This window comes from Streptomyces ruber, from assembly GCF_014648075.1.
Taxonomy (GTDB): domain Bacteria; phylum Actinomycetota; class Actinomycetes; order Streptomycetales; family Streptomycetaceae; genus Streptomyces; species Streptomyces ruber.
This window is the reverse complement of sequence record NZ_BMQK01000006.1, coordinates 1-56,029: the sequence shown is the minus strand read 5'-3', so window position 1 is coordinate 56,029 and position 56,029 is coordinate 1. Positions and strand designations below refer to the sequence as shown.

The following is a 56,029-nucleotide window of genomic DNA, read 5'->3' as shown; positions in this document are numbered from 1 at the left end:
CCCGCTCGCGGCGCACACCTCGGCCCTGCTCGCCCAGGAGCGCGCGGCCGTCCACATCACGGCCACCAAAGGGCTCGGCGCGAGCCGGCTGTACCTGCTCCGTCACGAACTCCTGCCCGCCGTCGTCCCCCCGGTCGCACGCCACGCCCTGCTCCGGCTGCCCTCCGTCGCCCTCGCCCTGACCGCCCTCGGCTTCCTCGGCCTCGGCACCCAGCCGCCGGACCCCGAGTGGGGCCTCCTCCTCGCGGAGAACCAGCCGTACGTCGAACGCGCCCCCTGGGCCGTGCTCGCGCCCGCGGCCGTCCTCGCCCTCCTCGGCCTGCTGGCGGTCACGGCGGCGGGCGGGGTGCGGCTGCCGCGCCGGCAGCCCACGGCGGCCGTACGGGAGCCGGAGTCCGCCGTCGTCCCCGTGGGGGAGCGCGTATGACCGCGCACCGGTCCGCCCTCGCCCCGCGGCGCCGTGCCCGGTCCACCTGGTCACGGCTGAACCCGCTGCTGCGGCTGCTGATCCTCACCCAGCTCGCCTTCAACGTCGGCTTCTTCGCCGTGCTGCCGTTCCTCTCCGAGCACCTCGGCACCGCCCTCGGCATGGCGGGCTGGACGGTCGGGTTCCTGCTGGGGCTGCGCACCTTCAGCCAGCAGGGGCTGTTCGTGGTGGGCGGCGCGCTGGCCGACCGGTACGGCGTACGGCCCGTGGTGCTCACCGGCTGCGTGCTGCGCATCGCCGGGTTCGTGTGGCTCGGCTACGCGCACGACACCTGGCAGGTCGTCGCCGCCGTCGTGCTGATCGGCTTCGCGGCCGCACTGTTCTCCCCGGCCGTCGAGTCGGAGGTCGCCCGGCAGGCCGTGGTGTGGGAGGAGGCGGGCGGCGGCTCCCGGACGGGCGTGCTGGCCCTGCTGACCGTGGCCGGGCAGGCCGGCGCGTTCGTCGGGCCGCTGCTCGGCGCGCTGCTGCTGTCGGTCGACTTCCGCACCGTGTGCCTGGCGGGCGCGGCCGTCTTCGTCCTCGTCCTCGCCGGACACGCGTGGCTGCTGCCGCAGCACATACCCGGACGGGCGCGGGTCACCGCCCGCGGCGGACTCGGCCCGCTGCTGCGCAACGGCCGCTTCCTCGCCCTGTGCGCCGCGTACGGCGCCTACCTGCTGGCGTACAACCAGCTCTACCTGATCCTGCCGCACGAGGTGGAGCGCGCGGCGGGCTCGCAGACGCCGCTGGCCTGGCTGTTCGCGCTGTCCTCGCTGCTCGTGGTGACCGCCCAGCTGCCGGTGACCCGATGGGTGGCGGACCGGCTCGACCTGCGCCGCTCGATGACGGGTGGACTGCTGCTGATCAGCGCCGGGTTCGCGGTGGTGGCGCTGGCCCGGCCCGCCGCGTGGACGGGCACCGCCGGACTGCTGCCCGCGGCCGGTTTCGTCGTGCTGCTCACCCTCGGCCAGATGCTCGTCGCGCCCGCCGCCCGCGCGTGGGTGCCCGACCTGGCGGCGGAGGGGCGGCTCGGTCTGTACACCGGGGCGATGTCCTCCGTGTCCGGACTGATCGTCCTGGTGGGCAGCGCGGCCACGGGCACCCTCCTCGACACGGGGCTGCCGCCCGCCGTGCCCTGGCTGGTCCTCGCGGCGATCCCGGTACTGGCCCTGGTGCTGCTGCCGCACCGGAAGGCCGCGCCCCGGGCGGGCTGACGCGCGGTGCGGCGAGCCCGGTTCCCGGGCGCGTCACGGCGGTTGGTGCCGGGGCGGGACGGGACTGATTCCGCCCGCCTTTGAACGTCCCACGCGGCACGTGCGTATGAACCGGCATCCAGGCGCCCCGGTCGACCGCCGGACGGCGGCCGCGCCCGTCGTCCCCAGGAGGTTCAGAGTTGAGTCACAAACGCACACCCAAGCGCAAGGCCGTCATAGCGGCCGGAGGCGTGGCGGCGCTCGGAGCGGCGGCCCTCCTGCTGCCGAACGCCATGGCCGGCCAGACGGACGACGGCGGGGCCGCCGCACCCCGGACCGTCAGGGCGGCCGACGTCCCCGGCCTCGCCTCGCAGCTGGCCGCACAGCTCGGTGACGCCTTCGCCGGGTCCTACTACGACGCCGGGAAGCAGCAGATCATCGTCAACGTGGTCGGCGACGACAGCGAGGTGGTCAACGAGATCAGGAAGGCCGGCGCCGTCCCCAACGAGGTGCGCAACGGCACCGCCGAGCTGGACGCCGCCGCCAGGACGCTGCGCACCGACGCGACCGTCCCGGGCACCGCCTGGTCCGTCGATCCGAGGACCAACGAGATCCGGGTCACCGCCGACAGCACCGTCACCGGCGACAGCTGGCACAGACTCGAGGAGACGGTGGCCTCGCTCGGCGAGGGCGTCGCGACCGTCAAGAGGTCCGCCGGCACCTTCCGGACGTTCGCCGAGGGCGGCGACGCCATATTCGGCGGCGGCGCCCGCTGCTCGCTCGGCTTCAACGTCACGAACGCCGACGGCAGCCCCGGCTTCCTGACCGCGGGGCACTGCGGTGTCGCGGCCGCCGAGTGGTCGGAGGGACAGAACGGCGCCCCCGTCGGCACCGTCGACCAGGCCGTCTTCCCGGGCGAGGGCGACTTCGCGCTCGTCGAGTACGACGATCCGGCGACGCAGGCGGCCAGTGCCGTGGACACCGGCGGCGGGCAGCTCGTGCAGATCGACCGGGCCGCGGAGGCCGTCGTCGGCCAGCCGGTGATCCGCATGGGCAGCACCACCGGACTCGACCAGGGCAACGTCCTGGGGCTGAACGCGACCGTCAACTACCCGGAGGGCACGGTCACCGGGCTCATCCAGACCGACGTCTGCGCGGAGCCGGGCGACAGCGGCGGCGCCCTGTTCACCGCGGACGGCGGCGCCGTCGGGCTGACCTCGGGCGGCAGCGGCGACTGCACCACCGGCGGAGAGACGTTCTTCCAGCCCGTGACCACCGCTCTGCGGGCGGTCGGCGCGACCATCGGCGCGGGCGACGCGGCAGGCGGCGACCAGGGCGCCGGCGGTGGAGAAGCGGGCGCCGGCGGTGAGGCCGGGGCGGGTGCCGGTGCCGGTGATCAGGCCGGTGAGGGCGCGGACGACGGCGTGAACGACGGCACGGAGACCGGCGGCCACTGATCCGGCCGCCGCGCCCCCGGACGCCGACCCGGTCGAGAGGCGGTTCCGGCCGGGCGGCGACAGTGGTCCGGCCCTCCGGCGGAAGGGCCGGACCACTGCCTGCGGATGAGGTGCCCCGGCACGGATGGCACCCTGGGGACGTGCGCCTCCTCCTCGTCTCCGACACCCATCTCCCCAAGCGGGCCAAGGTCCTGCCCCCGCAGCTCCTCGACGAGCTCCCGCGCGCCGACGTGGTCGTCCATGCCGGCGACTGGGTGGACACCGCCACGCTCGACCTGCTGGAGGACCGCGCCCGCCGGCTGATCGCGGTGTACGGCAACAACGACGGCCCCGGGCTGCGCGCCCGGCTCCCCGAGGTGGCGTACGCGGAACTCGGCGGCCTGCGCTTCGGCGTCGTCCACGAGACGGGCCCCGCCCAGGGCCGCGAGCGCCGGTGCGCGGCGCGCTTCCCCGAGCTGGACGTGCTGGTCTTCGGGCACAGCCACATCCCCTGGGACACCACCGCCGACACCGGGCTGCGCCTGCTCAACCCGGGCTCGCCCACCGACCGCCGCCGCCAGCCGCACTGCACGTACATGACGGCGCGGGTGGCGGACGGCCGGCTCGACGAGGTGACGCTGCACCGGCTGCCCCGCCGGACCTGAACCGGACCGCCGCGGGCGACCGCTACGCCCAGGCGGTCACCGGCACGAAGGAGCTGTCCTGCCGGAACAGCCCGGTGCCGTCCGACACCTCGACGCGCACCTGGTAGCCGTAGTGCCGCAGGTAGTGCCCCGGGTAGTTGTACGACTCGAAGCGCACGGACCCCGAAGCCGTCCCCGTACGGGCGACGAAGGTCGCGTCCCGCGCGAACACCGACGAGCCGTCGTTCCCGTCGAAACGGGCCCGGAAGTCCCAGTGCCGCAGATATCTCCCGGACGCGTCGCGGAACGAGAAGGCGTTCCCGTCCGCGAGCCCCGGCACCACGGTGAACGTGGCCGCCTGCTTCTGCGCGGCCGTGGCACCGGACGTCACCTCGACCAGGTCGAGCAGGGACGACTGCTGCTGCCAGTACCGGGTGGTGTAGTTGGCGGACCGGAAGGAGCGGGTCACCCCGGCCGGCAGGCCCGGGCCCCCGGAGACGGTCTCCTTGAGGACCGTGAAGTGCCGCGCCGTCCCCGAGATGCCGGGCAGCCGCCGCGGCGCGGTCCACGTGGCGAAGGTGTCGGAACTGTCGCTGTAGTAGTAGGCGCCCTCGCCGTAGCCGTCGAAGAACATCCGCCAGGCGCCGTTGTCGAGCCGCACCAGCGCCGGCCCCTCGCGGGTGCCGCCCCAGCCGGCCCAGTTCCCGGTGCGGCGGATCGTGTACGGCCCGGTCAGGCTGGAGGCGGTGGCGTACTCGATGTACTTCGTCGTCTCGTTCTTCGGGAACGCGTGGTACGTGGAGCCGATCCGCACGACGAACGTGTCGATGTGGTTCGCCCCGATACCCGACAGCGCGACCGGTGAACTCCACGCCGTGAGCGAGGAGTCGGTGGCCCGCAGCCGGTACGGAGTGAAGATCCACTCGTTGTCCGCCGTCGAGCACGACACGATGACGTTCACGCTGCCGTCGGCGTCCACGAACCACTCGGGCGCCCACGCGCGTGAGAGGCCGGCGATCGGCACGGTGTGGTCGTACAGGTGCGTCCAGGCGACCCGGTCGGCGCTGCGCGCGAAGCCGATCGTCGTGCTCGGGTCCTGCCAGGTGCGGGTGGTGTAGGTGAGGTAGTAGTAGCCGTCGGTGTGCTTGAGGATGCTCGCGTCCCGGATGCGGCCACTGGGCGGGCGGTACGCCGCGGACCGCACGAGCCGGAAGTCGGTGGCGTCGTCGGACTGGTAGACGTTGACGGTGCCGTCGTCGCTGTCGGGGAACGGCAGGATCGTGTAGCGGGTGGCGGAACCGTTCGGCGGGGCGGCCGCGACGGCGGTGCCCGTCGGCCAGCGCGTGCCGGGCGGGCCGCCGAGGACGACCGCCGACGCGGGCAGCGCGGCGACGGCGGCGCGCAGCAGGGTGCGGCGGGAGGGCGCGGGGAGACGGTTCGGGGTTCCCATCTGCGGCTCTCCTCCGGTCACTGGGTGTAGAAGGTCGCGTCGGCCCGGTCCGTGGCCGTGCTCACGGCCTGCACGTACAGCAGGTGGTCGTAGTGCCGGACGTAGCGGCCCGCGTGGTTGGACGACTCGTACGAGATACCGGCGGAGTCCGCGAGGCCCGCGCGGGCGAAGAAGGAGGCGTCGCCCGCGAACCGCGCCGTCCCGTCGTTCCGCTCCACCCACACCTCGGAGTTCCTGTGCCGCAGGAAGTGGCCGGGGAAGTTCGCCGACTCCAGCGACACGGTGCCGCCGCCCGCGAGCCCGGTGACCGTGCGGAACTGCGAGTCGGCGAGCGGGGCGACGTCCGCCTCGGTCCGGGCGCGGAACTCCCAGTGGCGGATGAAACGGTCGGGGAAGTTGTACGAGGACAGCCGCCGCGGGGTGGCGCCGTCGGCGACCGGGATGCCGAAGTCCGGCGTGCCGTCGGACCTCCAGTACAGCTTCTGGACGCGGGTGCGGCGGTTCGGGTCGTTCAGCGGGTCGCCGCTGATGTCGCGGTAGTCGCGGTCGTGGTAGACGAGGAGGTCGGACTTGCCGTCCTCGGAGACCGTGAACGAGTTGTGGCCGGGGCCGTACTGGCCGGTCGCGTCGTTGCTGCGGAAGACCGGGTCCGGGGTCTTGGCCCAGGAGGAGGCGTTCAGCAGGTTCGCGGAGGCCGACGCGGTCAGCAGCCCCATGCAGTAGTTGGCGTCGGTGGCGCTCGCCGAGAAGGTCAGGAACACCTTGCCGCCCCGCTGGATCACCGCCGGGCCCTCGTTGACCCGATGGCCCACGGTCTCCCACGCGGCGGTCGGCTTGCTGATCATGACGGGCGTGCCGGTGATGGTCCACGGGTTCGCCATGCGCGCCAGGTACAGGTTGGTGCCGGTGCCGACGGCGGGGTCGTTCTGCGCCCAGCAGAGGTAGCGCACCCCGCTCACCACGAACGTCGTCGCGTCCAGCGAGAACGTGTCGAGCGGCAGCGCGATCCGGCCCCGCTCCGTCCAGGTGCCGGTCAGCGGGTTCGCGGCGCTCGTCTCCAGCACGTACGGGCGGATCGCCCAGACGTCGTCGGTCCGGCCCGCCGCGAAGTACACGTACCACTTGCCGTCGATGAAGTGGATCTCCGGAGCCCATATGTGGGCGCCCATCTCCCCGCTGGTGTGCCGGGTCCAGATGGTCCGCTCGGCGGCCGTGGCGAGCCCCTGGACCGTCGTGGCCCGGCGCAGCACGATCCGGTCGTACGCGGGCACCGTGGCCGTGAAGTAGTAGTAGCCGTCGGTGTGCTTCCAGATGTGCGGGTCGGCGCGCTGTTCGGCGAGCGGGTTGGTGTACGACACGCCGGGCGACGCGGGGACGGCGGCGCGGGCGGTGCCGGCGGCGAGGCCGGTGACGGCGGCGGCCGCCGAACCGGCGGCGAGGCCGAGGACCGTCCGGCGGGTGAATGCGGGTCTCACGGGCTGCTCCCTTGGAGGAGGGGACCGGGGGCGGGAACGCCGTCGGCGGCACCCGGACCGTCGGACTGCCGAGATATCGAACGCAGTTCGCAGGTTCGGCCAGAAGATAGGAGCTGTGACCGGTCGCGTCAACGCTTCTGTCATCACTTCCGTCACACGACGCGTTCCACCGCGTGCAGGACGGGCGCCACTCCGTCCTCCGCGCGCAGGCGCTCTGCCAGCCGGTGGGCGTGCCGTGCGTGGCACGAGTCGCCGGTCGCCCGCCGCAGCGCCTCCGCCAGCGCCCGGGTGGTCAGCCCGCGCAGGGGCACGGCCCGTGGCGCGACGCCGAGCGCGGTCAGCCGGGCGGCCCAGAAGTTCTCGTCGAACTGGACCGGTACGGGCACGGCCGGCACCCCGGCCCGCAACCCGGCCGCGGTCGTGCCCGCGCCCGCGTGGTGCACCACCGCGGCCATGTGCGGGAACAGCAGGGAGTGCGGCACCTCGCCGATGGTCAGCATGTCGTCGCCGGCGGCGGACAGCCCGCCCCAGCCGCGCTGGATCACCCCGCGCAGCCCGGCCGCGCGCAGTGCGCGGACGACCTGTTCGCTCAGCCGCCCGGCGTCGGGCACGGTGGCGCTGCCCAGGCCCACGAAGACCGGGGGCGCCCCGGCTTCGAGGAAGTCCCGTACCTCGCCGGGGAGTCCGCCCTCCCGGTCGTACGGCCACCAGTAGCCGGTCACGTGCAGGCCGGTCCGCCAGTCGCCGGGGCGGGGCACCACCAGCGGGCTGAACCCGTGGTACACGGGCCAGCTCTGCCGGTCGCGCGCCCTGATCCCGGTGCCGGTTCCGGCGGGCGGCAGGCCGAGCTCCAGCCGCAGGCCGCGGACCGCCCGGTCGAAGAGCCGTTCGTTCAGCAGGTTCGCCCCGCGGGCCGACACCCGGTTCGCCACCGGACCCCAGGACCGGGAGCCGATCATGGGCGGGGCGAACTCCCGGGTGGGGGTGGTCGGTTGCAGGTAGACGCCCATGCTGGGCAGCGCCAGCCCCTCGGCGAGGGCGTGGCCGAGCGGGGCCAGCGGGGCCGACACCAGCAGGACGTCCGCGCGGCGGGCGGCGGTCACGAGATCGTCCGTCATCCGCTCGACCAGGGCGCGGGCCATCCGCGCCAGCCGGATCAGCTTCCCGGCGCCGCTGCTGCTGCGGTGCAGGGCGCGGCCGCGCTCCGAGTGCAGTTCCTCGCGCGGATCCACGGGCAGCGCGTGGAACCGCACCCCCGAGCCCGAGACCAGAGGGGTGAAACGCTCGTGGGTGACGAGGGTGACCTCGTGCCCGGCCCGAGCCAGTCCGTGTCCCAGACCGGTGTACGGGGCCACGTCACCGCGGGAGCCTGCCGTCATGATCGCTACGCGCACCCGGGTCAGTATGGTGCCGTTCGCGCGAGGGGACCCTGCCTGACGAGCGGTGTGCGCGAAGACGCCCGGAGATGAGCGCAAAGGCGTGCTCGGTGACCGTGAATGTCTGTCCGGTGTCCGGTCCGGAGCGGCTGGTGTGCGGTTGACTTCGGGGACGCGACGGGGTCGTCCCGGGCGCGCCCGGGACGTGCGCCTGACGGGTGACGGGGGCGTGACCGGCCGGAGGACGGCGCCGTTGCTCCGTGCATGACTTCAACACGACGTATGGTCGCCGCCGTCGGTCTGGCCGCCTCGATCGCGGGCCTGACCGTACCGGCGGCACACGCGATCGACGCGGGAGACGCGGCCGGGCTCGCCCCGGTCGCGCTGCTCGACACGCTGACGGTCGCCAAGCTGCCCGCCGAGTACCGGAACGTCATTCCGCTGCCCTCCTCCCAGGTGCAGGGCCTTGACCGGCTGAACGACCTCGGCCAGCTGCAACAGCTGGTGGCCCCGGCCGCCCCGCTCCTGGGACTGGTCCCGGCGTTCGGCTGATCCCGGCGGCCGCTCACGTCCGCCGCGCCCCGTCCCGTGCCCCCGGTCCGTCCGGGGGCACGGGCCTGTCCGGGGCCGGGTGCCGCCGGGCGGCCGATCGTGCTGTCCCGCGCCGGTGCCACTGATCCGTTCCCGATCAGTGGCGCGTAGGGTCTGTGCAGCGGATATCTCACGAACGGAAGGGTTCGCCATGGCGCAGCAGGTACGCGGCGTGATCGCCCCCGGCAAGAACGAACCGGTACGGATCGAGACCATCGTCATCCCCGATCCCGGGCCGGGCGAGGCCGTGGTGAAGGTGCAGACGTGCGGTGTGTGCCACACCGACCTGCACTACAAGCAGGGCGGCATCACCGACGACTACCCCTTCCTGCTCGGCCACGAGGCCGCGGGCGTCGTGGAGTCGGTCGGCGAGGGCGTCACCGAGGTCGCACCCGGCGACTTCGTCGTCCTCAACTGGCGTGCCGTGTGCGGCGAGTGCCGTGCGTGTCGGCGCGGCCGGCCCTGGTACTGCTTCGCCACGCACAACGCGGAGCAGAAGATGACCCTCACCGACGGCACCGAGCTCACCCCCGCCCTCGGTATCGGCGCCTTCGCGGAGAAGACCCTCGTCGCGGCCGGCCAGTGCACCAAGGTCGACCCGGAGGCGAGCCCGGCCGCGGCCGGACTGCTCGGCTGCGGTGTCATGGCCGGCATCGGCGCCGCCATCAACACGGGCGGCGTGACCCGCGGTGACAGCGTCGCCGTCATCGGCTGCGGCGGAGTCGGCGACGCGGCCGTCGCCGGGTCCCTGCTGGCCGGCGCCGGCAAGATCATCGCCGTGGACATCGACGACCGGAAGCTCGCCAAGGCCAAGGAGATGGGGGCCACGCACACGGTCAACTCCCGGGAGAAGGACCCGGTCGAGGCGATCCGCGAACTGACCGGCGGCTTCGGCGCCGACGTCGTCATCGAGGCGGTCGGCCGCCCGGAGACGTACGAACAGGCCTTCTACGCCCGCGACCTGGCGGGCACGGTCGTTCTGGTCGGCGTGCCCACCCCGGAGATGAAGATCGAACTGCCGCTCGCGGAGGTCTTCGGACGCGGTGGGGCCCTGAAGTCCTCCTGGTACGGCGACTGCCTGCCGAGCCGGGACTTCCCGATGCTGATCGACCTCTACCGCCAGGGCCGTCTCGACCTGGACGCGTTCGTCACCGAGACCATCCAGCTGGACCAGGTGGAGCAGGCGTTCGAGCGGATGCACCACGGGGACGTGCTGCGTTCGGTGGTGGTCCTGTGAGCACCGCGCGCGTGGACCACCTGGTCACCTCCGGGCAGTTCAGCCTGGACGGCGGCACCTGGGAGGTCGACAACAACGTGTGGATCGTCGGCGACGACGAGACGGCGGTCGTCATCGACGCCGCCCACGACGCCGACGCGATCGCCGCGGCCGTGGGCGACCGGCGACTGCTGGCCATCGTGTGCACGCACGCCCACAACGACCACATCGACGCCGCCCCCGCCCTCGCCGAGCGCACCGGCGCCCGGATCTGGCTGCACCCGGACGACGCGCCCCTGTGGCGGCAGACCCACCCCGACCGCGAGCCCGACCAGTGGCTGGCCGACGGCCAGGTCATCGAGACGGCCGGCACCGATCTGACCGTGCTGCACACCCCGGGCCACGCCCCGGGCGCGGTCTGCCTGTACGCGCCCGGACTGGGTACCGTCTTCACCGGCGACACCCTGTTCCAGGGCGGGCCGGGCGCCACCGGACGGTCGTTCTCGCACTTCCCGACGATCATCGACTCGATCCGGGACCGGCTGCTCACGCTGCCGCCCGAGACGGTCGTCCGCACGGGACACGGCGACTCGACCACGATCGGCGACGAGGCACCCCACCTCGACGAGTGGATCGCGCGCGGTCACTGAGACGCGTCGGAGCCTCCGTCCCCGTCCGGAAAACACGACAGAAGGTGTCCTGCTTCCACGGCACCCTCCTGGGAAGAGGCGCCGGCGCACGGCCGGTGTCTCCCTCAGGTTAAGGAGAGGTGCGTCGAACATGTCAGGACCGTTGGACGGAAAGGTCGCGCTGGTCGCCGGGGCCACGCGCGGGGCGGGTCGCGGGATCGCGGTGGAGCTCGGTGCGGCCGGTGCCACGGTGTACGTCACCGGCCGCAGCACGCGGGGGCGGCGCTCGGAGTACGGCCGGCCCGAGACGATCGAGGACACCGCCGACCTGGTCACGGCGGCGGGCGGCCACGGCATCGCCGTACCCGCCGACCACCTGGAACCGGAGCAGGTGCGCGCGCTCGTGGCCCGGATCGCGGACGAGCAGGGCCGGCTGGACGTCCTGGTCAACGACATCTGGGGCGGCGAACTCCTCTTCGAGTGGGACGCCCCCGTCTGGGAGCACGACCTCGACAAGGGGCTGCGGCTGCTGCGGCTCGCCGTCGACACCCACGCGATCACCAGCCACCACGCACTGCCCCTGCTGCTGCGGCGCCCCGGCGGCCTGGTCGTGGAGATGACCGACGGAACCGCCGAGTACAACCGGGACAACTACCGCCTCTCCTTCTTCTACGACCTCGCCAAGTCGTCCGTGCTGCGCATGGCCTTCGCGCTCGGACACGAACTCGGTCCGCGCGGCGCGACCGCCGTGGCGCTGACCCCGGGCTGGATGCGCTCGGAGATCATGCTCGACGAGTACGGCGTCACGGAGGACACCTGGCGGGACGCGCTCACGAAGGTCCCGCACTTCTGCATCTCCGAGACCCCGCGGTTCACCGGCCGCGCCGTGGCCGCCCTGGCCGCCGACCCCGGCGTCGCCCGCTTCAACGGCGCCTCCCTCTCCAGCGGCGGTCTCGCCCGGGAGTACGGCTTCACCGACCTGGACGGCAGCCGCCCGGACGCCTGGCGGTACATCGTCGAGGTGCAGGACGCCGGGAAGCCGGCGGACGCGACGGGGTACCGCTGAGCCCGTACCGGTGGTACTGATCGTCCGGCGGGTACGTCCTGCCGTACGGCAGGCGAACGGGTGACGGACGAGGGGGTTCGGTGCGACGCTTCGACGGTTACGGCGTGTTCGTCACGGGGGCGGCCCGCGGCATCGGCGCCGCCACCGCGCGGCGGCTGGCCCAGGAGGGGGCCCGGGTGCTCGTCACCGACGTGGACGCGGAGGCGGCGGAGAAGACGGCGGCCGGACTGCGCGAGGAGGGCCTCGCGGCACGGGCGTACGGGTGCGACGTCGGCGACCGGCGGTCGGTGGAGGCCGCCGTCGCACACGCCGTGGACGCCTTCGGCTCGCTCGACGTCCTGGTCAACAACGCCTACGGCTGCTCGCCCGACGCGCCGCTCTTCGAGGACGAGCCGGACGAGACGTGGGCCCGCGACCTCGACCTCACCCTGACCGGCGCCTACCGCTGCTGCCGTGCGGCGCTGCCGCACCTGGTGGCCTCCGGACGCGGCGCGATCGTCGGCATCGGTTCCGTGAACGGCATCCAGGACTTCGGCAACCACGCCTACAGCGCGGCGAAGGCGGGGCTGATGTCGCTGACCCGCACCCTCGCCGGGCACGCGGGGCCGCGTGGCGTCCGGGTGAATCTGGTCGCCCCCGGCACCGTGCGCAGCGGCGCGTGGGCGGGCCGCGACGACGACCTCGAAGCGGCCGCCACGGTGTACCCGCTCGGGCGCGTGGGCGAGCCGGAGGACATCGCGGCGGCGGTCGCGTTCCTCGCCTCGCGGGACGCCGCCTGGATCACGGGCACGACGCTGACGGTGGACGGCGGGGTGCTGGCCGTGAACACCGGGTTCCGGCAGGCGGTGGGGGAGTGGTCGCAGCAGCGGGGCCGGTAGCGGCCGGCCGCTACCGCCCGGTGACGGCACGGGACAGCAGGGCCGCCGTCGCCGGGTGGGCCGGGGCCGTGAACACGTCCGCCGTACGGCCCGACTCGACCACGCGGCCCGCGTCGAGGACGGTGACGGTGTCCGTGCGGTCGGCGACGAGCGGGAGGTCGTGGCTGATCAGGACCAGGGCCGGACCGTGCCGGGCCCGCAGGCCGCCGAGCAGGTCCATGATCGCCTCCGCGGTGCCCCCGTCGAGCGCGGAGGTGATCTCGTCGCAGATCAGCACGTCGGGTTCGGCGGCGAGCGCCCGGGCGACGGCGACGCGCTGACGCTGGCCGCCGGACAGCTCGTGGGGGTAGCGGCCGGCGTACTCGGGGTCCAGCCCCACCTGTTCGAGCAGTTCCGTCACCCGGGCGGGCACCTGGCGGGCGGGCCGGCGACGGTGCAGCCGCAGCGGGCGGCCGACCGTGTCACCCACGGTGCGGCTGGGGTTGAGGGCGCCGAGCGGGTTCTGCGTGACGAGCTGGACACGGCGCCGCTGCTCGCGCGCCCGGCCGCGCGGCCCCGGGCGCAGCGGGACGCCGTCGAGGGCGATGCTGCCCGCGGTGACCGCCTGGAGCCCGACGACGACCCGGGCGAGGGTCGTCTTGCCGCAGCCGGACGCGCCGACGACACCCACCGCCGTACCGGGGGCGACGGCGAGACCGACATCGCGCAGCACGGGCGCCGCGCCGCGCCCGAACGTCACGGAGACGTCCCGTACGGCCAGCAGAGGCACACCGGTGGTATTGGCGGTATCGGAGGTACCGGTCGTACTGGCGGTGCTGGTCTTACTAGCGGTACCGGCTGTACCAGCGGCACCGGAAGCACCCGCCGTATCGAACGTATCGGTCGTATCGGCAGCAGCGGCAGTACCAGCCATACCGTCGGCACCGGTCGCACCGGTCGCCCCGGCCCCCGGAGGGGCGGGCGGGCGGCCGGCGGCCGTGACGGGCCGGTGCGGGACGGCGGCTCCCAGGCGCACCACGTCGTCCGCGATCCGGCCGACCAGCCCGGCGTCGTGGCAGGAGAACGCGATCGCCAGCCGGTGCTCGCGCGCCAGGTGCTGCAGCAGGTCGCCGATCTCGTCCCGCAGCCCGGGATGCAGTCCGGCGGTGGGCTCGTCGAGAAGGAGCACGTCGGGGCGCCGGGCGAGGGCGCGCGCCAGCGCCACCCGCCGTTGCTGTCCGCCGGAGAGCGCGCCGGGCCGCCGTCCGGAGAGCCGGGCGCCGTCCGGGAGCCGTACCTCGTCCAGGAGGGCCACCGGGTCGGTGCTCCGGTCGGCGGCGAGTTCGCGGACGAGGGAGTCCACGCGCATCCACGGGTTGAGACCCGAGGCGGGGTCCTGGCCGACGTGGGCGAGGCGGTCGCGGCGCAGGGCGCGCAACTCGCGCTGGGGCAGGGCGAGCACGTCGTGCCCGAGGACCTCGACGTGTCCCGCGGTGCGCGCGGTGCCGGGCGGCAGCAGCCCGGTGAGGGCGCGCAGCAGGGTCGTCTTGCCCGAGCCTGACGGTCCGGTGAGGGCGACGAGCCGGCCCGGACGCAGGGTCAGCCCCGCCTCCCGGACCAGGTGCCGTCCGGCGGCGGAGGTGACGGTGAGGCCGGTGACCCGGGCCGCGGGCGCGTCCGGCAGCCCGGTCGTCCAGTCCCGGTCCCGGCCGGGCCGGTGGCTCACCGCGCGGTCACCGCCTCCCGGCCGGTCCGCGGCGCGAGGGCGGCGGCCGCGAGGTTGACACTCATCGCGAGCAGCCCGATGGCGGCGCTCGGTGCGAGAACGGCCCACGGGTCGAGGAGGATGCCCGCGCCGTTCTCCCGGATCATCAGCGCCCAGTCCGCGGCGGGGGGCTGCGGACCGACCTGGAGGAAACCGGCGGTCGCGACGACGTACACGGCGGCGACGAACCGCAGTCCGAACAGGGCGAGCAGGGTGGCCCGCAGATTGGGCAGCACGTCCCGGACGACCAGGTGCCACAGCCGCTCCCCGCCGGCCGCCGCCGCCTCGACGTACCCCGATGCGGCGACCGGGGCGGCGGCCGAGACGGCGAGCCGCACCGCGTAGGGCACGCCGAGCCCGACGGCCGCGGCGATCACGGCGAGCCGGCCGCCGTCCGGCCAGGAGAGGGTGACCAGCAGGATGCCGAGCACGGCGGGCAGCAGCATCAGCAGGTCCGCCGTGCGTTCCACGAGCCGTCCGACCGCCGGACGCAGCGCGCCCACCGCGCCGAGCACCGCCGCGCCACCGGTCACCAGCAGGGCCACCACCAGCGAGGACACGACGAGTTCACGGCCTCCCGCGAGCAGTCTGCTGAGGACGTCCCGGCCGAGCTGGTCCCCGCCGAGCGGGGTGCCCGCGCCGGGCGGCGCGTAGGGCCCGGTCACCGGGGTGTCCACCGGGTGCGGCGTGAGCCAGGGGCCGGCGAGGGCGAGGCAGACGAGCAGCAGCGCGGGCAGGACGCGCACGGCGGTGGCCGTCCGCCGCCGACGCGCCGACGCGCCGGGGCGCGCCCGCGCCGTCATCGGCGGCCCCCGGTCATGAGGTCCCGTACGAGGTCGGCCAGGAGCAGCACCACGGTGATGACCGCGCCCGCCAGGGCGGTGACCCCGGCGACCACGGGCCCGTCGCGGTCGGTGACCGCCGAGGCCAGCACCGAACCGGCGCCGGGACAGTTGAAGACGGTCTCCACCACGACCGCACCGCCCAGCAGCATGCCGGTCGAGGTGGCGAGGCCCGTCGCGATCGCGGGCAGCGCGCCCGGCAGCACGTGCCGCAGCAGCACCCGGTGCGGGGAGAGACCGTCGAGGACCGCCGTCTCGACGTGCGGGGCGCGTGCCGCGTCGGCGAGCGCGGCGCGCACGATCCGGATGTTCCAGCCGGTCTGCGGGACCGTCAGCGCCAGTACGGGCAGCACCAGCATGCGCCAGGACGCGGGCGAGCCGTCGGCGCCGGTCGCCGTGGTGGCGGGCAGCCAGCCGGTCCACAGCGACAGCACCAGGACCAGCGCCACGGCCACCACGAACTCGGGCAGCGCCAGCACCGCGGTCGCCGTGCCGGACACCGTACGGTCCAGGGCGCGGCCCGGGCGCAGCGCGGCCCGGCAGCCGAGCGCCAGGGACAGCACGGCGGTCAGCAGCAGCGCCAGACCGCCCAGCAGCAGTGTGTTGGGGAAGGGACCGGAGAGCAGGGAGGTGACCGGCTCGCCCCCGGCGGAGGTGCCGAGGTTCCCGGCGGGCAGTCCGGTCATCCAGTGCCGAAAGCGCTCCGCGAGCGGCCGGTCGAGGCCCAGCAGGGCACGCCGCCGGGCCAGGTCGGCGGCGCCCTCGCCGCGCTCGGCCGTGGCGCTCGCCGCGTCCCCCGGCAGCAGCTCGACGGTGACGAAGACCAGCGCGAGCAGCGCCGCGAGGAGAGCGGCCCGCTTCAGCAGCAGGGCGCCGAGCCGGGCGAGCGCCGGCGCCACGGCCCCGCCGGGGATCAGCGGGCCAGCCATGCCCTCTCCAGCTGCACCCGTCCGTACCCGGGCAGCTCGGGCAGGCCGTGTACCGCGGGGGTGGCCAGGTCGATGCCGTCGGCCATGCCCCACAGCAGGTAGCCGGAGCGGTCGTGCTCGATTCGCTGCAGCTCGTGCAGCGCCTGCCGGCGCCGGGCCGCGTCCGCGGTGCCGACGGCCTTCTCGTACGCCGTGTCGAAGGCGGCGTCCCGCCAGCCGGCCTCGTTGGTGGTGCTGCCGGAGACCATGGTCCGGCCGGCGAGGAAGACGACGGAGTCGTTGGTGCCCCAGTAGGTGGTGTACAGGTCGCCCTTGAGCCAGGTGCGGTCCCAGAAGGCCGCCGACTCCTCCTTGACCACCTCGACCCTCACCCCCGCCTCGCGGACCTGGGTGGCGAACAGCGTCGCGGACTCGGCGAGCCCGGCGATGTCCTCGGTGGTGGAGAGCCGGTAGGTCCTGGAGGTGTCGAACTCCGCCTCTTCCAGCAGCTTCCCGGCCCTTTCGAGGTCACGCGGGCGCTGCGGGAGGTCCCGGGCGTACGCCGGGTCGCCGGTGCCCAGGATGTCGTTGGCGACCGTGCCGTAACCGGAGAGCACCTGCTTCACCATGGCCTCGCGGTCCACGGCCAGCCGCAGTGCCTCGCGGACCCTGCGGTCGGCGAACGGCCCGTCGGCGGCACGCATCACGATCGGCATCGCCATGTCGTCGGGGCGGCGCACGACGCGGACGTCCTCGCGGGTCCCGGCGGTACGGGCCGCCACCGCCCCGGCGTTGGAGGCGAGGTCGATCTGGCCGGACAGCAGGGCGCCCGCCATCGCCTGGGGGCTGGTGAAGATCCGCACCTCGATCGCGTCCAGGTGCACCGTGCCGCCGTACCAGTCGTCGTTGCGCACCAGCCGGGCGTTCCCGCCGCGGAACCAGTCGAGTCTGAACGGGCCGGTGCCGGGCGCCGTCGCGATCGCCTTGTCACCGGTCCCCTCGGGGACGACGAAGGTGGTGAGCCGGGTCAGCAGCGGGAGTTCGGCGTTGGGGCGGTCGGAGACGATCACGACGGTGCGGAGGCCGTCGGCGGTGATGTTCCGGGCCCGGATGCCGGGCAGCCGGGACGCGCCGGACGGGGTGCCGCGCAGCCGGCGCAGCGAGAAGACGACGTCGGCGGCGGTGACCGGCCTGCCGTCGTGGAACCTCGCGCCCTCGGCGAGTCCGAACCGCCAGGTCCGCAGGTCGTCGGAGGACTCCCAGGAGCGGGCGAGCCGCGGCTCGGTGTTCCGCTTCCGGCCGGGCACGGTCAGGGTGTCGTGGACGAGGCTGATGACGAGGTAGTCGCTCTCGTTGGTCTGCGTGCCGTGCGGGTCGCGGGTGACGGCGCCCGCCCGGCCGAGCGCGCCCACCCGCAGGGTGCCGCCGGCCCTCGGCCCGCCGTCGCCCGGCGCGGGGGAGGCGGACGGTTCACCGTCCCCGCCGCCGCACGAGGTGAGCAGCGTCGCGGCGCCCAGCCCGCCACCGGTCCACAGCAGTTGACGCCTCGACAGGTCCATTACGTCCTCGCTTCACGGGGCTTCACGGGGCTTCACGGCTTCACGGAGCTTCATGGGGCTTCACGGGCGGCGCACGGTCGCGGGTGTGTCTTAGGTTTGCCTACCCTCGTCTCCACATGCCCGCAAGGGGTTGATCTAGGGGGGATTGCGGCCTTACCGAAGCCTTACTTAGGTATGCCTTGCCTGCCCGTTGAGGGGTGTCTATGGTTCCGGTTGACCCCCCGAAACCTTCCCGCCCGTGTGGCCTGCGCCGATGTTCCGCCCGGCGGCCACGGGACCGAACCGCCCTGCCCCGACGGCGGCAGGACCATGCCTTCGCCCGCTACGGAATGGTTGCGCCCATGGAACTGGGAGCCGCCCCCGCGCGTGCGCTCGATCAGCGCACGACGAGGGAGCTCACGACCACCGCCCGCACGCTCCTCACCGACCACGACCACGAGCACGCTCACGAACACGACGACCCGGCCGCGCACCGGGAGCTGCTGTCCGCCGTGCGCCGCGCCGCCCCCGCGCTCAGCGACCGGACGCACCACGCCTGCCGCCCGGTCGACACCCGGGACGGTCTGTACGTCCTCAAGGGCCTGCCCGTCGACGACACCGCCCTCGGCCCCACCCCCGGCCACTGGTCGGCCGCCGGTGCCGCCGGCGCGCTCCACGACGTCGTCCTCCTGCTGCTGTCGGCCCTCATGGGAGCGCCCCTGGCCTGGGAGGGCCAGCAGGACGGGCGCTTCGTCCACAACATCGTCCCCTCGCCCGGGCACGAGCGGGCCCAGACCGGCGCCAGCAGCGCCACCCTCCTCAGCCCGCACACCGAGGACGCCTTCCACCCGGACCGCGCCCACCTGCTCGTCCTCGGCTGTCTGCGCAACCACGACCGGGTGGCCACCACCGCGGCCAGCGTCCGCCGTGCCCGGCTGGCCGACGCCGACGTCGAGCTGCTGTCGCGCCCGCTGCTGCCGATCCTCCCGGACGCCGCGTACACCGGGGCCCGCGCCCACGCGGGCGAGCCGCCCGCCGTAGCCACCCTGTGGCGCACCGCGGACGGCCCGCGACTGCGCTACGACCCGGCGTACACCCCGCTGCACCGGGCCGCCCCCGCGCACCGGGCGGCCTACCGGCGGCTGGCGGACGAACTGGCCCGGGTGTCCGTGGCGGTGCCCCTGGCCCCGGGTGACGTCCTCGTCCTCGACAACGACCTGGTCGTCCACGGGCGCGTGCCCTTCCGGGCCCGCTACGACGGCACCGACCGCTGGCTGAAGAGAACCTCCGTCCGCGTACCGGGCCGCCGGACGCGCCCCGCCGCCGAACGGCACGAACACGGCTACGGACAGCGGACGGTGGAGGCCCTCGCATGACGGCACACGGCACGCACGGCACACCCGCCCCGGACGGCCCCGACGACAGCAGCCTGTGCGTCCTCTCCACCGCCGACCTCGCGGACATCGTCATCACCCCGGCCGAGGTGATCGCCGTCGTGGAACAGGCATACCGGGCCCTCGCCGACGGCCGGTCCGACAACCCCCGCAAACTCAAGTCCGAACCCGGCGACGGCCACTCCGTCGCCTACGCCATGCTCGGCCGCGACGGCGCCCGGCAGATCGTCGCCGTGAAGACCTCGTACAAGCACGGACTGCGCGAGGAGCGCGAGAGGCAGCACTACTACACGACCCTGACCCTCTACGACGACGTCACGGGACTGCCCCTCGCGATGATGGACTGCGGCCGGATCGGCGCGCTGCGCACCCCGGCGGCCGCCGCCCTCCTCGCCCGTGAACTGGCCGCCCCCGGGGCCCGCACCGCCCTCGTCATCGGCACCGGCACCCAGGGACGGCTCGCGCTCCCCTTCCTGCTCACGGCGGTCCCGGGCCTGGAACGGCTGCTGCTCTACGGCACCCGCCCCGACGGCGTACGGGCCGTGCGCGAACAGCTGCGCACCCACTTCCCCGACCGCGACGCGGAGGTCCTCGACGGCCTCGGCGCCCTGGACGCGGCGGCCGGGGACGCCGACGTCGTCCTCGCCGCCGCGGGGCCGCACACACCGGCCGCCGTCACCGCCGACCGGCTGAGGCCCGGCGCCCTGTCGGTCCTCACCGGTCACGGCCTCGCCCCCTCCGCGCTGCACCGCGCCGACCGCGTCGTCGCCACCAGCGCTGCGCAGATGCGGGTCACGGGGACGGACATGGCCGACGGCAGCGGCACCCTGCGGGCCGCCGACGCCGAGTTCCCCGAGGTCCTCGCGGGGCGGGCCGCAGGCCGCACCGGCGCCGGGCAGCGGGTCTTCGCGTACAACAGCGGCCTGGTGGTCACCGACATCGCCCTCGGCCACCGGTTCGCGCAACTGGCCCTGGACCGGGGGCTGGGAACGCGGGTGCCGCTGTGGCGGTGAACGGCCCCGCGGGCGGGCCGGTGCTGCCGGCCCACCCCGATCCGTGGCTGGAGAGGGTGCTGCGCGGCGGACTGCCGCACGAGCTGGCGTACGCCTTCGGCGGGCCGTACCACCTGCTGCTGCCCGGCCGCTTCGACGGCAACGCCGCCGCGTTCCGGGCGGCCCTCACCGAGGCGGGCGTCGCCGGGCAGGTGTACTACGCGAAGAAGGCCAACAAGGCGGCCGTCTGGATCGAACGGTGCGCGGCGAACGGCATCGGCGTCGACGTGGCGAGCGCCGGCGAGCTGCGCGAGACGCTCGGGCACGGGGTGCGCGGCGAGCACATCGTCGTCACCGGCCCCGCCAAGGACGGCGACCTGCTGCGCGTGGCCGTGCTCCAGGGGTGCCTCGTCACCGTCGACGCCCTCGACGAACTGGAGCGGCTCCTCGCCCGCGCGGACGCGGGAGGGGCGTCACCACCCGCCCGCGTGCTGCTGCGCCGGCTGCCCCCGGGACAGCCGCACAGCAGGTTCGGCCTCGACGGCGCGGAGCTGGAGGCCGCGCTGCGGCGCTGCCGGGACGCGGGGGACGCCGTGCGGATGGAGGGGTTCTCCTTCCACCTGTCCGGCTACGACGTGGCGCCGCGTGCCGAACTGGCCCACGAGCTGGTCGGCATGTGCCTGGGCGCCCGGGCCGCGGGCCACCCGGCGGACCGGATCGACATCGGCGGCGGATTCCCCGTCGACTACGTGTCCGCGGCGGACTGGGACCGGTTCACCCGCACCCAGGGCCCGCACGACTACCACGCGGGGAGGTCCTTCACCACCGCCGACTTCTACCCGTACCACGCGCCGGCCGCCGGAGCCCGGGCGCTGCGCGCCGTCCTCGCCGCGCGCCCGGCGGCCGGCGGTCCGTCCCTCGCCGGCCGGCTGCGCGGGGCCGGCGTGCGGCTGCTGCTGGAGCCGGGCCGCGCGCTGCTGGACCGGGCCGGCTGCACGGTCTTCCGCGTCCAGGGCGTCAAGGAACGCGACGGGTACGGGATGCTCACGGTGAACGGGAGCAGTCTGAGCCTGTCGGAGCAGTGGTTCGGCAGCGAGTACCTGCCGGACCCGGTGCTGCTGCCCGAGCGGCCCGAACGCCCCGGCGGCGAAACTCCGTACCGGGCCTGCGTCGGCGGCGCCACCTGCCTGGAGCAGGACCTGCTCACCTGGCGCAGGATCGTGTTCCCGCACCGGCCCCGCCCCGGTGACCTGCTGGTCTACCCCAACACCGCCGGATACCAGATGGACTCCAACGAGTCGCCCTTCCACGACCTGCCGCTGCCGCCGAAGGCCGTGGTCGAGGAGGCGCGCGGACGCGTCCGCTGGCGCCTCGACCGCCGTACGCCCTGCTGACCGACCGCACCCACACGCCCCTGGAGCCCGTCATGCGCGAGGCGTTCACGCGTCCGGCCGTCGTCGGCCGCGTCTCGGACCTCATCGGCTGCACCCCGCTGTTCGAGCTGTGCCGCACCGGCGACGACAGCCGGCTGCTGCTGAAACTGGAGCAGTTCAACCCCACCGGCAGCGCGAAGATACGCATGGCGCGCCAGATGGTCCTCGCCGCCGAGGAGAGCGGACGGCTGCGTCCGGGCGGCCGGATCGTCGAGTCGACCTCCGGCAACACCGGCCTCGGCCTCGCCGTCGTCGCCGCCGAACGCGGCTACGCCTTCACCGCCGTCGTCGACCGCCACGCCTGCGCCGACAAGCTGCGCGGCATGAAGGCCCTCGGCGCCGAGCTGGTGTACGTCGCGGACGAGGGCGACGGGAACGACGGAGCGCTCGCCACCGCCGCCCGGGAGGAACTCGCCGAGCGGCTGGCCCGCGACCACGCCGGCGCCGTCTTCACCGAACAGCACAACAACCCCGCCAACGCCGTCGGTTACCACCCCGTCGCCCGGGAACTGGACGCCGCCCTCGACGGCCGGATCGACGTGCTCCTCGGCGCCGTCGGCACCGGCGGCGGCCTGTGCGGCACCGGGGGCGCGCTGCGCCGCACCGTGCCCGGCGTGCGCATCGTCGGCGTGGAACCCAAGGGCTCCATCGCCTTCGGCGGCCCCGCGCACGACTACCACCAGTCCGGCACCGGCACCCCCGAGGGCGCCCCGATCGGCGCGCTCGTCGACTTCGGGCTGATCGACGAGGGCGTGAAGGTCGGCGACGTCGAGGCGTTCGCCACCGCCCGCGCGCTCGCCCGCCGCACCGGACTGCTGATCGGCGGCTCCGCGGGCGGGGTGGTGCACGAGGCGCTGCACCGGATGGCGTCCCCCCGGACCGCGCCCGGAACCACTATGGTCGCGCTGCTCAACGACGGCGGGGAGAAATACCTGGACACCGTCTTCGACGACGACTGGATGCGTGCGCGCGACCTCGTCGACCCCGCGGCCGAACGCGAGGTGGCCGAGCTGCTGACCGCGCTCCGTGACACCGAGAGCCCCATATGACCCGTACCCCCGCCACACCCCCCACAGGTGCCTGGCGCACCCTCCGCCACGACAGCCGCGCCCTCGCCACGCTGGCCGTACCGCTCGCCCTGACCCAGCTCGCCCAGGTCGCCCTGACCACCACCGACACGGTGGTGATGGGCCTGATGGGCGCCGAGGCCCTCGCGGCGGGCGGCCTCGCCCTGGTGATCTTCAATCAGCTGCGCACCATGGGCGTCGGCATGGTCACCGCCGTCGGCAACCAGGTGGCCGCCGCGGCCGCCCGCGCCGAGTCCGCCGGTACGGACGCGGCGCGCGAGGAGGCGGGCGAAGAGGTGCGCGCGCTCGTGCGCGCCTCCCTCGCGCTCGCCACGCTGGCCGGTGGAGCGGGCGCCGTCGCCATGGTGCTGCTGGGGCACCTGGTGGGCCTGCTCGGCCAGGACGCCCACGTCGTCGCGGCGGCCCGGCCGCTCCTGCACGCCCTCGCGCCCGGCCTCGTGCCCTGCCTGTGGTTCCAGGCCGTACGCCAGTTCACCGTCGGCATGCGCCGCCCACGGGCGCTGCTGCGCATCACCCTCGCCTCCGTCGTCGCCAACGCCGCCCTCGACTGGGGCCTCGTCCACGGCACCTGGATCCTGCCCGAACTCGGCCTGCCCGGCATCGGCGTGGCCACCTCACTGGTGCACCTGCTGTCCTTCCTCGCCCTGTACGCCTCGGCCCGGCGCGACGAGCGGCTCGCCCCGCTGCTGGACCTCCGCGCGTGGCGTACCCGCGCCGCCACGCTGCGCCGCCTCACCGCCCTCGGCACGCCCATCGCCGCGACCTACGGCTCCGAGGCGGGTTTCTTCCTCGTGGTCGCGCTGGTCGCCGGCACCTTCGGCGAGGCCGCCCTCGCCGCGCACACCGCCGTCAACAGCTGCGTGTACGTCGTCCTCCAGGTCGCCGTCGGCCTCTCCCACGCCGCGTCCCTCCACGTCAGCCGCGCCCTCGCGCTCGGCGCGACGGACTCCGCCCGGCGTGTCCGCACCACCGCGCTGGCCTGCGCGGCGGCGGTGACGGCGGTCGTCGGCGCGGTGTACGTCCTGGCGCCCGGCCTCGTACTGCGCCCCTTCCTCGACCCGGCCGAGCACACGGCCACCGCGGTCGCCACGGACCTGCTCCTGGTGGCGGCCGTGCTCCAGTTCTTCGACTGCGCGCAGAACATCGGCGTCGGCCTGCTGCGCGGCCTCGACGACACCAGGGGCGGCTTCCACGTCACCCTCGTCGGATACTGGCTCGTGGGCCTGCCCGCCGCCTGGCTGTTCGCCCGCCGCGCGGACCTCGGCCCGACCGGCGTCTGGCTCGGCCTGCTGACCGGCCTCGCCGCCACCGCGCTGCTGCTCCTGCGCCGGTACGGACGAGGTCTCGCCCGCCGCGCGGCCGGTCCGTTCCCCGGGGCGCACGGATCCGTAGTGACGGAACACACAGAGTGACCAGCTTCACGGTCCGTAATGTCGGAAGCGGTGCATTTACTCACATCAACTTCACGTCGGGCACCGTAGGCTTCACGACATGTCCACCACTGTCGAGGGCGTCCGGGAAAGGACACAGAGAACAGCGGCCGAGGTCAACGAGGAGATCCGGGCCCTGTGGTTCCGCAGCGGCGGAACGCTGAACAGTCAGCAGCGACGCGAGTACCAGCGGCTCGTCATGGAGTGGGCGGCAGCCTCGCCCGGCCCCGGGGACGCGGACTAGGCGGCGCCCGCCGGCGCCGCCGGCGCGGACGTTAATCTACCTTCGCGCCGCCCCGTACCGGATGGCGCACGGCGGTGGGGCCCGCCGTACCCAACCGCGACCGCGCCGACGCGGTGGTCGCCGACGGTCCCTGCCTGTCCTCCCGCGCGCCCGCGCGGGACCGAGACGATCAGGTAGGAGCCTGGACGCGTGCACGACCGCCCCGAAGCCGCCACTCCCGCCGCCGGACGGCAGCCGGCACCCGCGGAGATCCTCGCCACCGTCGCGGCAGGAGGCGTGATCGGCGCCTGCGCCCGCTACGGCGCCACCCTGCTGTGGCCCACCGCGGCCGGCACCTTCCCGTGGACCACGTTCTGGATCAACGTCACCGGCAGCTCGGCCATGGGCCTGCTGATGGTCCTGGTCACCGAGCGGGCGACCGTCCACCCCCTGGTGCGGCCGTTCCTCGGCACCGGTGTCCTCGGCGGCTACACCACCTTCTCCACCTACGCCGTCGACGCCCGTGACCTGTTCGACGGCCACCGCGCCGGCACCGCGCTGCTCTACCTCACGACCACCCTCGCCGCCGCGCTGTCCGCCCTCTGGGCCACGTCCGCATTGACCCGGCTGCTCGTCCGCCCCCGTCCCCGGCCGGACGGGAGCACGGCGGCGTGAACTGGCTGATGGTCATCGCCGGCGCCCTCGTCGGCGCGCCCCTGCGGTACCTGACCGACCGCGCCGTCCAGGCCCGGCACGACAGCGCCCTCCCCTGGGGCACCTTCACGGTGAACCTCGCCGCCTGCGCCGGACTCGGCCTCCTCACCGGTGCGGCGACCGCGGCCACCGTGCCCTCCGCGCTCCACCACTTCGTCGGCCCCGGGCTGTGCGCGACGCTGAGCACGTACTCCACCTTCTCCTACGAGACCGTCCGCCTGGCCGGGACCGGCGCGAGATTCCACGCCGCCGTCAACGCCGTCGCCGGTGTCGTCGCCGGACTGGCCGCCGCCTTCCTCGGCGGCGAGCTGGCCGGTGCCCTGTTCCGGTGACGGGCCGGCGCCCGGCTACCCCCAGATCCGTGAGTACTGCCGCCGGTACCGCTGCCGTTCCTGTTCCGTACGGACGTACCGCGTCGCCGCCAGCGCGACCAGACTGCCCGCGATGATCAGCAGGCCGGGCCCCACGGCCCGCGGATCCGTGAGGCGCGCGAGGACGGTGGACACCCGACCGGGCGCGTCCGTCCGTCCCGCCGTGCCCGGCCGGGTGTCCCCGGGCGGAGTGGCGCCCTGCGGGCCGGCGGCCGGCGGGGCGCCGCCGGAGGCCCCGGCGCCCGCGCCGTCCGGCTGCCCGGCCAGCCGTACGCCCAGTGCCCCCAGCGCCTCGGTGACCGGCTGGAAGAACGTCGTGCCGCCGGAGGCGCAGTCGCCGTTGCCGCCCGAGGTCACGCCCAGCGCGACCCCGTCGGCGAACAACGGGCCGCCGCTGTCGCCGGGTTCGGCGCACACCGTCGTCTCGATCAGCCCGGTCACCGTGCCCTCGGGGTAGTTGACCGTCGCGTCGAGCCCCGTCACCTCGCCCTCGCGCAGCCCGCTCGTGCTGCCGCTGCGGAACACCCGCAGGCCCACCGCCGGATCGGCCGCCGAGGTGATGCGCACGCCGCGCCCCCCGCCGACCAGCACCACGTCGGAGGCGGTGTCCCGCTGTCCCTCGTCGTACCGCACCAGGGAGAAGTCGGCGCCCGGGAAACGCGAGGTGACGGTCCGTCCGATCGGCCCGCCGCCCTGCGTGTCCGCGAACCAGACGGAACCGGTGGGGCCGCAGTGCCCGGCCGTGAGCAGGAAGTCGTCGCGGCCGTCGGTCACGTCGAAGCCCACGGAACAGCGTCCACCGGCCGAGAAGACCGGCCCGCCGCCGCCCAGCCGTGTGGTGTACGTGCCCTCCGCGCGCTCCGTCCGCACGGCTCCGCCGATCTCCTCGGCCGTGCGCGTCAGCCGGGACCAGTCGGCGGCGGAGACCGTGCTGTCGGCGCGCACCACCACTTCGTTGGACGACGGGTCGACGGACCAGGACGTGCCCGTCACCCGCGGCGCCGCGCGCAGCCGTCCGGCCGCCGCGTCGAGGTCGGCCCCGCTGTACCGGACCATCCGGGCGCGTGCGCCCGCGCTCTCCACCTCGGCCGCCGCCGCCTCGTCGGTGACCGCGACGACCGGCCGGCCGTCGGCGTCGATCCAGGAACCGGCCGTACGGTCGTCCCCGAGCCGCGACACCAGCCCGGACGCGGTGTCGGCGACGGTCCGTGCCGTGCTCGCCGGGGGAGGGGCGGGGACCGCCGGTTCGCCCGCCACGGCCTGCGTGACCATGAGTCCTCCGCAGAGCAGCCCGCCGGCGGCCGCCAGTCGTGTCACCCGCCGGACGACCCGTCGTCGTGCGTGCCTCATCGCATGGCTCCCGAACCCCGTACGGCGCGGCGCGGAGCACCGCCAGGCCCCCCGGGCGGGCGCCCTCCCCTCATACGTGCGCCCGCGCCCGCGCGTTCACCAGTCGGCGGCCACGTACCCCATCGTCCGGTTCATGGCGATCGCGCCCGTGTTCCGCGGATGGTGCAGCGTACGGACGCGGCTCACCCCGCAGATTCCCGCGAAGCCGATGCCGTACGTCTTCATCGCCAGCGAGATGCGCCGTCCGCGCCAGCCCGCCCGCACCCCGGTCATCTCGTTGCGCACACAGCCCGAACGCCGCTGGTCCGAGGTGGCCGCCAGGCCGATCCAGGTGTCGCCGTCGAGGGCGATCACCACCCCGCGCGGGTCGTAGCCGGGCGCCTGGAGCCGCAGGCACCGGTACTCGTCGTACGTGAGGAACGCGCCGCGCTCCGGGATGTCCGCCGAGCACTCCTTGTTGAGCTCGTACAGCGCCCTCCGGTGCTCCGGGGTGTCGCCGAGTTCCGAGAGGGTGGTCAGCCGGATGCCGGACCTGCGGCAGCGGTCGACGTACGGCTGGAAACGCGCCAGGTCGAAGGCGTCCAGATCGAGTTCCAGCTTCACCCAGGCGGTCGTCACCGGGGCCGTCGGGGGTTCGGCGGGGTCCGTCTCCATGGCATCGACTCCGGAGGCTCCGTGTGCGGGCAGTGCCAACCGGCAATGTAGACGCCCGGGTCGGCCGCCGCCCACCACTCGCCGACGGCCGGTAACCACCGCGTCGCCTTCCGTCCACCCCCCGCCCCGATCATCGTGGGCGCGGCGGGGGACGACCCTCGCCGTTCCCACGTACGGAGCACGTGCGCATTCCCGCAGACCCGTGAGCACCCGTGGAAGGGGACGACGGACATGACAAGACGTGGAGTGGCCCGCCGGATCGGCGCCGTCTCGGCGGTCGTGGCGCTGGGCGCCGGAGGCACGGTCGGTCTCTCGGCCCCCGCGACGGCGGCTCCGGCCGTGGCCGCGGCGGGCGCGGCGGCCGTGCGGGCGGCCGACGTCGACCACGCCACCTGGCAGCGCGACGTGCAGGCCGTCATCGACGAGGCGAGGCCGTACATCGAGCAGCGCACCGAGGGAGCGGCCGGGCAGAAGCTCGCCCTCGTCCTCGACATCGACAACACCGCGCTGGAGACCGACTTCCACCCCTGGTACCAGCTCCCCACCCCGGCGGCCCGGCCCACGCTCGACCTGGCCACGTACGCCCGCTCCCGCGGAGTCGACATCTTCTTCGTCACCGCGCGTCCGGGCATCATCGAGAGCGTCACCGAGTGGAACCTCGAACGCGTCGGCTATCCGGTCGCCGGTCTCCACGTCCGTGACCTGCCGGACCTGTTCGACGAGGTCAGCGCCTACAAGACGGCCAAGCGGGCGGAGATCGAGGCGCAGGGCCACACGATCATCGCCAACATCGGCAACAACGACTCCGACCTCGTCGGCGGCCACGCCGAGCGCACGTTCAAGCTGCCGGACTACGACGGGCAGTTGTCGTAACGAGGGACCGGCGGGCGCCGCCGCTCCCCGCGCGCCGCCCGCCTACACTCCCCGCATGGACGAGACCTCGTTGGACGCACTGGCCGCGGGCAAGTACCTGCTGGTCACCAGTTACCGCAGAAACGGCACCCCGGTCGCGACACCGGTGTGGGTGGTACGGGACAGAGCGGCGCTCGGTGTGTGGACCGCCGCCGACTCCTACAAGGTCAGGCGGATCCGCAACCGCCCCGACGTCCTCGTGGGCCCCTGCGACGTGCGCGGCAGGCCGACCGGGCGGCAGGTCCCGGGCCGGGCCGAGGCGACCGGCCCGGACACCACCGAGCGGTACCGCGGGCTCATCGCCCGCAAGTACGGGATCGCCGGCCGGCTGACCCTCCTCGGCAGCCGGCTGCGCCGCGGCAAGCAGGGCACGACGGGACTGCGCATCACGCTCACGGACTGAACCGCGCGCGGGGCGTGCGCCATGTGGCGTCCGGACGGCCCTCACCTCGTCATGTGCCCGCGCACACGGCGCTCGTGGGCGATACGAGCCTTCGTCGTACCGTATCTGCTGGTTTAGGCCGTGCGCGCCTTTCCGCACGGCGGAAGAGGGGAGGTGACGGGGAGACACCTCGTAGGGGAAAGGGGCGCACCGTCATGCGGAAGCTGTCGATAACGGCCCGGCCGATGGTACGGACCGACAGGGGACGGGCCGGCAGGCGCACGTGGGGCCCGCCGTTCTCCTGCAAGAACGACCGGTGACGGCAGGGGGCCGGGCACCCGCCGGGACGCCGGCCCCGCATCACCGAGAGCCCGGCCGGCCCGCGGCCGGCCGCCCGCCGCACGATCTTCCCCGGAGTTCCCATGCGTCTTCGCCGTGCCCGCTGTCTGACCTGTTACTGGCATGACGGTCTGTTCGTGGTGCATCCCTATCCGCAGGGCACGCCCAGCACGGTGCACCCCGCCGCGGCGGAGGTCCTGACCGCCTTCGACGAGTGGCTCGACCCCGAGACCGCGGACCGGAGCCTGCCCCACCTGACGGCGGAGACCGTCCGGGAGGCCGTCCGCTCGCTCACCGAGGCGGGCACCCTGCTCGCCGAGGGCAGCTGCGAGGCGGTGCGCGACGAGGAGACCGCCCGGCACTGGCGCACCTGGGCCCCCGAGGCGTCCTTCTTCCACTACGCCACCCAGGACATCGACGACAGGCAGCCCGCGGGTGCCGGTGCCGCCGGCTTCCGGGACCCCGCACCCGATCCGGTGTTGTTCACTGGCTACCCCGACGCTCCGCGCGTCCTGCTGCCGCGTCCGATCGCCGGTCTGGACGCCCCCTACGGCCAGGTCCTGCACGCCCGCCGGACCCACCGCGACTTCAGCGACGCCCCGGTGAGCCTCGGCACGCTCGGCGTCCTGCTGGCCGCGGTCTTCGGCCCCGTCGACTTCATCGACTCCGGGCGGGCCGCGCTCTACCGCCGCACCAGCCCCCAGGGCGGCGCCCGGCAGGAGCTCGACACCTACCTCGGCATCCTCAACGTGACCGGCCTGGACCCCGGCTGGTACCACTACAACGGCCTGGAGCACTCGCTCGAACTGCTCGCCGTCGGCCTCACCCGCGACGAGGCGGCCGTCCTGTGCGCGGACCAGGAGTGGATCGGCGCGGCGGCCTTCCTGGTGGTGCTGGCCGCGCGGCTGGAGCGCATGAGCGTCAAGTACGCCACGCCCCGCTGCTACCGCGTGTGCCTGCTGAACGCGGGCCACCTCGGCCAGACGTTCGCCCTGACCGCGACCGCACTGGGGCTGGGACCCGCCGAGACCGGCGCCTTCCGCGACACCCCCGTCGCCCGGCGCTGCACCCTCGACAACACCGGGCACACCCCGCTCCACGTCCTCGCGGCCGGACACCCGGGCCCCGGCGGGGGCAACGCCCCGCCCACGGCCACCGCCGACGCGTTCGGCGCCACCCGCCTCAGTGGGAGCACGACGTGAGCCACCTCCACTGGCCCCTCGCCGGCCTCACCGTCTCCGCCGGACCCCTGCTCCTGCGCAGTCCCGTCCTGGCCGAGTGCCACGCGCTCGCCGACGAGGCCGCGCACGAACCCCACGATCCCACGGTGCCGTTCCTCGCCGGTCCCGCCGACGACGCCGCCCGCAGGGGCCGCAGAACACTGCAGCACCTGTGGGGGGAGTGGGCCCTCTTCCAGCCCCAGCGGTGGTCCCTCACCCTCGCGGTCCTCGTCGACGGCGTCCTGGCGGGCCTGCACAACACCCGCGCGCGCGGGTTTCCGCGCCGCGGCACCGTGCAGCACGGCCTGTGGATCGTGCCCTCCTGGCGCGGCCGGGGCATCGGCACCCTCGCCCACGCCGCCGCGCTGCACCTGGCCTTCGACGGCCTCGGGGCCCACCGGGCGTTCCTCGACACCGCGGCCGACAACCACGCGTCCCTCACCATCGCCGCCAAGCTCGGGTACGAACAGTGCGGCGCCGCCGTGACGTCCCTGGCCCCGGGGAACATCCGCATGCTGCGCCTGACCGCCGACCAGTGGCGTGCCCGCCCGCGCTCCCGGGCGCCGCGCATCGGCGGACTCGAGGAGTGTCTGCCGCTGTTCGGCGCCCCGCCGCCCGCGGATCCGCCGCCCACGGCCGCCGATCCGTCCGTCAGGCGCGGGCGGCCCGCCCCTCCATCGTCCCCACCAGCAGCTCCAGGGCCCTGATCACCCGCTCCCGGTCCTCGCCGAGCCCGGCGAACAGCTCGACCTCCGCGGCGAGCTGACGGGGAAACAGGTCGTCGACGGCGCGGGCGCCGGCCGGGGTGACGGTGACCAGGGCGGCGCGGCGGTCCGCCGGGTTGGGGGTGCGGGAGACGAAGCCCCGCCGCTCCAGTTTCGCGAGGGTCTTGCTGACGCCGGCGCGGGAGAGGCCGAGGTGCTCGGCGAGGCCGCGGGCGATCATCGGCTCGGTGGCGTGGCGCAGGGGGATCAGCATGTCGACCTCCGGCGCGGTGAGCGCGGCGCCCTCGTACAGGGGCTCGACGGCGCGGTCGAGGAGGCCGCCCGCCCGTTTGAGGAGGGCGACCAGTTCCATGGGGGAGGTGTCGAGGCCGGGATTGTGCTCGGCCCACCGGGCGCGGACCTCGACCGGGAGGAAGGACATGCGGCTCGCCTTCTCGCTGCGGATGGCTGGGGCTGTTCGTCGGCCGTCGCACCGCGGGCCGGTGCCGCGTCGGCCGATATTCGTTAACCAGTGAACTAATGGTTTACGGTTGTGCCCATGGTATCCCTGCCCGACTCGCCCGCCCCCGAGGTGCGCGCGACCGCTCCGTCCCCGCCCTCCGCCGCGTCCCCGCCCCCGTCGAAGGGGACCGCCGCGGGTCTGGTCGCCGTCCTCGCGGCCCTGACCTCGGTCGCCCCGCTGGCGACCGACATGTACGTCCCCGGCTTCCCCGACATGGGCGACGCGCTCGGCGCGAGCAGCTCGGCCGTCCAGCTCACCATGACCGCGTTCCTGGCCGGCCTCGTCGTCGGCCAGCTGCTGTTCGGGCCGCTCAGCGACGGACTCGGCCGCCGCCGGCTGCTCCTCGGCGGCACCGCCGGCTTCGTGCTGTTCTCCCTGGTCTGCGCGGTGGCGCCGAACGTCGGCGTCCTGATCGCCGCGCGCTTCCTCCAGGGCGTGGCCGGCGCGGCGGGCATGGTGCTCGCCCGGGCCGTCCTCACCGACCGCTTCCACGGCGCCGACCTGCCCCGCTACTTCGCGGTGCTGTCCCAGATCATGGGCGTGGCGCCGATCGCCGCGCCGGTGCTCGGCGGGGCGATCCTGTCCGTGTCCACCTGGCGCGCGGTGTTCGCCGTCCTGACCGTCATAGGCGTCCTGCTGCTCCTCGCCGTCCTGCGGAAGGTGCCGGAGACGCTGCCGCCCGAGCGGCGGCACGGCGGCGGACTGGCAGCCACGTTCCGGGCGATGGGCGCCCTGCTCGGCCGCCGCGCGTTCATGGGGTACGTGCTCGTCCTCGCGCTGGTGTCGGCGGCCATGTTCGCCTACATCGGCGGCTCCAGCTTCGTCTTCGAGAACCTGCACGGCGTGTCGTCGGGCATGTACTCCCTCGTCTTCGCCGTCAACGCCGTCGGCATGCTGATCGCCGGGTTCCTCTTCTCCCGGCTGGCCGGCCGCGTCCGGCTCATCACGCTGCTGGTGACCGGTGTCGGCGTGGCGGCGCTCGGCGCGCTGGCGCAGACGGTGCTGGTGCTGACGGCGGGGGAGACCCTGGCGGGCACCTGGATCACCCTGTTCGTCACCCTCTGCGGTGTCGGCCTGGTCTTCCCGTCGACGATGAGCATCGGCCAGGCCCTCGCCCGCGACACCCCGGGCGCCGCGTCCGCGCTCCTCGGCGGGCTGCAGTTCCTCTTCGGCGCGGTGGCCTCGCCGCTGGTGGGGGTGTTCGGCGAGGACAGCTCCCTGCCGATGGCCCTGATCATGCTGGTCACGGTGGCCGCGGCGGGTGTCGCGCTGGTGGCCCTGGCGCAGCCCTGGCGCGGGCAGGGAGAGCCGCGGCGCTGAACCCGACCGGTCCGGCCGGACCGGGTTCTCGTCCGGCCGGCGCCCCGGGAGCGCGCCCGCCGGGGAGGGTCCGCCCCAGGGGGCTCACGCGTCGGCTGACCGGCGGACTGCCATACTCGGCCCCATGAGCACCCCACCGGACGGACTGCCCGTCTACCGCGTCCTCACCGGTCCGGACGACGCCGCGTTCTGCCGACGCGTCAGCGAAGCGATCGGTCTCGGTTACGCACTGCACGGAGGCCCCGCCGTCACCTTCGACGGCGAGAACGTCGTCGTCGCCCAGGCCGTGGTCTGGCCGACGCAGTCGTGACGGTGGTGGGCGGCGGCGCCCGACGCGCCCGCCCGGCCCCGGCTCAGCGCTCGCCCACGACGCCGCGGAAGTCACGGACGGTCAGCGAGACCACGGGCCGGCGGCGCCCGAGGAAGGACAGGTCCGCCGCCGGGTCCGCCGACATCACGGTGCGTCCGACGGCGGCCCGTCCGCCGATCCGTACGGGAATCCGGCCGACCGTGCCGTCCGGCAGCCGCTGCACGAGCCGGGTGCGCGCGACGAGCGGGAAGGGCAGCCGGAGGCGGTCGAGGTGGCCGGCGCGGACCGGAGCGGCGCCGGAGGGCACCAGCTCGCTGCGCATGCCGTCGGCGTCGCTGTGCACCCGCAGGACGCCGAGCTCCTTGGGGATGCCCCACAGTGCGCGTCCGCCGGCCAGCGACCGCTCGTCGTCCACCCAGACGGCCACGGCGGTGGCGGCCAGGCCACGCCGGTGGCGCACGGCGAGGCCGACGAGGAACTCGCGGTAGGCGAGGACGCCGCCCGGCCGGTAGTCGACCCAGAAGGTGACCAGGGTGCAGCGCCGCCGCAGGACCCACGGGCGGACGCCGGGCGGCAGGGGCCAGCGCGGCAGTTCGTCCACGGGGACGCGCCACAACGAGACGAGCATGTCGCCCGTGAGGTGCCAGGGCGAGGGCGGGTACGGGCCGTGCGGTGTCATGACTCCGTGCCCCGTGTCCGCAGCGGCCCGCCGGCGACGTGGTGTCCGGTTTCCTCATGCACAGGCACACACCTCCGACGGAGCCGGTACCCGCACGGCACCGGAGCCACTCGGGCCGGTCCGGAACAGTACCGCCCGGTGGGGCATCCGCCCGCCCGCTCGGGGTATCCGGCGGGCATGAACACGAGTCACTACGTAGCAGCGTGGGCGAGTTCGGGCCTCGGCGTGGGCGCCATCGTCGTCGGCGGGATCATCGTCGCCGGTCTCCTGGTCTGGGCCGTACGGCTCGGCATCAACGTCAAGCGTCGCGAGCCGAGGCGGCCGCTGCCCCAGGAGCAGCCCACCCGGCCGCCCTCCTCCGGCCCGATCGGCGAGACCCAGGAGGTGCGGGAGCCCAACGAGATGCCCGGTACGGGGACGGGACGGCTCACGGCGCACGACCTGAACACCACCGGCAGCAAGCCGAGCGAGTCGCAGCAGCGCCCCCGCTGGGACTCCGGTTCCAGCGGGTCCTTCGGCAGCGGGGGCACGGGCGGGGCCTGAGGACGGCGCCCGGCGGGTGAACCGGCCGGGCGGCCGTCGCGTACCCCTGCACGGGACGGCGGCACGGCGTGCACACGACACGCGGCCGTCCCGGTCGCAGGTGTCCGAAGGGAGCACCGTGACACAGCCGCCCGGACGCGGGGAGCCGGAGGGGCGCCCCGCGGGACCGAGGAACCCCCCGCGCGTGACACCGGCCGCCCCGGCCCCACCCGGACGACCGTACGGTACCGCCGCGCCGGACCAGATGCCCGGGACGGGCCCGTGACGCACCGCGTCCTCCGGGGCGCGAGGGCGGGCCATGGGGACTGGACGGCCGGGCGCGGCCCCGGCACCGCCTCGCCCGGTGAGCCGAAGCCGGACCGCTCGCCCGGCACGGACCCGCGGCACCCCGCCCTTCCCGTGGCAGGGCACGCGGCCCGCGCGGCCGGGCCCGGGCCGGGCGGTGCACCGCCCGGCGCGCCCGCGTCGGGCCCCGTACGCGACACGGACCAGCGCCGCGCCGGGGTCGTCCCCGCCGTGATCGCCGCCGCCCTCGTCGGGTCCGGCGGCGCTCTGCTTCTGCAGGGCCGCGGTACCGGTGATGCAGGAGGGGCGACCGCTCCGGTCCCCGCGGTGCCGACGCGGCGGGCGGTCGGCCCCGGCGGTCCGGGCACGCGTGAGGAGGGACAGCGGGGCGGAGGCCGTCGCGTCGCAGGAGCGGCCGCGCCGGATGCCGAACGTGTACGACGGCGGGGCGACGGAGGGCCGCCACGACGCCGCGCTCACCGGAGCCGTCGCCCGCTTCCCGCTGCGGTACGGCATCCGCGGCGACGAGACGGGCGTCCACGGCGACGACACCCGTCCCGACCCGGAGTCCCGCGCCGGCGGCCGCACGGACCTCACCGGCCCCCGGTCAGCCGTACCACCACATCCGCGCGGTGCCGCGTCGCGGCCACCAGGTCGGCGTTCCGCTGGTCCGTCCCCCGTGCCCAGGCGACCGCCTCCGCACGCTCCTTGCCGAACTCCTCGTGCCGGGCCACCAGACGCCGGACGCGTTCCTCCTCGTCCACCTCGCAGAACCACACCTCGTCGAGCCGGGGCCGTACGCGTGCCCAGTCACCGTCGTCCAGCAGCAGGTAGTTGCCCTCCGTGACGATCAGGCGGGCCGCGCGCGGCACCGGGATCGCGCCCGCGACCGGCTGCTCCAGGACGCGCTCGAAGCCCGGCGCGTACACGACGTCGTCCTCGTCCTCGCGCAGCCGGCGCAGCAGCGCCGCGTAACCGGCCGCGTCGAACGTGTCGGGCGCCCCCTTGCGGCGCAGCCGGCCGAGCCGCCGCAGTTCGACGTCGGCGAGGTGGAAGCCGTCCATCGGCACGTGCGCCGCCCACGGCTCCCCGTCGCCGTTCAGCGCCCGGACCAGCCGCTCGGCCAGGGTGGTCTTGCCCGCACCCGGGCTCCCGGCGATGCCGAGCAGGGCGCGGCGGCCGGGCCGGGCGAGCGCGGCGGCCCGCTCCAGGAGGCCGTCGAGCGTCTCGTGCACCCCCTGCCCGCCGCGCTCGGAGGGGGTGTCGTACGGGTCACGGACCGCCTGGTCCCGCGGGTCGAGTGCCATGCGCAGACGGTAGACGTTCCGGGCGCGGTGACGTACGGGAGGGGAGGACTTGCGTACTCCCGGCGGGACGGGGCAGGCGCAGCCGAGTGCCGTCCGGCGGACACGGCTCCGCGACGGCACCACGGCGGAAGAGGAAGGACGTGGATGCCGGTGCCGATGCCGAGGAGTGGGGAACCACTGCCGGACCCGGGCAGCGTGGCGCTGCGCGAAGAGCTGCTGCGGCTGCGCGAGGAGGCACGGCACCTGCGCGCGCGGGCGACCGGCCGCTCCGTCGTCGCCCAGGCGCAGGGCATCCTGCGGGAGCGCTACGCGCTGGCGGACGCGGAGAGCGCGTTCGCCCTGCTGCAGCGCGCCTCGCAGAGGAGCAACGTCAAGCTGCGGATCCTGGCGGGCGCCGTGCTGAGCGTTCCGCGGCCGGAGGAGCGGGAGCGCCTGTGGTTCCCGCGCCGCGTCCGGCGCCCCGAGCCGCGCCTCACCTTCGCGTCGGCCCGTGACATCGAGCCGGGCAACCGCGGGCACGTCCTGAGGGCGGTGCTCAGCCAGACCCTCACCGTCGTCGGCAGCGGCATGGGGAACGTGCAGACCACCGACCACGGGCGGGGCGGACTGCGCATGGAGGAGCACATCGGTCTCCCCCAGGACTTCGTCGACTTCTTCGGGCACGTGGGCGACGACGGCACGTCGTGCGCGCTGGCCGCGCACGACGTCGCCCCGGTCACCGTCCCCGACGTGGCCACGCACCCGGTGTTCACCGAACCGGCGCGGCAGGCCATCCTGCGCGCGGGCAGCCGCGCCTGCCACAGCGTCCCCCTGACCCCCGCCCCCGGCGTGTGCGTCGGCATGGTCTCCGCGCACTTCGCGGAGACGATCCGGGAGCCGACGCCCGCGCAGGCCGAGGCGCTCGCCGTGGTCGGCACGGAGGCCGGACGCTGGCTCTCCTGGTACGACCGCACCGTGGTCCTCGACGCGCTGGAGTACCTGCACGCGCTCGCCCGGACCCAGTCGGGCGCCCGCGTCCGCCGCCGCTGACGGACGGCCGCGGCTCACTTCGTCAGCGGCCGTCCCGTCCCGTCGGCCGGTGCTGCGCCTTCTGCGTCCGCTGTGTTCACTGCGGGGTTGGCGTCTTCCGCGGTCCGCGCGGACGTGCGCAGTGTCCTCAGCGCCAGCAGCAGGACCCCGACGTCGTCCAGGAAGACCGGATCGGGCATCAGATCGGCCGGCAGGACGAGATAGAGGACGGCTCCCCAGAACACCCAGCGGGGCCCGGCCGGCAGCCCCGCGCGCCGCAGATCGCGGCGGGCCCGCACGAGCCGGACCAGCAGGGCCACCGCCACCCCGAGCACGACGGCCGCGAGGACCGCGGCCACGACGACGATCGTCCATGTCGAGTCATCCATGCGCCCTGCCCCATCACTTTCGTCGGTCCTGTCCGCCGCTTCCGCCGGCCGTTCCTCCCTTCGTGTGCCCGGCCCGGCCGCCGCCACCGCCGTACGGCGCGGGACGTTCCGGAGCAGTCCCCTCCGGCCGCCGCGGCCGGGCACGTGACATGCGCGGATCCCGTTTCGGCCGCACGCTGGGGGTACACGGACACCGCCGTCCACGACAAGGAGGACACCTGTGAGTACGTCCCGGCAGCCTCTTTACCAGGTCCAGGTGGTTCTCAGTGACTGCCTGGCGCAGAACGCGAGCCGTATCTTCGACGCGCTGTGCGCGCACTTCGTCTCCGACCGCTGCACCGGCGAGGAACTGCACCAGAGCCAGGCGGAACCCGACCGGCCGACCGTCTGGAGCGGTACGTTCGAACTGCCCGACGACCCCGCGGACGAGGTGTCCGGCGAGGGGTCCGGGGCCCCGTCCGGCTCCGGATCCGGCCGGGCGCACCCCGGGCCGCTGTCCGGGTCGGTCAGCCTCGACGCGCAGGGCAGCCCGAAGGCGGTGCACCGGCTGAAGGAGGTCCTGGAGGAGACGTTCCTCGTGACCGAGGTGGGGACCATCGCCGGCGACCAGGAGGTCCAGCTCCAGCTGCGGCTGGAGGGGGCCCGGGCCGCGGAAGGGGCCAGGTGAGCGGTGGCGACACACGCGAGCGGCCTGACGCGAGGCGGCCGCGCGGCGAGATCCTCCGCGACGGAGGGCGCCGCACGGGCCGGTCTGACCGCGCGGGGGGTCATCTACTTATTGGTCGGGCTGCTGGCCCTGCAGATCGCCTCGGGTGACGGCGGCGGCAAGGAGGCCGACCGCGGCGGCGCCCTGCAGGAACTCTCCGCGCAGCCCTTCGGTTCCGTGCTGCTGTGGGCGCTGGGCGCCGGGGTCGTCGGCATGGCGCTGTGGCGCCTGTCGGAGACGGTCTTCGGCGCGGCGGGCGAGGACGGCCGGTCGTGGCGCAAACGGCTCACGGCGGCCGCCCGCTGCGTCTTCTACGCGGTCGTCGCCTACTCGGTGCTCTCCTTCGCGGCGGGCTCCGGCGGCGGCGACTCCAGCGACCAGCAGTCGCGGGACATCACGGCCAGGGCCCTGGGCTGGCCCGGCGGCCAGTGGCTCGTGGCCGCGGCCGGCGCCGGCATCGTCGTCGCGGGCGTCTGGATCGCGGCCCGCGCGGTGCTGCGGAAGTACCGCAAGCACCTGCGCCTCGGGCAGATGTCCCGTGCCACCCGCCGGGCCGTCGACCTCACCGGAGTGGTCGGCGGGGCGGCGCGCGGCCTGGTGTTCGCCGCGGCGGGCGGCTTCGCGGTCCGGGCCGCGGTCGAGTACCGGCCGGACGAGGCCAAGGGGCTGGACGACACGCTGCGTTCGTTCGCCGAGGCCCCGATGGGCCAGGTCCTGCTGATGATCGTGGCCGCGGGGCTGGTCCTGTTCGGCGTGTTCTCCTTCGCGCTGGCACGCTGGCGCAAGGTCTGACCCGACGGGCCCGGTCACCCGTCGGTACGCGGTACCGGCCGAGCCGGACCGGTTCACCCGCCCGGGTGGACCGGTCGGCGCGCCCGCGGCCCGCCGCGCCCCTCCCGCCGGACGAGGGGGGAGACAGGGGAAGGAACGACCGAGCCCACGGGGAGGAAAGGTGCCCGCCGACGACACCGACGTGGGACGTGGCCGTCACGAGACCGAGGAGGAGCGCGCCGACCGCAAGTGGGGCGAGCTCATCCAGGAGGTCCGCGTGGCCCAGACGGGCGTGCAGATCCTGTTCGGCTTCCTGCTCACCGTCGTGTTCACGCCCCGGTACGAGCACCTGCGCCAGACCGACCGGACCATCTACGTCGTCACGGTCGTTCTCGGCGCCGCGGCCACCGGCGCCCTGATCGGCCCGGTCTCCCTGCACCGCCTCCTCGTCGGCCGGCGGGTGAAGCCGCAGGCGGTGGCCTGGGCGGCCCGCCTGACCTTCACGGGCCTCGTCCTGCTGCTGATCACGATGACCGCGGCGCTGCTGCTGATCCTGCGGCTGGCCACCCACCACGGAGCGGTGCCGTGGCTGGTGGGCGGGGTGTTCGCCTGGTACGTGCTCTGCTGGTTCGTGCTGCCGCTGTGGACGCGGCACCGCCACACCTCCGCCGCGGCCCGGGGCGGCACCACCCCGGTTCCCTGACGACGCCCTGTTGTCGCGGGGCGGACGGTGCGTCAGCGTGAGCTGTCATGGACCGTGACCGGAGTACCGACGCCCCCCGCCCCTCCTCCCCGCTCCCCGCGCCCCCTCCTCCGCACGCCCTCCGTCCGACCCGCCGTCAGCTCCTCGCCGCCGCGGGGGCCGTCCCGCTCCTCGGCATCGCCCCCGCCCCGGCCCGCGCCCGCACCGGCGTCGAGCTGTCCTTCACCCGGGCCACCAACGGCGCGGCGACCCTCTCGCCCACCGGGGACCGGATGGTCGCCGAGGTGCAGAGCACCCTGTGGTCCGTGCCGCGCTCCGGCGGTGCGGCGCGCCCGCTCACCCCGGCGGACCTCGAACCCAACCGCCCCGTGCACGCCCCGGACGGCGAGCTGGTCGCCTTCTGCGCGTACCGCGACGGCGGCTTCCACCTGTGGACCGTCCGCCCCGACGGCTCCGGACTGCGGCAGCGCACCGACGGCCCCTGGGACGACCGCGCCCCCGCCTTCTCGCCCGACGGCACCCGCCTCGCCTTCGCCTCCGAGCGCGGCGGCGACCCGGTCGACGGCGCCCCCTACCGCGTCCACGTCCTGGACCTGCGCACCGGCCGCATCACCCGTGTCACCGGCCTCGCCGGGCAGGACGGCCCGCTCCAGGACGGCGCGTGGGAGGACTTCGACCCGACCTGGTCCCCGGACGGCGCGCGCGTGCTCTTCGTCCGCGCGGAGGCCGTCACCACGGCCGAGGGCACCACCGCCCTGCGGGCCCGCACGATCGCCGCCGTCCCCGCCGACGGAGCGGGCCCGGTGAAGGCCGAGTACACCGGGACGGGAACCGCGCAGCTGATGACCCCGGCCGTCGCCCCCGACGGCCGGCTGGCCCACCTGAGGACCACGGCCGCACCGAACGCCTCCTGCACCCTCGTCGTCGACGGCGCCCCCGTACCGGTCGCCGGGGACGTCGCCCCCGTACCGCCGCGCTGGACACCGGCCGGGGAACTGCTCCTGACGGTGGACGGCGCCTTCACCCTGCTGCGCCCGGACCGGCCGGAACACCCGCGGACGATCCCCTTCGACGGTGTGCTGCCCGTCGACCGGCCCCGGTACCGGACGAAGCGTCACGACCTGGGGGAGGCACGGGTGAGAGCCGTACGGGGGGTGCACCTGCCCGCGCTGTCGCCGGACGGCCGGCAGATCGCCTTCGCGGCCCTCAACTCCCTGTGGCTGGCGAGCACGTCGGGCGGCCGTCCGCCCCGGCGGCTGCGGCGCGCGGGCGCCACCCGGTACCTCCTCGCACCGTCCTGGGCGCGCGACGGCCGGTCACTGGTGTACGCCGACGACCGCGACGGACTCCTCGGCGTGTACCGGCACGACCTCGCCACGGGGGAGGAGACCGCGCTCGCGGCCGGCGGCCGGGTGCACCCCGCGCTGTCGCCCGACGGACGGCGGCTGGCCTGCCTGGACATGACCGGACGGCTCCTCGTGCGGGACCTCGCGACCGGCGCGGAGCGGGTGCTCGCCGAGCCCCTCGGCGGCGGCGGGCTGCCCGGCCGCCCCAGCTGGTCGCCCGACGGCCGCCGGCTGGCCCTGTGCGACCGTACCCGCGTCAACCTCCGCTTCCGCGAGGGCCACAACGTCGTGCGGGTGGTCGACGTGCCCGACGGGTCCGGCACCGCGGCCGGCACCGACCGCCGGTACCAGGTCGCCCCGCACACGTCGATCGCCGACCGCTACGACAGCGGGCCCGTCTGGTCACCGGACGGCCGCTCGATGGCCCTCGTCGTCGAGTCCGCGCTGTGCGTACTGCCCGTCGGCCCCGACGGCACCCCGCGCGGCGAGCTGCGCACCCTCACCACCGAGCCCGCCGACCACCCGTCCTGGTCCGGGGATTCCCGCACCCTGCTGTACCTGTCCGGCGACCGGCTGCGCCTGGTCCGGGCCGACGGCACCGCCGCCCGCACCGTGCGCGTCCCGCTGGACCGCACCCGGCCGACCCCCGCCGACGTCGTGGTGCACGCCGGGCAGTTGTGGGACGGCACGGGCGAGGAGGTCCGCGACGACGTGGACATCGTGGTCCGGGGCGGGCGCGTCGCGGCCGTCGAACCGCACCGGACGAACCGGCGCGCGGCCCTGCGGCGCGTCGACGCCTCCGGGCGGACCGTGATCCCCGGCCTGTGGGACACCCACACCCACCCCTGGCAGTACACCTACGGCGGCCGCCAGACCGCCGGCCAGCTCACCTACGGCATCACCACCGCCGTCTCCCTCGGCGGCTTCGCGTACGAACAGGCGCGCCTGCGCGAGGCGGTGGCCGCCGGGGAACTCGCCGGGCCCCGGCTGCTGACCACCGGAGAACTCCTCGACGGCGCCCGCGTCGCCTACAGCATGGGCCGCGCCCACCGCACCCGGCAGGGGCTGCGCCGCTCGCTCGCCCGCGGTGCCGCGCTGGACTGGGACTTCGTGAAGACCTATGTGCGCGCCCCGGGCTGGGTGATGGAGGAGGCGGCGCGCTTCGCCCACGAGCGCCTCGGCGTCCGCGCCGGGAGCCACCTGCTCTCCCCGGGCATCCGGCTCGGCCAGGACCTGACGACGCACCTCCAGGCCACCCAGCGCGCCGAGTACGGGCACGCCACCACGGCGACGGGACGCGCGTACCAGGACGTGGTGGAGATCTACAGCGCACGCGGAGCGCACTTCTCGCTGATCGCCACCCCGTTCACCGCCGCACCGCTCCTCGGCGACGACCCCGGGCTCGCCGACGACCCGCGGGTCACCGTCGTCATGCCGCCGTGGGACGCCGCGGCCGTACGGGAGTCGGCCGGCACCCCGCCGACGGCGGCCCAGCTCGCCACGCTGCGCACCGAGACCGACGTCTACCGGCGGATCCTCGCCGCCGGCGGACTCGTCGCCCTCGGCACGGACCAGCCCCTCGTGCCCGTCGGCCTCCACCTCCACCTCGCCCTGCGCGCCCTGCACCGCGGCGGCCTCTCCCCGGCCGGGGCGCTGCGCACCGCGACGGTCCTGCCGGCCCGGGTCTTCGGCCTGGACGGCGACCTCGGGACGGTGGAGCGGGGCAGGCTGGCCGATCTGACCGTCGTCGACGGCGACCCGTTCACGGACTTCCGCACCCTCGTCCGGACGGTGTCCGTCCTGCGGGGCGGAGTGCCGTACACGACCGAGGAACTGGTCCGCGCCTTCGAGCCCGCGGCCCGGAGCATGCCGGCGGCCGGGGCGGACGACTGGCTGGAGGTGGGACGGCTGATGCGGCGCGACGGGTGCTGTGACGCGCACTAGCTCCCGAGGCGCGTCAGTGGTCGGCGCCCGTACCGAGGTACGGACCCGCGAAGGAGGCCGTCGCGGCCGGTGACCGGACCGGCCCCGACGGCCACGACGGGGACGTGCCGTCCATGACGGGGTCCCCATCGCGTCGTTATGACGCCGTCCGTACCACCGCGTGTCGGGTTGACCCGGTGTGTGGGGCGCCTAGAGTGGACCAGAAGTGATTGAACAGCGAACTTTTGAGCCTTCCAGGAGCCTTCCGTGGACCCAGTCGACCTCGCAGCGATCGAGGCGGAACGCGAGCGCATCCGGGACCGGTACCTGACCGCCCCGGCGGACCGTCCCGCGAGCAGCGCCCGCGGCATCCACCACACCGCGCTGCTCTCCGCCGACGTGGAGCGGACCGTGCGGTTCTACCAGGACCTGCTGGAGTTCCCGCTCACCGAGATGATCGGGAACCGCGACTACGAGGGCTCCACGCACTTCTTCTTCGACCTGGGCAACGGCAACCTGCTCGCCTTCTTCGACTTCCCGGGCCTCGACCTCGGCCCGTACGCCGAGGTCCTCGGCGGACTCCACCACGTGGCGATCTCGGTGGAACCCGCCACCTGGGAGCGGCTGCGCGACAAGCTCGCCGCCGCCGGTGTGGAGTACGTGGAGGAGAGCGGCACCTCGCTCTACTTCCGCGACCCCGACGGCGCCCGCGTGGAACTGATCGCCGACCCGCTGGGCGAGATGTACGGCGCGACGGTGAACTGACGGCCACCGGCCGCGAGCGGAAATCGCCTGGCGGACGGAGACGGCCGCCGCCTACCATCCGGTCCGTGACGCAACTCGACGCCGTCGTGGGCCTCGTGCGCCGGGTGCTCGGTTCCGCCCTCCTGGGCGCCTACGCGCACGGCAGCGCCGTGCTCGGCGGCCTGCGCCCGTTCAGCGACCTCGACGTGCTCGCCGTGACACGGCGCCGGACGGCCGCCGAGGAGCGGCAGGCCCTCGTCGACGGGCTGCTGGGCATGTCGGGCGCGCCCGGCGGTCCCGTCCGGCCCGTCGAACTCACCGTCGTCGCGCGGGACGACGTACGGCCCTGGCGCCACCCGCCCCGCCGGGAGTTCCAGTACGGGGAGTGGCTGCGCGAGGAGTACGAACGCGGGACCGTGCCCGAGCCGGCCGACGACCCCGACCTCGCGCCCGTCCTCACGATGACCCTGCGCGGCGGCACCGCGCTGTACGGCCCGCCGCCGGCCGAGGTCCTCGACCCCGTACCCGCCGAGGACCTGCGGCGGGCGGTCCTCGCGGGCGTGCCCGGCCTCCTCGCCGGGCTGGAGTCCGACACCCGCAACGTGCTGCTCACCCTCGCGCGCGTCTGGACGACCCTGGAGACCGGCGACATCCGGTCCAAGGACGCCGCCGCGGCGTGGGCCCTGGACCGGCTCCCGCCCGGCGACCGTCCCGTACTGGCCCACGCGCGGGCCGCCTACCTCGGGCACGAGCCGGACCGTCTGCACACCCTCGTCCCCGAGGCGCGCGCCCTCGCCGACCGCATGGTGCGCGCGGTAGGGGTACGGGACCGGGGGTAGGTGCCGTACGACCGCACGACAGTGGCCCCGCGACGAAAGAGGCAGCCGCATGACCCGCCCGATCAGTGTGGGAGTGGACGGAACACCCGAGAGCAGGGCCGCCGCGGCCTGGGGAGCGCGCGAGGCCGTGCGGCGCGGGATGCCGCTGCGCCTCGTCCACGCCTGGGAGCGGCAGGCCCGCGACCCGGTCGTGGCCACCGACCCCGAGACCCAGGAGCAGTGGGCCCGGCAGGCGCTGCGGGACGCCGAGGAGGCCGTGCGCGCGGAGCACGACGGCCTCGACCTGGCGACGGAGTTCGTGACGGACGGCGCGGTCGACGCCCTGATCGCCGAGGCCGACGGCGCCGGGATGCTGGTGCTGGGCTCGCGGGGGCACGGCGCCGTCGTCGGCTTCCTGCTGGGCTCCGTGGGCCAGCAGGTGATCGCCCGGGCCACCCGGCCCGTCGTCCTGGTCCGCTCCGGCGACCGCGCCGAGGCCGAGGCGGTCGGCCGGGAGATCGTCGTCGGCCAGCACGGCAGTCCCGAGGACAGCGCCGGGACGCTCCGCTTCGCCTTCGAGACCGCCGCCGCGCGCGGCGCCCCGCTGCGCGCCGTCCGCGCCTGGAACCTGCCCCCGGTCTTCGGCTACAGCCCGGGCTCGCTCCGGCTCGCGGACGAGGCCGGCGGCCTGGAACCGTACGAGAAGAAGGCGCTGGCCGAGGCCCTGCGCCCGTGGCGGGAACGGTTCCCCGAGGTGCGGGTGGCCGAGCACGTCGAGATCGGCAGCGCGGGGCAGGTCCTGCTGTCGGTGGCCGGCAACGCCCAGCTGATGGTGGCCGGGCGCCGCGCCCACCGCAGGGCGATCGGGACCCGGATCGGCTCGGTGGCCCACGCCCTCGTGCACCACGCGCCCTGCCCGGTGGCCGTCGTACCGCCGTCCTGAGGCGGCACCGGCACGCGGCCGTCACCCGTCCCGGCGGCGGGCGAGGAGCAGCGCGATGTCGTCGGGCCGGGCGGTCCTGCGGCGGGCGTCCTCGGTGAGCGTGTCCGCGAGCGCGGCCAGGAAGCCGCCCTGCGGGCCGCCGGTGGGCGCGCCCGCACGGGACAGTCCCGCGCGCAGGTCCTCCACGCCCTCGTCGATGTCGGCGTCCGGCCGTTCCACCAGCCCGTCGGTGAACAGCGCCAGCACGGCACCCGGGCCCAGCCGCAGCTCGGTCACCGGGTAGTAGGCGTCCGGGTCCACGCCCAGCACCACCCCGCCCGGCAGGCCCAGGACGTCGGTACGGCCGTCGGGGTGGCGCAGCAGCGGCTGCGGATGCCCGGCGCGCGTGGCGAGGGCGGTGCCGCTCACCGGATCGAGGCGTACGTAGCAGCAGGTGGCGAACTGGCCCGGGTCGAGGTCGATGAGCAGCCGGTTGGTGCTGCTCATCACCTCGTCGGGCGAGTGGTCGCCGAGCGCGAACGCCCGCACCGCGCTGCGCAGCTGGCCCATCGTGGCCGCGGCCTGCACACCGCGGCCCTGCACGTCGCCGATGACGAGCGCCAGCCCGTCGCCGGCCTCCACGACGTCGTACCAGTCACCGCCGACGTCGATGCCCTGCGTACCGGGCAGATAGCGGCCGGCGGTCTCCACCAGGGGGTGCGCGGGCAGCCGGTGCGGCAGCAGGACCTGCTGCAGTCCGCGCGCGAGCCCGGCCTCGGTCTCGTAGCGGCGGGCCCGCTCCAGGGCCTGGGCGATCAGGCCGCCGAGCGCGGTCAGCACGGTGCGTTCCTCACCGGTGAAGCGGCGCGGCCGGTCGAAGCCGATGATGCAGGTGCCCACCGGGCGGCCCGAGGCGATCAGCGGCAGGAAGACCCGCGACCCCAGGCTGCTCTCCAGCTGCATGCCGGGGTACGCGGCCGACAGGTGCTCCATCGACTCGAAGAACAGGGCGCGCCCGGTGGTGAGGGTGTGCGCGCCCGGCAGCGGGGCGTCGAGAGGCGACCCGGAGATCCGGGCGAGGAATCCCTTGGGGAAGCCGGACTCCCAGGCCAGGTACAGGTGCCGCTCGTGCAGCAGGAAGATGGCGAGCCGGCGGCCGCCGAAGGCGGGCAGCAACTCCCGTGTCACCACCTCGGAGACCTGCTGGGCCGTCATGGCCTCCGACAGCGCGATGGCCAGGGCGATCGGCCGGTACACCGGTGCCAGCGAGGCCGTCCCCGCGGTCGTCCGCGCCTCGTCCACGGGCGGGACCGTCGCCGTGTCCGCGACCTGCCCCAGCGGTACCAGCCGACAGGTGACCAGGTCGGGACCGGGGTGCGCCGACAGGGTCAGCCAGTCGCCGCCGTGCCGCTGCGGCCCGAGCGGGACACCGGCCGTGCCGTCGCCGAGGGGGCGCCGCACATGGAAGGTCACCGGGTCCGGGGAGAGCAGCGCCCCGCGCAGGTGGTCCTCGTAGGCGGGCCGGTCCAGCCAGGGCACCGCCTCCCACAGGGGCCGGCCGACGAGCTCCTCGCGGGGGCGGCCGAGCAGAGCGGCGGCGCGCGGGTTGACGTAGGTGATCAGCCCCAGCCGGTCGAAGGCGAACACGCCGTCCGGCAGCAGGTCGGTCGCGGCGGCCGCCGCCGGACCCGGACCCGGGTCGATGACGAGACCGTCCACCAGGGGCGGCCCGGAGCGGGCCCGGCACTCGAACAGACGGGGTGCGCCGTCGGCCGCCCGCACCAGCAGCGGCCCGCCCGCGGGGAGCCCGGCCGCGGCGTCCCGCAGGGCGGACAGCAGCAGCGGCGCGTCACCGGACGCCACCGCGGCGGCGAGCCGCTCGGGCGTGCACGTCGTGCCGCCGTCCCCGGTGGCGTCCGGCACGCCCGCCAGGTCCCGCAGCGTGTCGTCCACGGTGACGGCCGCGCGCGCCGGATCCCAGGTGAAGTGGCCGACCCGGCCGACGGGCGGCTCGGCGGCGGCCGGGGGCCGTACGCACAGCGGCTCCCCGTCCCAGGCGACCTCGGCGCCCGCCCGCTGGAGCGCCAGCAGTCCGGCGCCGAGCCGGTCCGCGACCGCGGCGAGCCTCCTGAGCCCGTCGCCCCCGGTGAACGTGTCCGCGGTGTCGGACGCCGAGGGACGCAGCACCGTCAGTACCCCGTACCGCGTCGAGCCGCCCACCACCGGCACGTACACCGAGCCGAACCGGAACGGCAGGCCCGCCGCCAGCTGCGGGTAGCGGCGCATCGTCTCCGTGGCGTCGGCGAGCACCACGGGCGAGCCCGTCCGGTGGGCGTCGGCGACGGGGAAGGGCCGGTCCACGGTCAGCTGCCACCAGGGCCGGAACAGCGGCCCGGGCACCCCCGCCAGTACGGAGACGCGCAGCAGCCCGGGCGTGCTGGTCCGCAGGTACACGCCGCCCGCGCAGCCGCCCACGGCGCGCAGCGCGTCCGTCACGGCAGCGGTGAGCACGGCCCGCGGACTCCCGGCCGCGGGGCCGGCGCGCTCGGTGCTCCCATGCATCGTTCCCGCTCTCGTCCCGGTGCGGTCGGCCCACCGTTTCAGCAAGAATGCGCCACCCCGGTGGGTCGGCGCATCCGGAGGGACCCGGCGGCGGATCCCGTCAGCGCGCGGGGCGGAACACGTCGTCGGCGTCGTCCCAGCTCGCCGACGCGTCCGGGAGCGGCTCGCGGGCCGCGCGCGGGGACGCCGCGTACATGGCGTCGATCTCCTCGGCGTACCGCCGGACGATGACGTCCCTGCGCAGCTTCATCGAGGGGGTCAGCAGTCCGCCGGCCGTGTCGAAGGGCTGCGGCAGGACGCGGAACACCCGGATGGACTCCGCGCGCGACACCGTGCTGTTGGCGGCGGCGACGGCGCGCCGTACCTCCCGCCGCAGCGCGTTCTCCTCGAGCTCCTCCCGCTCGTCCCGTTCCCGGCGCCCGCCGCGGCCGGAGCGGGCGCGGCGCCAGTGCGCCACGAAGTCGGGGTCGAGCGTGATCAGGGCACCCACGCAGGGCCGGTCGTCGCCCACGACGACGGCCTGGTGGACCAGCGGGTGCATGCGCAGGCGCTCCTCCAGCGGCGCCGGTGCCACGCTCCGGCCGCCGCTGGTGACGACGACGTCCTTCTTGCGCCCCGTGATCGACAGGTAGCCCTCGGCGTCGAACCGCCCGATGTCCCCCGTGGCGAGCCAGCCGTCCCTGAACGCCGCCCGGGTGGCTCCCTCGTCGCCCGCGTAGCCCCGGAACACCGACGGGCCCCGCACCAGGATCTCCCCGTCCTCCGCGACCCGTATCTCCGTGCCGGGCAGCGGACGGCCCACGGTGCCGGCCTTCTCCCGGCCCACCGGCTGTGCCGTGACGCCGCCGCCGGTCTCAGTGAGGCCGTAGCCGTCGTGGACGGGGATGCCGATGCCCGAGAAGAACAGGGTCGTCTCACGGCTCAGCGGCGAGCCCCCGGACACCGCGCCGCACACCCTCCCGCCCAGGGCGGCGCGCAGCCTGCGGTACACGGTCCGTTCGTAGAAGGCGTGCTGCAACCGCAGTTCGGGCCCGGGACCGTGGCCACGGCCCAGGCGCTGCCGTTCGACCGCCGCGGCGTGGTCCTGTGCCGTGCGGACCGCGCGCTCGAACAGCGTGCCGCGGCCCGCCTCCCGGGCCCGTCCGAGCATGTTCTTGTACAGCTTCTCGAAGACGGAGGGGACGGCGAAGACGAAGGTGGGGCGGAAGGTGAGGAGGTCGGCGGCGAGGGCGTCCTCGCGCGGCTCGGGCTCGTGTCCCATGAGCAGCCCGCCGCGCAGGCAGATCCCCTGCACCATCAGCCCGTAGACGTGGGAGAAGGGCAGGAAGGCGAGGACCGACGGCTGTTCCCCGGGCGGCGCCGTCGTGTGCCCCCAGCCGGCCAGCAGCGTGTCGCAGGGGGCGGCGAGCCCGCGGTGGGTGAGGACGCAGCCCTTCGGGCGGCCGCTGGTGCCGGAGGTGTAGGCGATCACCGCGGGGGAGTCCGGCGGCACGATGCGGCGCAGCGAGTCGACGGCCGACCCCGGCAGCAGCGCACCGCCCTCCGCCAGCCGCGGCAGCGCCCCGTCGTCCAGCTGCCACACGTGGCGCAGCCGGGGCAGCCGGCCGCACACCGAGCCGACCGTCATCGCGCCCTGCTCGTCCTCGACGACGACGCCGACGCATCCCGCGTCCCCGAGGATCCACTCCACCTGGTCGCGCGACGACGCCGGATGGACGGGCACGACCTCCGCGCCCACCGTCCACAGGGCGAGGCAGAGCACCGTCCACTCGTACCGGGTGCGCGCCATGATCGCGACACGGGCGCCCGGCCGTATCCCGCTGGTCACCAGCCCCTTGGCCAGGCCGACCACTTCGTCCCGCACCTCGGCCGCGCTCACCTGGGTCCAGGGGCCGCCGTCCCCGGCGCGGCGGGAGAGCAGCGGCAGCCCGGGTTCCCGGCTCGCCCGGTCGAAGAGGCTGTCGGCGAGGCCTCCCGTGACGGGGGCGGCGGGCGGGGCGGTGCTGAAGGGCTGCATGCGCCGTAACCTCTGTCTTTCCTGCCGGTCACCGCCGCCGATGGGAACCGGCGGTGATCGAACGTAGCGCATGCGGCCGGTTCCGGTGGGTGAAATCGACAACTAGTGCGTCGCTCATGCGTACGCCTTCGAGGTGCCTGCGGCGTGCCCTCGCGGCGCGGCTCACCGGGCGGTTCCCGGGGGCCGGAGGACTGCCGGCCGTACCCGCCAGGTCCGGGCCGGCGTGTGATGTGTGGCACGTGGGAGCGGGGATCGCGGCCCTTGCCAGGGGCATCCCGGCAGCGCACGGCATGATCGCACGCCGCGCGGCGGCCGCGCCGCCGCGACGGGACGCCCGGTCCCGTTTGACAGCGTGTCGGCCGCGTGGATAGATGCGTTGCGCCGGGCGGGAGGTGAAGAGCTGTGCGCGTGCCCAATGTGATCGGGGACTGGCAGGAGTGCGAGGAAGCCCACGCGGGCCTGCGCGTACGCGTCCACGGCGTGGAGCGTGCGGAGCCGCCGCGGGGCCGGGACGAGGCGGCCGAGGGGCTGGTCTACTTCCGGTTCCGGGTGACGGTCGAGAACCGGACGGGCGCCGTGCACGGCGTCCACCTGGAGGACGGGCAGATCGACGTGCGCGCCGGGGACGACGGCGAGGGCGCCCTGCTGGACTGGCGGAACTCACAGTTCGTCGAGGGCTTCGACCTGTACCCGCTGCGCCGCGTCACGGCCGTCGTGTACGCCGCGGCGGCGGACGCCGGTCTCGGCAGGCTGGACATCCAGGTCCAGCCGCGCACGGACGACGACTGGGGCCGGCGGTACCTGTGGGCGGGCGCTGTCGACGCACCCGCGGGAGCCTGGGGGCCGGGCGGCGGCGACACGGCCGGCGAGGGCCTGGCCGGCCAGATCAGCCGCTTCCTCGGACATGAGGCGGAGCAGGGGCCGGGCTGACGGCCCGCGGGTCCGTGCGACTCGTCCGAGTCCTCCGCTCCGAGCGGGGAACTCGTGGGGGCATGAGCACTCCGAACCCTGATCCGCAGCCTGAGCGCGCCACCGGCCTCGAACCCGGCGGAGGCGTGCCCCCCGGGGAGACGCCGCCCGGGGAGAGCAGCATGTCCGGGGCGCTTCCCCGGGAGACGCACAACCCGCCCACCGGCTGGGCCAAGGGGCCCCTGACCCTGATCATCGTCCTCGCCGTGATGGTCGCGGCCTTCTTCGTGGCCTACGCCGTCGTCCTGATGCTCTGAGCCCCGTGCCGGGAAGCCGTACGCCGGGCCCGGGCGCCCCCTGGACGCGCCGGGTCCCGAACCCAGGGAACGGCACCGGGCCGGCGTGTCACTCCTGCGTGTGCCGCACGCAGGCCGCGACCACCTCGCCCAGGTCGCCGCTGCGCGCCAGCTCCTCGCGCTGCACCCGCGCGCCGTTGCCCCGTCGCAGCACCCGGGCCGCGCTCTCCCGGGCCCGCTCCAGGTCGCCGGTGTCCTTCAGGGCGTCCTCGACGTGCTCCAGCAGGGCGCGCACCACGTCCTCGGCGGGCATGGGACGCATGGCCAGCGGATGCAGCAGCTCCTCCGACACGCCCGAGCGGGCGGCCCGGAACGTGGCGAGCCGCAGCAGGCTCACACTGTGGTCCAGGGGCTGCCGGCCCTCGCGCCACTCGCGGGCGGCCGTCTCGACGAGCCCCCGTATCAGGGTGGCGACGAGCACCGCGGTGTCCGCGTGCAGGCACACGTCCGAGACCCGGATCTCGACCGTCGGGTACTTCTTGGCGAGGCGGGCGTCGAAGTAGATCATGCCCTCGTCGCGGATGACGCCCGTGGCCACCATGTCGGCGACCCGCCGGTGGTACATCTCGCCCGAGCCGAACAGCTCGGTCGGCCCCGCGGACGGCCAGCGCTCCCAGACCCGGTTGCGGTAGCTGTCGTAGTGGCTGTCCCTGCCGTACCAGAAGGGCGAGTTCGCGCTCAGCGCGGTCAGGATCGGCAGCCAGGGACGGATCCGGTCGATGACCGCGACGCCCTCCTCGTCCGACTCCACCGACACGTGCACGTGACAGCCGCACACCAGCTGCTCCTGCGTCGGCAGCCCGAACTGCTCGACCATCCACGCGTACCGGTTGTTCACGGTGATCGCGGGCCTGGCCGGCAGCGGTGACGTGCCGAGCGCCACCACCGAGGCCCCGAACTCGCCGGCGAGCCGTGCGGCCTCCTTGCGGCACCGCACGATCTCCGTGGCGATGTCCCGCATGTCGGACTGCGGGTGGGTGGCGAACTCGAGCTGCTGCTGGTGCAGCTCCTCCTCGAACACGTCGTCGCCGGAACCGGTGTGCGCGGCACGCGCCAGGACGGCCGTGGACAGGGCCTTCGGTTCGCCGGTCTCCGGATCGACCAGCAGCAGTTCCTCTTCGACGCCAACGGTGCGCACGTGTTTCCGCCTTTTCCTCAGGGAGACGCAGGTCGGCGGCACCAGTCCGCCGCCCGTACGCCTCCCCGTGTGCCCAGGTGGGGCCGTCGGACACCTGTGCGCATCGGGTCAGGCGGGCCGCAGCCACACCGTGGCCAGGGGCGGCAGCGTGAGCCGCAGCGAACCCTCCTCCGGCTTGACCGGGTCCGGGTTGACGACCCCACCGCCACCGTAGGCCACCGCGTCCGTGTTGAGGACCTCCTGCCAGGCGGCGACGTCCTCGCCGACGGCGAGCCGGTGGTCGTGGCGGACCGCGGGGGAGAAGTGGGAGACGGCCAGCAGGGGCGAGCCCTCGTCGTCGTACCGGAGGAACGCGAGGACGTTGTCGTCACCCGCGTCGACCGACACCCAGCGGAAACCGCCCGGGTCGGTGTCGCGCTGCCAGAGGGCCGGGGTGCGGCGGTAGAGGCCGTTGAGGTCGCGGACCAGGTCACGGACGCCGCGGTGGTCGGGTTCGGCCTCGTAGGAGGGGTCGGTGAGCCACCATTCGGGGCCGTGCTCCACCGACCATTCGCCCCCCTGCGCGAACTCCTGGCCCATGAAGAGGAGCTGCTTGCCGGGGTGGGCCCACATGAAGCCGAGGTAGGCGCGGTGGTTCGCGCGCCGCTGCCACCAGTCGCCGGGCATCTTGGAGACGAGGGCCTGCTTGCCGTGGACGACCTCGTCGTGCGAGATCGGCAGGACGTAGTTCTCGCTGTACGCGTACACCATCGAGAAGGTCATCTCGTCGTGGTGGTACTTGCGGTGGACCGGGTCCTTGCCCATGTACTCGAGCGAGTCGTGCATCCAGCCCATGTTCCACTTCAGCCCGAACCCCAGGCCGCCGCTGTCGGTGGGCCGGGTCACCCCGCCCCAGTCGGTGGACTCCTCCGCGATGGTGACCACGCCGGGCACCCTGCGGTACAGCGTGGCGTTCATCTCCTGCAGGAACGCCACCGCGGCGAGGTCCGCGCGCCCGCCGTGCGCGTTGGACTCCCACTGGCCGTCCTCGCGCGAGTAGTCCAGGTAGAGCATCGAGGCGACGGCGTCCACGCGCAGGCCGTCGATGTGGAACTCCTCGCACCAGTAGACCGCGTTCGCCACCAGGAAGTTCCGCACCTCGGTGCGGGCCAGGTCGAACTCGTACGTGCCCCAGTCGGGGTGCTCGGCCCGCCGCGCGTCGCCCGGCTCGTACAGCGGGTACCCGTCGTACCGGGCGAGCGCCCAGTCGTCCTTGGGGAAGTGCGCGGGCACCCAGTCCATGATCACGCCGATGCCGGCCCGGTGCAGCGAGTCGACGAGGTGCTTGAAGTCGTCGGGCGTGCCGAGCCGTGCGGTGGGCGCGTAGAAACCGGTGACCTGGTAACCCCAGGACCCGCCGAAGGGGTGCTCGGCGACCGGCATGAGCTCCACGTGGGTGAAGCCGAGGTCCTTGACGTACGCCGGGAGCTGCTCGGCGAGTCCCCGGTAGGTGAGGCCGGGCCGCCAGGACGGCAGGTGCACCTCGTACACCGAGAACGGCGCCCGGTGCACGGGCACCTCCGCGCGGCGCGCCAGCCACTCCGCGTCGCCCCACGCGTAGTCGCTCGCGGTGACCACCGACGCCGTCGCGGGCGGGGTCTCGGTCCGCCGCGCCATCGGGTCGATCTTGAGCAGCCGGGTGCCGTGCCGGGTGGCGATCTCGAACTTGTACCGCGCGCCCTCGCCGACCTCGGGCAGGAACAGCTCCCACACGCCCGACGCGCCGAGCGAGCGCATCGGGAACGCGGTGCCGTCCCAGTGGTTGAACTCCCCGGCGACCCGCACCCCCTCCGCGTTCGGCGCCCACACGGTGAAGCGGGTGCCGGTCACGCCCCCGTGCTCCATGACCCGCGCGCCGAGCGCCTGCCACAGCTGCTCGTGCCGTCCCTCCCCGATCAGGTGCAGGTCGAGCTCGCCGAGCGCGGGCAGGAAGCGGTACGGGTCGTGCACCTTGTGCACGTCGTCCCCGTAGGCCACCCGCAGCGTGTACGCGGGGACCGCGTCCAGCGGCAGGACGGCCGCGAACAGGCCGTCGCCCTCGGAGCGCAGCGGTGTGACCCGCCTGCCCACCACGACGCTCACCCCGCTCGCGAAGGGGCGCAGCGCGCGGAACGTCACGCCGCCCGGGCCCGGGTGCGCGCCGAGCAGGGCGTGCGGGTCGTGATGACGGCCCGACAGCAGGCGCTCGCGGTCGCCCGGGTCCAGGGGCGCGGCCTGGAGCGGCGCCGGAGCGGGGGAGCGCCCGCGCGACCGGCGTGAGGGGCGCGCCCCGTCGGCGGTCTCGGACAGCAGGGGATCACGCAGTGCCACGGTGTCAGCCTCCTAGGGGACGGCGAGCCGGCGGATCGCCGCCATCGGTACGGGGAGCCAGTCGGGGCGGTGCCGGGCCTCGTAGACGACCTCGTACACCGCCCTGTCGGTCTCATAGGCGCGGAGAAGTCCGGGTTCGGCGCGCGGGTCCCAGCCGGATCCGGCCGCGTAACCCGCGCAGAACGCCGCACGGCAGCGCTCGGCCCATTCGGGGCGCCAGGGCCAGCGGGTGCGCGCCGCGTAGTCGAAGGACCGCAGCATGCCCGCGACGTCGCGCACGGGCGACTCGGCGCTGCGGCGCTCGGCGAGCGGCCGGGACGGCTCGCCCTCGAAGTCGATGACGAACCACCCGCTCCCGGCCCGCAGCACCTGCCCGAGGTGCAGATCGCCGTGGATCCGCTGCACCGGGCGGCCGGCCCGGCACGCGCCGAACGTCTCGAAGGCGGCCCGCAGCCCCGGCAGGTACGGCTCCAGCGCGGGGACGCACCGCGCGGCCGGGCCGAGCCGCCCGGCCATCACCTGCGCGAGAGGCCCGTTCTCGCCGTGCGCGTCGGCGGGGAAGGCCATGGCCAGCGCCAGGTGCACCTCCGCCGTGGCCCGCCCCAGCTCGTACGCCTGGGCCGTGAAGTCGCAGCCCGAGGCGAGCGCGCGCAGGGCGAGGGTCCAGCCGTCGGCGGCGTCGGGCAGGAACGGCTGGAGAACACCGAGGGTGGCGTCCTGCGGCTGGGTGGTCCTGATCCACGCCACCGGCGCGGGCACCCGGGCGCAGCGCTGCCGGGCGAGCGCGAGCGGTACCTCCAGGTCCGGGTTGACGCCGGGCTGGATGCGGCGGAACAGCTTCAGGATGTACGCGTCGCCGTAGACGATCGAGGTGTTGGACTGCTCCGCGTCGAGCAGCCGGGGCGCCAGTCCGGCGGGCAGCGGCACCGCCGGGTCCTTCTCGAAGTGCAGCGGGCCCGTCGTGCCGGGGCGCCGCAGCCGCTCCAGGAGCAGCGTCGCCGACCGGGGGTCGTGCAGCGCGTCGTAGACCGCGAGGCCCGCCAGGGGTCCTTCCTCGGCGATGCCGACGAAGGCGTCCCGGAGCGCGGGCGACAGCCGTTCCCGCACGCCGAGCAGCAGCTGGTAGCAGTCACCGGACGGCAGGGCGCCGAGGGAGGGCGGCGGCGTGGCGTGCTCGGCGCGCACCAGCAGGTGCAGGCACCCCGGATACAGCTCCGTCATCGACAGCAGCGACACGTCGGTGACGGGCCGGTCCTTGCCCGCGAACCAGCGCTGCCGCGGCAGCCACTCGCACAGCAGACCCCGCAGCGAGGCCATGGGATGGACGGTGCCGGGGTTCCGTGGACGGAGCGACACGGTCTCGGTCTTCGCCATGATGACGCGTCCTTTCGGGCCCACTCGCTCAACGTCCCCGGCGGGCGTGGGGAGCGACTCGGGAAAGCCGGAACCAGTAGAAGCCGTGGCCCGCGAGGGTGAGCAGGTACGGCAGTTCACCGATGGCGGGGAAGCGGACCCCGCCGATGAGCTCGACGGGACGACGGCCGTCGAAGGCGCGCAGGTCGAGCTCGGTGGGCTGGGCGAAGCGGGAGAAGTTGTGCACGCACAGGACCAGGTCGTCGCCGCCCTCCTCCGTGGCGGGCGCCTCGCGCAGGAAGGCGAGGACGGCGGGGTTGGAGGAGGACAGTTCGGTGTAGGAGCCGAGGCCGAAGGCGGGGTTCTGCTTGCGGATCTCGATCATGCGGC

At 74.9% G+C, this 56,029-nt stretch carries 53 protein-coding genes (1 of these 53 cut by a window edge); 34 read left to right on the top strand and 19 right to left on the bottom strand.

Annotation, left to right across the window (positions count from 1 at the left end):
* From IEZ04_RS15785 to IEZ04_RS15770, 4 genes are all read left to right on the top strand, one after another.
* Positions 1–427 carry the end of an ABC transporter permease subunit gene (locus tag IEZ04_RS15785; protein ID WP_373296319.1) on the top strand. The gene continues 1,082 nt to the left of window position 1, outside the view, so the window shows 427 of its 1,509 coding nt (coding positions 1,083–1,509); the start codon falls outside the window, past its left edge; it ends in the stop codon at positions 425–427.
* Positions 424–1,680, top strand: coding sequence for an MDR family MFS transporter (locus IEZ04_RS15780; protein WP_189217500.1), 1,257 nt, complete (start codon positions 424–426; stop codon positions 1,678–1,680). Before IEZ04_RS15785 ends, IEZ04_RS15780 begins: the two co-directional genes overlap by 4 nt.
* A gap of 179 nt (positions 1,681–1,859) precedes the next feature.
* A complete protein-coding gene (locus IEZ04_RS15775) occupies positions 1,860–3,116 on the top strand; it encodes a S1 family peptidase (protein ID WP_189217499.1) in 1,257 nt (418 codons plus the stop codon).
* A 140-nt stretch (positions 3,117–3,256) separates the two neighbouring features.
* Positions 3,257–3,760, top strand: coding sequence for a metallophosphoesterase family protein (locus tag IEZ04_RS15770; RefSeq protein ID WP_189217498.1), 504 nt, complete (start codon positions 3,257–3,259; stop codon positions 3,758–3,760).
* Between the two features lie 22 nt (positions 3,761–3,782).
* Here the strand turns inward: IEZ04_RS15770 and IEZ04_RS15765 are convergent, their stop codons facing one another.
* From IEZ04_RS15765 to IEZ04_RS15755, 3 genes are all read right to left on the bottom strand, one after another.
* Entirely contained in the window at positions 3,783–5,189 is a 1,407-nt protein-coding gene (locus tag IEZ04_RS15765; protein ID WP_189217497.1) for a glycoside hydrolase family 43 protein, read from the bottom strand.
* Positions 5,190–5,206: 17 nt separating this feature from the next.
* Positions 5,207–6,664, bottom strand: a complete 1,458-nt coding sequence (locus tag IEZ04_RS15760) for a family 43 glycosylhydrolase (RefSeq protein WP_189217496.1) — start codon at positions 6,662–6,664, stop codon at positions 5,207–5,209.
* Between the two features lie 152 nt (positions 6,665–6,816).
* Positions 6,817–8,043 (bottom strand): glycosyltransferase, encoded by a 1,227-nt coding sequence (locus IEZ04_RS15755; RefSeq protein WP_189217708.1) that lies wholly within the window; start codon positions 8,041–8,043, stop codon positions 6,817–6,819.
* Positions 8,044–8,304: 261 nt separating this feature from the next.
* Between IEZ04_RS15755 and IEZ04_RS15750 the strand changes: the two genes are divergently transcribed.
* The 5 genes from IEZ04_RS15750 to IEZ04_RS15730 all read left to right on the top strand — a co-directional run bounded on the left by IEZ04_RS15750 (position 8,305) and on the right by IEZ04_RS15730 (position 12,420).
* Positions 8,305–8,592 (top strand): hypothetical protein, encoded by a 288-nt coding sequence (locus tag IEZ04_RS15750; protein WP_189217495.1) that lies wholly within the window; start codon positions 8,305–8,307, stop codon positions 8,590–8,592.
* Positions 8,593–8,782: 190 nt separating this feature from the next.
* Positions 8,783–9,868: an S-(hydroxymethyl)mycothiol dehydrogenase gene (locus IEZ04_RS15745; protein ID WP_189217494.1), complete on the top strand. Its 1,086-nt coding sequence runs from the start codon at positions 8,783–8,785 to the stop codon at positions 9,866–9,868.
* Entirely contained in the window at positions 9,865–10,497 is a 633-nt protein-coding gene (locus tag IEZ04_RS15740) for an MBL fold metallo-hydrolase (RefSeq protein ID WP_189217493.1), read from the top strand. Before IEZ04_RS15745 ends, IEZ04_RS15740 begins: the two co-directional genes overlap by 4 nt.
* A gap of 130 nt (positions 10,498–10,627) precedes the next feature.
* Positions 10,628–11,542: an SDR family oxidoreductase gene (locus IEZ04_RS15735; RefSeq protein ID WP_189217492.1), complete on the top strand. Its 915-nt coding sequence runs from the start codon at positions 10,628–10,630 to the stop codon at positions 11,540–11,542.
* Positions 11,543–11,622: 80 nt separating this feature from the next.
* The gene (locus tag IEZ04_RS15730; RefSeq protein ID WP_189217491.1) at positions 11,623–12,420 is read left to right on the top strand and encodes an SDR family NAD(P)-dependent oxidoreductase; all 798 of its coding nucleotides are present in this window, start codon (positions 11,623–11,625) and stop codon (positions 12,418–12,420) included.
* 10 nt (positions 12,421–12,430) lie between these two features.
* Here the strand turns inward: IEZ04_RS15730 and IEZ04_RS15725 are convergent, their stop codons facing one another.
* From IEZ04_RS15725 to IEZ04_RS15710, 4 genes are read right to left on the bottom strand one after another with little or no spacing between them, the layout of a single operon-like run.
* Positions 12,431–14,125, bottom strand: a complete 1,695-nt coding sequence (locus IEZ04_RS15725) for an ABC transporter ATP-binding protein (protein WP_229821058.1) — start codon at positions 14,123–14,125, stop codon at positions 12,431–12,433.
* Positions 14,122–14,967, bottom strand: a complete 846-nt coding sequence (locus tag IEZ04_RS15720) for an ABC transporter permease (RefSeq protein WP_189217489.1) — start codon at positions 14,965–14,967, stop codon at positions 14,122–14,124. The genes IEZ04_RS15725 and IEZ04_RS15720 overlap by 4 nt, the downstream gene beginning before the upstream one ends.
* Positions 14,964–15,935 carry an ABC transporter permease gene (locus IEZ04_RS15715; RefSeq protein ID WP_189217488.1) on the bottom strand — a complete coding sequence of 324 codons (972 nt, stop codon included), beginning with the start codon at positions 15,933–15,935 and terminating at the stop codon, positions 14,964–14,966. The genes IEZ04_RS15720 and IEZ04_RS15715 overlap by 4 nt, the downstream gene beginning before the upstream one ends.
* The gene (locus IEZ04_RS15710) at positions 15,920–17,473 is read right to left on the bottom strand and encodes an ABC transporter substrate-binding protein (RefSeq protein ID WP_189217487.1); all 1,554 of its coding nucleotides are present in this window, start codon (positions 17,471–17,473) and stop codon (positions 15,920–15,922) included. Before IEZ04_RS15710 ends, IEZ04_RS15715 begins: the two co-directional genes overlap by 16 nt.
* A 341-nt stretch (positions 17,474–17,814) precedes the next feature.
* Here IEZ04_RS15710 and IEZ04_RS15705 point away from each other — a divergent pair, with 341 nt between their 5' ends.
* From IEZ04_RS15705 to IEZ04_RS15670, 8 genes are all read left to right on the top strand, one after another.
* Positions 17,815–18,828, top strand: a complete 1,014-nt coding sequence (locus tag IEZ04_RS15705) for a TauD/TfdA family dioxygenase (RefSeq protein ID WP_189217486.1) — start codon at positions 17,815–17,817, stop codon at positions 18,826–18,828.
* The gene (locus IEZ04_RS15700; protein WP_189217485.1) at positions 18,825–19,859 is read left to right on the top strand and encodes an ornithine cyclodeaminase family protein; all 1,035 of its coding nucleotides are present in this window, start codon (positions 18,825–18,827) and stop codon (positions 19,857–19,859) included. Before IEZ04_RS15705 ends, IEZ04_RS15700 begins: the two co-directional genes overlap by 4 nt.
* A complete protein-coding gene (locus tag IEZ04_RS15695) occupies positions 19,850–21,232 on the top strand; it encodes a type III PLP-dependent enzyme domain-containing protein (RefSeq protein WP_189217484.1) in 1,383 nt (460 codons plus the stop codon). The genes IEZ04_RS15700 and IEZ04_RS15695 overlap by 10 nt, the downstream gene beginning before the upstream one ends.
* A 32-nt stretch (positions 21,233–21,264) precedes the next feature.
* Positions 21,265–22,320, top strand: coding sequence for a cysteine synthase family protein (locus tag IEZ04_RS15690; RefSeq protein ID WP_189217483.1), 1,056 nt, complete (start codon positions 21,265–21,267; stop codon positions 22,318–22,320).
* Complete coding sequence (locus IEZ04_RS15685) at positions 22,317–23,771, top strand: MATE family efflux transporter (protein WP_189217482.1); 1,455 nt, start codon at positions 22,317–22,319, stop codon at positions 23,769–23,771. The genes IEZ04_RS15690 and IEZ04_RS15685 overlap by 4 nt, the downstream gene beginning before the upstream one ends.
* Before the next feature lie 79 nt (positions 23,772–23,850).
* Entirely contained in the window at positions 23,851–24,033 is a 183-nt protein-coding gene (locus IEZ04_RS15680) for a hypothetical protein (protein ID WP_189217481.1), read from the top strand.
* A 189-nt stretch (positions 24,034–24,222) separates the two neighbouring features.
* Positions 24,223–24,687: a fluoride efflux transporter FluC gene (locus tag IEZ04_RS15675; protein WP_189217480.1), complete on the top strand. Its 465-nt coding sequence runs from the start codon at positions 24,223–24,225 to the stop codon at positions 24,685–24,687.
* On the top strand, positions 24,684–25,058 hold the full coding sequence (locus IEZ04_RS15670; RefSeq protein ID WP_189217479.1) for a fluoride efflux transporter FluC: 375 nt from the start codon (positions 24,684–24,686) through the stop codon (positions 25,056–25,058). The genes IEZ04_RS15675 and IEZ04_RS15670 overlap by 4 nt, the downstream gene beginning before the upstream one ends.
* A 15-nt stretch (positions 25,059–25,073) precedes the next feature.
* Here the strand turns inward: IEZ04_RS15670 and IEZ04_RS15665 are convergent, their stop codons facing one another.
* Together IEZ04_RS15665 and IEZ04_RS15660 are read right to left on the bottom strand one after the other, a co-directional pair.
* Positions 25,074–26,447 carry a S1 family peptidase gene (locus IEZ04_RS15665; RefSeq protein ID WP_189217478.1) on the bottom strand — a complete coding sequence of 458 codons (1,374 nt, stop codon included), beginning with the start codon at positions 26,445–26,447 and terminating at the stop codon, positions 25,074–25,076.
* A 96-nt stretch (positions 26,448–26,543) separates the two neighbouring features.
* A complete protein-coding gene (locus IEZ04_RS15660) occupies positions 26,544–27,101 on the bottom strand; it encodes a GNAT family N-acetyltransferase (RefSeq protein ID WP_229821057.1) in 558 nt (185 codons plus the stop codon).
* 231 nt (positions 27,102–27,332) lie between these two features.
* Between IEZ04_RS15660 and IEZ04_RS15655 the strand changes: the two genes are divergently transcribed.
* The 4 genes from IEZ04_RS15655 (at position 27,333) to IEZ04_RS15640 (ending at position 30,661) form a co-directional block, all read left to right on the top strand.
* Complete coding sequence (locus tag IEZ04_RS15655) at positions 27,333–27,974, top strand: HAD family acid phosphatase (protein ID WP_189217477.1); 642 nt, start codon at positions 27,333–27,335, stop codon at positions 27,972–27,974.
* Between the two features lie 55 nt (positions 27,975–28,029).
* A complete protein-coding gene (locus IEZ04_RS15650) occupies positions 28,030–28,416 on the top strand; it encodes a PPOX class F420-dependent oxidoreductase (protein ID WP_189217476.1) in 387 nt (128 codons plus the stop codon).
* Positions 28,417–28,817: 401 nt separating this feature from the next.
* Positions 28,818–29,936 carry a SagB/ThcOx family dehydrogenase gene (locus IEZ04_RS15645; protein WP_189217475.1) on the top strand — a complete coding sequence of 373 codons (1,119 nt, stop codon included), beginning with the start codon at positions 28,818–28,820 and terminating at the stop codon, positions 29,934–29,936.
* Positions 29,933–30,661, top strand: a complete 729-nt coding sequence (locus IEZ04_RS15640; protein ID WP_189217474.1) for a GNAT family N-acetyltransferase — start codon at positions 29,933–29,935, stop codon at positions 30,659–30,661. Before IEZ04_RS15645 ends, IEZ04_RS15640 begins: the two co-directional genes overlap by 4 nt.
* Here the strand turns inward: IEZ04_RS15640 and IEZ04_RS15635 are convergent.
* A complete protein-coding gene (locus IEZ04_RS15635) occupies positions 30,606–31,100 on the bottom strand; it encodes a MarR family winged helix-turn-helix transcriptional regulator (RefSeq protein ID WP_189217473.1) in 495 nt (164 codons plus the stop codon). The two genes, IEZ04_RS15640 and IEZ04_RS15635, sit on opposite strands and share 56 nt — an antisense overlap.
* A 117-nt stretch (positions 31,101–31,217) precedes the next feature.
* Between IEZ04_RS15635 and IEZ04_RS15630 the strand changes: the two genes are divergently transcribed.
* Positions 31,218–32,501 carry a multidrug effflux MFS transporter gene (locus tag IEZ04_RS15630; RefSeq protein WP_189217472.1) on the top strand — a complete coding sequence of 428 codons (1,284 nt, stop codon included), beginning with the start codon at positions 31,218–31,220 and terminating at the stop codon, positions 32,499–32,501.
* A gap of 124 nt (positions 32,502–32,625) precedes the next feature.
* The gene (locus IEZ04_RS15625) at positions 32,626–32,811 is read left to right on the top strand and encodes a DUF1737 domain-containing protein (RefSeq protein WP_189217471.1); all 186 of its coding nucleotides are present in this window, start codon (positions 32,626–32,628) and stop codon (positions 32,809–32,811) included.
* 43 nt (positions 32,812–32,854) lie between these two features.
* Here IEZ04_RS15625 and IEZ04_RS15620 read toward each other — a convergent pair whose 3' ends face one another.
* Positions 32,855–33,490, bottom strand: coding sequence for an acetoacetate decarboxylase family protein (locus IEZ04_RS15620; protein ID WP_189217470.1), 636 nt, complete (start codon positions 33,488–33,490; stop codon positions 32,855–32,857).
* Between the two features lie 177 nt (positions 33,491–33,667).
* Here IEZ04_RS15620 and IEZ04_RS15615 point away from each other — a divergent pair, with 177 nt between their 5' ends.
* On the top strand, positions 33,668–34,033 hold the full coding sequence (locus IEZ04_RS15615) for a DUF6479 family protein (RefSeq protein WP_189217469.1): 366 nt from the start codon (positions 33,668–33,670) through the stop codon (positions 34,031–34,033).
* Positions 34,034–34,911: 878 nt separating this feature from the next.
* On the opposite strand, the gene IEZ04_RS15610 is transcribed toward IEZ04_RS15615, so the two are convergent.
* Complete coding sequence (locus IEZ04_RS15610) at positions 34,912–35,625, bottom strand: nucleoside/nucleotide kinase family protein (RefSeq protein WP_373296318.1); 714 nt, start codon at positions 35,623–35,625, stop codon at positions 34,912–34,914.
* A gap of 144 nt (positions 35,626–35,769) precedes the next feature.
* Here IEZ04_RS15610 and IEZ04_RS15605 point away from each other — a divergent pair, with 144 nt between their 5' ends.
* Positions 35,770–36,654 (top strand): ANTAR domain-containing protein, encoded by an 885-nt coding sequence (locus IEZ04_RS15605; RefSeq protein WP_229821056.1) that lies wholly within the window; start codon positions 35,770–35,772, stop codon positions 36,652–36,654.
* 14 nt (positions 36,655–36,668) lie between these two features.
* On the opposite strand, the gene IEZ04_RS15600 is transcribed toward IEZ04_RS15605, so the two are convergent.
* A complete protein-coding gene (locus IEZ04_RS15600; RefSeq protein ID WP_189217468.1) occupies positions 36,669–37,022 on the bottom strand; it encodes a DUF1232 domain-containing protein in 354 nt (117 codons plus the stop codon).
* A 220-nt stretch (positions 37,023–37,242) separates the two neighbouring features.
* Between IEZ04_RS15600 and IEZ04_RS15595 the strand changes: the two genes are divergently transcribed.
* The 7 genes from IEZ04_RS15595 to IEZ04_RS15565 all read left to right on the top strand — a co-directional run bounded on the left by IEZ04_RS15595 (position 37,243) and on the right by IEZ04_RS15565 (position 44,976).
* The gene (locus IEZ04_RS15595) at positions 37,243–37,689 is read left to right on the top strand and encodes a hypothetical protein (RefSeq protein ID WP_189217467.1); all 447 of its coding nucleotides are present in this window, start codon (positions 37,243–37,245) and stop codon (positions 37,687–37,689) included.
* Between the two features lie 3 nt (positions 37,690–37,692).
* Complete coding sequence (locus tag IEZ04_RS15590) at positions 37,693–38,520, top strand: DUF1206 domain-containing protein (protein ID WP_189217466.1); 828 nt, start codon at positions 37,693–37,695, stop codon at positions 38,518–38,520.
* A 160-nt stretch (positions 38,521–38,680) separates the two neighbouring features.
* Positions 38,681–39,202 carry a DUF6328 family protein gene (locus IEZ04_RS15585; protein WP_189217465.1) on the top strand — a complete coding sequence of 174 codons (522 nt, stop codon included), beginning with the start codon at positions 38,681–38,683 and terminating at the stop codon, positions 39,200–39,202.
* Between the two features lie 47 nt (positions 39,203–39,249).
* Entirely contained in the window at positions 39,250–42,492 is a 3,243-nt protein-coding gene (locus IEZ04_RS15580; RefSeq protein WP_189217464.1) for an amidohydrolase family protein, read from the top strand.
* 246 nt (positions 42,493–42,738) lie between these two features.
* Positions 42,739–43,236: a VOC family protein gene (locus IEZ04_RS15575; RefSeq protein WP_189217463.1), complete on the top strand. Its 498-nt coding sequence runs from the start codon at positions 42,739–42,741 to the stop codon at positions 43,234–43,236.
* Positions 43,237–43,301: 65 nt separating this feature from the next.
* The gene (locus IEZ04_RS15570) at positions 43,302–44,054 is read left to right on the top strand and encodes an aminoglycoside adenylyltransferase family protein (protein ID WP_189217462.1); all 753 of its coding nucleotides are present in this window, start codon (positions 43,302–43,304) and stop codon (positions 44,052–44,054) included.
* A 49-nt stretch (positions 44,055–44,103) separates the two neighbouring features.
* Positions 44,104–44,976, top strand: a complete 873-nt coding sequence (locus IEZ04_RS15565) for a universal stress protein (protein ID WP_189217461.1) — start codon at positions 44,104–44,106, stop codon at positions 44,974–44,976.
* Positions 44,977–44,997: 21 nt separating this feature from the next.
* Here IEZ04_RS15565 and IEZ04_RS15560 read toward each other — a convergent pair whose 3' ends face one another.
* Positions 44,998–47,517 (bottom strand): SpoIIE family protein phosphatase, encoded by a 2,520-nt coding sequence (locus tag IEZ04_RS15560; protein WP_189217460.1) that lies wholly within the window; start codon positions 47,515–47,517, stop codon positions 44,998–45,000.
* A 100-nt stretch (positions 47,518–47,617) separates the two neighbouring features.
* Positions 47,618–49,534: an AMP-dependent synthetase/ligase gene (locus tag IEZ04_RS15555; RefSeq protein ID WP_189217459.1), complete on the bottom strand. Its 1,917-nt coding sequence runs from the start codon at positions 49,532–49,534 to the stop codon at positions 47,618–47,620.
* A 402-nt stretch (positions 49,535–49,936) separates the two neighbouring features.
* On the opposite strand from IEZ04_RS15555, the gene IEZ04_RS15550 reads away from it, so the two are divergent.
* Together IEZ04_RS15550 and IEZ04_RS15545 are read left to right on the top strand one after the other, a co-directional pair.
* Positions 49,937–50,464, top strand: coding sequence for a hypothetical protein (locus tag IEZ04_RS15550; RefSeq protein ID WP_189217458.1), 528 nt, complete (start codon positions 49,937–49,939; stop codon positions 50,462–50,464).
* Positions 50,465–50,526: 62 nt separating this feature from the next.
* Positions 50,527–50,760: a DUF6480 family protein gene (locus tag IEZ04_RS15545; RefSeq protein ID WP_189217457.1), complete on the top strand. Its 234-nt coding sequence runs from the start codon at positions 50,527–50,529 to the stop codon at positions 50,758–50,760.
* 88 nt (positions 50,761–50,848) lie between these two features.
* On the opposite strand, the gene IEZ04_RS15540 is transcribed toward IEZ04_RS15545, so the two are convergent.
* From IEZ04_RS15540 to IEZ04_RS15525, 4 genes are all read right to left on the bottom strand, one after another.
* Positions 50,849–51,937 (bottom strand): glutamate--cysteine ligase 2, encoded by a 1,089-nt coding sequence (locus IEZ04_RS15540; RefSeq protein ID WP_189217456.1) that lies wholly within the window; start codon positions 51,935–51,937, stop codon positions 50,849–50,851.
* Positions 51,938–52,045: 108 nt separating this feature from the next.
* On the bottom strand, positions 52,046–54,286 hold the full coding sequence (gene glgB, locus IEZ04_RS15535) for a 1,4-alpha-glucan branching enzyme (RefSeq protein WP_189217455.1): 2,241 nt from the start codon (positions 54,284–54,286) through the stop codon (positions 52,046–52,048).
* 12 nt (positions 54,287–54,298) lie between these two features.
* A complete protein-coding gene (locus IEZ04_RS15530; RefSeq protein WP_189217454.1) occupies positions 54,299–55,660 on the bottom strand; it encodes a maltokinase N-terminal cap-like domain-containing protein in 1,362 nt (453 codons plus the stop codon).
* A gap of 28 nt (positions 55,661–55,688) precedes the next feature.
* A partial coding sequence (locus tag IEZ04_RS15525; protein ID WP_189217453.1) for an alpha-glucosidase C-terminal domain-containing protein occupies positions 55,689–56,029 on the bottom strand: 341 nt, incomplete at its 5' end.

Excerpts from the sequence above, each read along its gene's own strand:
- IEZ04_RS15780 (WP_189217500.1), top strand. The coding sequence starts at position 424 with ATGACCGCGCACCGGTCCGCCCTCGCCCCGCGGCGCCGTGCCCGGTCC.
- IEZ04_RS15765 (WP_189217497.1), bottom strand. The coding sequence starts at position 5,189 with ATGGGAACCCCGAACCGTCTCCCCGCGCCCTCCCGCCGCACCCTGCTG.
- IEZ04_RS15755 (WP_189217708.1), bottom strand. The coding sequence starts at position 8,043 with ATGACGGCAGGCTCCCGCGGTGACGTGGCCCCGTACACCGGTCTGGGA.
- IEZ04_RS15750 (WP_189217495.1), top strand. The coding sequence starts at position 8,305 with ATGACTTCAACACGACGTATGGTCGCCGCCGTCGGTCTGGCCGCCTCG.
- IEZ04_RS15745 (WP_189217494.1), top strand. The coding sequence starts at position 8,783 with ATGGCGCAGCAGGTACGCGGCGTGATCGCCCCCGGCAAGAACGAACCG.
- IEZ04_RS15735 (WP_189217492.1), top strand. The coding sequence starts at position 10,628 with ATGTCAGGACCGTTGGACGGAAAGGTCGCGCTGGTCGCCGGGGCCACG.
- IEZ04_RS15720 (WP_189217489.1), bottom strand. The coding sequence starts at position 14,967 with ATGACGGCGCGGGCGCGCCCCGGCGCGTCGGCGCGTCGGCGGCGGACG.
- IEZ04_RS15715 (WP_189217488.1), bottom strand. The coding sequence starts at position 15,935 with ATGGCTGGCCCGCTGATCCCCGGCGGGGCCGTGGCGCCGGCGCTCGCC.
- IEZ04_RS15710 (WP_189217487.1), bottom strand. The coding sequence starts at position 17,473 with ATGGACCTGTCGAGGCGTCAACTGCTGTGGACCGGTGGCGGGCTGGGC.
- IEZ04_RS15705 (WP_189217486.1), top strand. The coding sequence starts at position 17,815 with ATGGAACTGGGAGCCGCCCCCGCGCGTGCGCTCGATCAGCGCACGACG.
- IEZ04_RS15700 (WP_189217485.1), top strand. The coding sequence starts at position 18,825 with ATGACGGCACACGGCACGCACGGCACACCCGCCCCGGACGGCCCCGAC.
- IEZ04_RS15690 (WP_189217483.1), top strand. The coding sequence starts at position 21,265 with ATGCGCGAGGCGTTCACGCGTCCGGCCGTCGTCGGCCGCGTCTCGGAC.
- IEZ04_RS15685 (WP_189217482.1), top strand. The coding sequence starts at position 22,317 with ATGACCCGTACCCCCGCCACACCCCCCACAGGTGCCTGGCGCACCCTC.
- IEZ04_RS15680 (WP_189217481.1), top strand. The coding sequence starts at position 23,851 with ATGTCCACCACTGTCGAGGGCGTCCGGGAAAGGACACAGAGAACAGCG.
- IEZ04_RS15665 (WP_189217478.1), bottom strand. The coding sequence starts at position 26,447 with ATGAGGCACGCACGACGACGGGTCGTCCGGCGGGTGACACGACTGGCG.
- IEZ04_RS15660 (WP_229821057.1), bottom strand. The coding sequence starts at position 27,101 with ATGGAGACGGACCCCGCCGAACCCCCGACGGCCCCGGTGACGACCGCC.
- IEZ04_RS15655 (WP_189217477.1), top strand. The coding sequence starts at position 27,333 with ATGACAAGACGTGGAGTGGCCCGCCGGATCGGCGCCGTCTCGGCGGTC.
- IEZ04_RS15650 (WP_189217476.1), top strand. The coding sequence starts at position 28,030 with ATGGACGAGACCTCGTTGGACGCACTGGCCGCGGGCAAGTACCTGCTG.
- IEZ04_RS15645 (WP_189217475.1), top strand. The coding sequence starts at position 28,818 with ATGCGTCTTCGCCGTGCCCGCTGTCTGACCTGTTACTGGCATGACGGT.
- IEZ04_RS15635 (WP_189217473.1), bottom strand. The coding sequence starts at position 31,100 with ATGTCCTTCCTCCCGGTCGAGGTCCGCGCCCGGTGGGCCGAGCACAAT.
- IEZ04_RS15630 (WP_189217472.1), top strand. The coding sequence starts at position 31,218 with ATGGTATCCCTGCCCGACTCGCCCGCCCCCGAGGTGCGCGCGACCGCT.
- IEZ04_RS15625 (WP_189217471.1), top strand. The coding sequence starts at position 32,626 with ATGAGCACCCCACCGGACGGACTGCCCGTCTACCGCGTCCTCACCGGT.
- IEZ04_RS15620 (WP_189217470.1), bottom strand. The coding sequence starts at position 33,490 with ATGACACCGCACGGCCCGTACCCGCCCTCGCCCTGGCACCTCACGGGC.
- IEZ04_RS15615 (WP_189217469.1), top strand. The coding sequence starts at position 33,668 with ATGAACACGAGTCACTACGTAGCAGCGTGGGCGAGTTCGGGCCTCGGC.
- IEZ04_RS15610 (WP_373296318.1), bottom strand. The coding sequence starts at position 35,625 with ATGGCACTCGACCCGCGGGACCAGGCGGTCCGTGACCCGTACGACACC.
- IEZ04_RS15605 (WP_229821056.1), top strand. The coding sequence starts at position 35,770 with ATGCCGGTGCCGATGCCGAGGAGTGGGGAACCACTGCCGGACCCGGGC.
- IEZ04_RS15600 (WP_189217468.1), bottom strand. The coding sequence starts at position 37,022 with ATGGATGACTCGACATGGACGATCGTCGTCGTGGCCGCGGTCCTCGCG.
- IEZ04_RS15580 (WP_189217464.1), top strand. The coding sequence starts at position 39,250 with ATGGACCGTGACCGGAGTACCGACGCCCCCCGCCCCTCCTCCCCGCTC.
- IEZ04_RS15565 (WP_189217461.1), top strand. The coding sequence starts at position 44,104 with ATGACCCGCCCGATCAGTGTGGGAGTGGACGGAACACCCGAGAGCAGG.
- IEZ04_RS15560 (WP_189217460.1), bottom strand. The coding sequence starts at position 47,517 with ATGCATGGGAGCACCGAGCGCGCCGGCCCCGCGGCCGGGAGTCCGCGG.
- IEZ04_RS15555 (WP_189217459.1), bottom strand. The coding sequence starts at position 49,534 with ATGCAGCCCTTCAGCACCGCCCCGCCCGCCGCCCCCGTCACGGGAGGC.
- IEZ04_RS15545 (WP_189217457.1), top strand. The coding sequence starts at position 50,527 with ATGAGCACTCCGAACCCTGATCCGCAGCCTGAGCGCGCCACCGGCCTC.
- IEZ04_RS15530 (WP_189217454.1), bottom strand. The coding sequence starts at position 55,660 with ATGGCGAAGACCGAGACCGTGTCGCTCCGTCCACGGAACCCCGGCACC.